This is a genomic window from Mycobacterium sp. 4D054 (assembly GCF_052245755.1).
Classification (GTDB): Bacteria; Actinomycetota; Actinomycetes; order Mycobacteriales; family Mycobacteriaceae; genus Mycobacterium.
Genome location: NZ_JBQQCF010000030.1, coordinates 1 through 57,162 on the forward strand (window position 1 = coordinate 1; position 57,162 = coordinate 57,162).

Sequence of the window (57,162 nt, forward strand, 5' to 3'; positions counted from 1 at the left end):
ATTCCTTTGCTCGAGTGACTTTGGTCGGTCTCTCGAAGAATCACGCGATGACCCTCAATCAGTCGGCTACGACACGCCGGTACCGCTGATCAGGTCCGACTCGTACACCACTCTGCTGGACGCAACCAAATGGCGATTCGCGTTGTGTGCCGATATGACGCAAAACCGCTCAATCCCGAGGCCGTCATTAAACTGACCGGAATCACCATCTAACGATGGCTGCGGTAACCGGCCAATTGGTCGCTGATTTTCTCGGCCAGGGTGACGATACGAGGTCGGTCGCCCTGGCCGAGGCCCACGCCGAAGCGATCACCTTAATGGCCCGCGCATACACCCGTGACGGCGGTTTCAGCGACGGGGTTCCTAACGACGAAATTGCATCGGTCATCACAACTGCTGCCGCACGACTGACCGCCAATCCTGAACAGTTGGGCACCACTATCGGCACAGTATCCATTCGCAACGGATTTCAAGGGTGGACCCTGACAGAGCGTCTTGTGCTCAATCGCTACCGGATCAAGGCGCAGTGACGTGATTTTTTATGATCGCGTCGGGGTGATCTGTCGGACCAGCGTCGGCGCAGATCATCCGGTTACTGAGACCTTCAACGGTACGGTTCCGGCCGTTGTGGTTCCGATGTCATCGGCAGACGTGTTGGTTGCTGGCGGGTCAATTACCAACACCCGCTATCAATTGATCCTCAAGCCGTTTGACTACGAAATCCCGCTCAATGCGGCCTCTCAGGTGCCCAGTACATCGGGAGCTAATCAGATCCTCTTCGCCTATGGCGGGCACTCGATGCTATCCCTAGAAGGCAAGGTGGAGCGGCACCTATTTCGCGGGCGATTGCACCATTACGAGGCCATCGTCAGGACCTGAAATTCTTTGCCGGGAGGGTCAAAGTTCACCGATACGGGCCAAGGCGTCGCCACGACCGCTCATCACTCGCGCGAGAGCGACGACCTGCCCTCCCGGCACTTCACGCCTGCCCACATTTTGCCCACAATCTGCCCACAGTTACAGATAAATCCCGTGATGTGGCGTAATCCGTTTTGGCAGCTCAGAGCGTTTTCGACCCTCTGACCAGGGGGCCGAAACGGGTTCAATTCCCGGCAGCTCCACCGGACGAAGAGCCGGACCTGAGACACCGAGTCTCAGGTCCGGCTTTCTTTAGTTCTGGGCCGCAGGGTTCTGGGCCTGGGGCTCGGCCAGTCGCACCATCCTGGTCGTCGAACTCTCGTCCAGTTCCACGACGTCGGATCTCGAACGCAGGAAGTCGCTGAACGAGCGGTAGCCCAGCGACTTCTCACTGAACGAGGGGTCCATGCGCTTCATCTGCGCTTTGACCGCCGAGTTGTGCAGCCACTCGACATCGTCCTTCTCCAGCCCGATCCGCAGCGCGCGGGTCAGCAGCCCGGTGGCCGCCGCCTGCGGATCCGGCGTCTCAGGCTCCTCGGAGGTCTTAGCAGTTCCGGACCGTCGCCGCCGTGCCGGCGTCGTTTCGACTGCCGCCGGCTCGGGCGTCGGTATGCCGGGCAGCGCATCGTAGGTGACGAACTCGTCGCATGCCGCGGCCAGCATGCGGCTCGACGAGCCGGCAACCCCGATGCCGACGACATAGCGGCCCAGGCGTTTACACCGCTGGGCGAGCGCGATGTAATCGGAGTCGCCGGCGACGATGACGACATGGGTCAGGTCGGGCAGGCGGAACATGTCCTCGACCGCGTCGACGGCCAGCCGGATGTCGGCACCGTTCTTCCCGTAGGCCGCCGCCGGGAACAACTGGACGAGGTCGACCGCGCGACCGACCAGTTGGCCGCGGTAGCCGGCGTTGATGTCGGCCGACCAGTCGGCGTAGGCGCGCGTGAGCACCAGCGTCCCGAAAGACGAGGCGAAGTCGATGAGGGCGCCGACGTCGACGGTCGCGCGAGCCAGCCTGTCCGGCCCGTCGGCGGGCGGTTTGGCCTTGTCCTTCTGAAACGAGTTGCGGCCGTTGACCTGGTCGTACCGCGAGATGACGATGTTGTCGAAGTCGAGATACACCGCGACGCGGGCGGCAACGGATTCGGTCATGGCCCCAGTTTTACCGACGGCCGGCCGAACGGTCTCAGTTTCCGGACGTCGCGGTCTCTGCCTGTGCAACGGCCAGCTTGCTCGCGGCGAAATCGGCGGCCTGCACCACCAGACCGTCCGAGATGTAGCGGGCATGCGCGCCGATGTCGTTGCCCGTCGAGCACACGAAATCGTTCGGCACACACAGTTCGATGGTCTTGGGTTCGTACAGCGTGCCGATCGTCACCGGCGGCTGCTGGATCGCGTCCATGAACCGTTCCGACGGCGCCCCCAGCAGCGCGACCGCCGCGACGTGGTCGGCGATGTCAGGCGGCATCGGCTCCGGAACCTCCGACACCGAGACGCCATCGGGAATCAATTCCGTTGTCACAAAACCCATCACCGCCGCACCCTGCGAGTAACCGGCGAGCACCAGTTTGGTGTCGGGGCAGTCCATCGCCACCCGTTGCACGTGGGTGCTGGCGTCGGTGATGCCCTCGATGGCGGTGGGGAAGTCAGGACTGGCCGGATAGTCGACTGCGTACACCCCGACCGATTTGTCACCGACCCGGGCCGCAAGGTCGTCGACGAACGCCTGGCCCATGACGCCGAGGCCCGGCGCCTCGGTGGTGCCGCGGGCGAAGACGACCTCGACGTCCGGGCATCCAGGCGGCGGCAGAGCAGGCGGCGCGGGCGGTGCGGGCTGGGCAAAGGCTTGCGGCGCAAGGACAAGCGTGACGAATGAGCAGACCCCCGCGGCGAGTGCGGAACGTCCGATACCACTGAGACGATCTGACAACCCCACGGTTCGTATGGTGACACAGATGCCGGCCGTCGGCACGCCCAGACATCCTCACGCTGCGGTGTGTCCGGTCAGTCGACGGGGTTGCTGCGGCCCACGATCAGTGGATCGGCGGGGGTGAACGGGAACCGCGGCAGGTCGTCGAGGTGTGTGTTGAACGCCGCCGCCAGCACTTCGCGGGAATAGGCGCTTGCCGATGCGCGGTAACCGATGTCGGCCGGGAACGGCTGATCGAAGAAGATCAGGAAGTGCCATTGGTCGGGGCCGGTGTTTTCGATGTGGTGCGGATAGGCGCGTGGGATGAAGTACATGTCGCCGGCACCCATTGTCCAAGTGTCCAGTGTGCCATCGGGATTCATCACCGTCATACGGGCGTTGCCGTGCCTGACGTAACCCATCTCGGCGGTGACCGGATGCCAGTGCGGTTCCCGCATCCCGTCCTCGGCCACCCGCAGCGAGTACATCGACATGTTCTTCAGTGCCGGCCAGAACTGGTCCCGTGCGAACCGCGCGTTTCCCGTCACGTAGTTCAGGCCCGGGGTCTGCGCTTCGATGTCGAACTTGTGCGGATCGCTGAAGTACGCGCAGGCGGGCACGTCGGGTGCGCCGATGCGCGCGGCGAGTTTGTGATCGGTGGTGTCGCGCCGGATCCTGGCCATGTCGGAGGCAGGCAGGTCGTAGGTGTTGCCGAGCACGGCGTCGGAGAAGGCTCCGAGGGTGGCGCCGAAGCCGAAATCTTCGGGCCGTTCGTGGCGGAAGGCGATGATGAACTCGGCGACGTCCTCGCCGATGTTCTCGATGTGGTGCAGCGACCCCGATGTGGCATGGAACATCTGACCGGCGGTCACGACGAAGGTCGCGAAGCGACTGTGGTCGTCGAGGATCGACACCAGCGCCGTGCCCGAGACGCAGTAGGTGAGTTCGTCGGCGTTGGCGTGCCAGTGCGGGGTGCGCATCGCCCCGGGGTTGAGCAGCACCCGCTTGATCGACAGCCCGTTCAGAATTGGCAGATTGTCGGCGGTGACACGGCGCATGGAGCCCAGCTCGGACTCCTCGACGATCTCACCGTCGTGCAGGGAGGCGGTGTGGGTGCTGGGGATGATGGACGTCGGCACGGTGGTCTCCCTCGGCTGGCGAAGCTGGCGCAGTCCACTCTGCCCGGCAGGTAGGCCGGTGTCATTGTGGTTGGCGGTCGATCTCGCTACCTGCTGGCTGCAAGCCGTGACGCCTCCAGGCCGGCACGCACGTCATCCGGGATCGGTGTCGGGCCGGTGTCGTCGAGCAGCACCAGCACCGTGTCGCAGAGGCTGATGCAGGCGCCGTCGAGGAACAGCGCGCTCGACGCCACGAACGAGGTGCGGCCGATATGCCCGACGCCGATCGCGGTCTGCAGCACCGCCGGCCACGGCGCCTCGCGCAGGTAGTGCACGACGATCGTCGACGTCACGAGGCGGTGCGCCCGGGTGGCCAGGTCGTAGGCCCCGGGGTAGACACATCGGTTGAACGTCGCCCTGGTGTTCTCGTGCAGCGATTCCAGCGCCACGTTGTTCAGGTGCCCGTTGGCGTCCATGTCACCGAACCGGGCCGCCGCCTCGCCGTGGACGGGATAGGTGGCGGCGTCCAACCGCGCGGGATGCGGTCGCGGCGCCGAGCTGATCAACGGGGGCGGTCCGGAATCCATGCGGTCAACGTAGCGTCGTGCGGCAGAATTGCGCCGGTGACGACGCCGCCGCAACCTCCCCGGCCACCCGACCGGCGGGGTCGGGCCCACCCGGGGACTGATCCGGTGACCCGGCGGCTGCCTCGTCCCGGTGCGCCCGACGCGCGCACGGAACGTCTGCGACCGCCGATGCGCGACACCGCGCCCACCGAGCGGATGCGGCGACCGGCGGCGCCCCCGCCGGACCGGCCGGTGCCGCCGCAATCGACGCCACCACATGCCGGCGAGCCCGCTCCGCGGCGTCGCACCGGGGTCACCCGTCGCAGCGGGCTGCTGCTCGGCGTCATCGTGGTGGCGGCGCTCGCAGGCGGCCTCGCCGGCGCCGAACTGTATGCGCGGCACCGCGCGGACGACGTGCTCGTCGGCATCGCCGAATGCGTGGTGGAGGACGGCGCGAGGATCTCCTACGGGGTGAATCCGCCGTTCCTGTGGCAGCACCTCACCGGGCGCTACACCAACATCTCCGTGCACACCGCGGGGGACCGCGTGCAGTCCGCTGACGGCATGACCGCCGACGTCACCCTCGAAGACGTGCGGTTGCAGGACTCCGCAGACTCCAAAGGCACGATCGGCTCCCTGTCGGCGACCCTGACGTGGCGCTCCGACGGCATCAGGGACACCGCGGTGGCGAACCTGCCCGCGGTGGGTGAGTTGATCACCGGGGTCCGCACCGACCCGGCCGCCGGGACCCTCGTCCTGGATGCGGGCGCCACCATGGTGACCGCCAAACCCGTTGTCACAGAAGGTGACCTGAACCTCGAGGTGGTCGCGGTCGACGGACCGTTCCCCAAGGACGTGGTGCAGGGCGCGCTTGACGACCTGACGAGGAAACTCAACGACAACTACCCGCTGGGCATTCACGCCGACAGCGTGCAGGTGACCGGCGCCGGGGTGGTCGGGACGTTCTCCAGCCAAGACGCGTCGATTCCGCGGGAAGACGCCAACGCCTGCTTCGCTCCGCTGTGACGCATCGTTCACGGCTGTAACAACGTGAAGAAGGTGGGACGGGTCGGCGTCCGAGTATCTTTCCGGTCGGTGGTGTCAATCCTGAATCGCCTTGGCGACCGCCACATACCTGGTCGTGAAATCCGCGGCTTGATGCCGGTGTCCCATCAGCGCACGGGTGACGGTGCACACCACGCGGATCAGCGTCCAGGCCCTGGCGCGGTCCTCATCGAGCCCCGCAGCCTCGACGAGGGTGTAGAAGCGGCGACGCACGCCGTCCCGGGCATCCTGAGCCAGCTCGTCCCACCGGTGCCACAGCATCGGGGCCAACTCGTAGTGGGGGTCCCCGTTCAGCGGCTGCGGCGAGATCGCCAGCCAGGGCTCGCGATCGGAGGCGAGAATGTTGCCGGAATACAGATCTCCGTGCAGGACCACCGAATCGTCTGTCTCGACGGTCAATTCGCGACCCAGGACGGTGGCCTGCTCCACCAGGCGGTGCGGAATAGGGGCGCTGCGCGGCAACCCGCCCGCGACCTCGATCCACTGCGCCACCCGCGCGCGCAGCGACGGCAACTGCGGCATCGGCGGCACGTGCAGGCGAGCGTAGAGTCCAGCGACGACCTCACAGGCCTCGGTGTCCGGTCGACCTGTCAATGCCTGTGGTTGCAGCCTCTCCAGTAGCACGGCCCGCCGAGGAGGGTCGGCGCGCAGCAGCCGCACCGCTGCGTGCCCCGCCCAGCGGCGCAGCACGAGATGCTCGTGCTCGCTCGGGGCGTCCGGCGCCCTGACCTTCAGCACGGCGGGAAGATCGCCGTCGGTGCGGACCGGTGCCACCAGAGATTCCGTGCCTTCGCGTACCGGCCCGTCGAGCCTGAGACTCCACCGGTCCATGCACTCATGCAGCGTGCCGGTCAGATCGCGGGACGGTGAAGTCATCGGTTGTGTGGTGGCAGTTCAATTCACCGCAGAATGCCTGGCCTGCTGTTCGGCGGCATGATCCTCGATCGCCTTGCCGATCGCGTGGGCGGCCTGGTCGACGAACGTGCGGCCGCTGCCGGTGACCCAGTCGCGGGACGCGGCGGGTGCGGCGAGCTGCCCGGTGAAGTGCGGGATCACGTACTGCGCGAACAGTTCATAGCTGTGCAGCTTCGCCGCGGGAGGCGCCCAGTCGTGGTCGAAAAGCAGGAACGCACCGAAGCCGCCGTTGCTCGCCTCGACCAGTTCCTCGATCTTGGCGATCGCATCCTCCGGTGTGCCGATCACCGCGAAACCGGTCGCGTGATTGTTCGCGATGATCTCGGCGGGCGTGTCACCCTGCACCGGGCCTGCCGGCAGAATGTGCGAGAAGTACTGCGAGAACGCGGCGATGCCGTACTCGACGTCGCGCTCGGCCTGCTCGCGCGTCTCGGCGAGGTGCATGGGACCGACCAGCCGCCACTTCGACCGGTCCGCCACATGCCCGTGCTCCCGCGCGACCTCTTCCCACGTGCTCCAATGCTGGGCCAGCAGATCCATGCCCTGCTTGGCGGTGGCCGCGATCGAGAGCATGCCGACGCCGTGCCGGCCGGCCCCGCGTGGACCGGTGGGGGAGAAGGACGCCGCAACGGCCACGTCGAAACACGGTTCGCTGTACGGCGTCAGTTGCAGGCGCGCATCCTGCAGTGTGAAGCCGTCGGTGTGCATCGTGACGGTCTCGCCCCGCAGCAGTCGCATGATCGCGTCCAGGCACTGCTCCATCCGGGGCCGCTGCTCGTCGGCAGGAATCCCGAGCATGTGCGCATCCGAGGTGAGCTGACCGGGTCCGCAACCCAGCATCACCCGGCCCCTGGTCAGATGGTCGAGAAGCACCATGCGGTCGGCGAGCAACAGCGGGTGGTGGTAGGGCAGCGAGCTGACACCGGTACCGAGCTTGATGTGCCTCGTGCGCTCGGCCGCGACGCCGATGAACACCTCGGGGGAGGCGATGATCTCGAAGCCGGCCGAGTGGTGCTCACCCACCCAGGCTTCGTGGAAGCCGAGGCGGTCCATGGCCACGATGAGGTCGAGGTCCCGTTCCAGGGCGAGGGTGGGGTTCTGTCCGACGGGATGGAACGGGGCCATGAAGTTTCCGAAACGCATCGGGCCATTCTGTCGGTCGCGGCGGTCGCCCAGGTGACTTTCGGCGGTCCGCGCTGGGAGTTCGCCGATGCGGCGCTGTACTGCCTGGGCAGCCGCCTCGGCCGAGTCGTGGTGTCGATGTCGCGGTTCGGGGTACATGGCTCTACGCCCGTCAGGGGGTGCATCACCGACAAGGGGGAGCCGATTCATGTCGTCTGACACCGCGGCGGCGAGCGTCGCGCCGACCAAGCTGGCGCGCAAGATCACTGGTCCGCTGCTGTTCCTGTTCATCCTCGGCGACGTGCTCGGTGCCGGCGTCTACGCGCTGATGGGGGAGTTGGCCGGCGAGGTCGGCGGGGTGTTGTGGGCGCCGTTGACGGTCGCGATGCTACTGGCGTTGCTCACCGCGGGCTCCTATGCCGAGCTGGTGACGAAGTATCCGCGTGCCGGCGGAGCGGCGGTGTTCGCCGAGCGAGCCTTCGGACGACCGCTCGTCTCCTTCCTGGTGGGGTTCTGCATGCTGGCTGCGGGCGTGACCAGCGCCGCCGGGCTGGCGCTGGCCTTCTCCGGCGACTACCTCGCCACGTTCATCGACGTTCCCGTGATCCCCGCCGCATTGGTCTTCCTGGCCCTGGTCGCCTGCCTCAACGCACGCGGTATCAGCGAATCGCTGAAGACCAACGTCGTGATGACGGCCATCGAGCTGACGGGTCTGGTCATCGTGATCGCGGTGGTGGCGGTGATGCTGGGCCGTGGCGACGGCGACATCAGCCGCGCCGGCGCGTTTCCCGACGGCGTTTCACCCGGCCTGGCCGTCCTCGGCGGCGCAATCCTGGCGTACTACTCCTTCGTCGGCTTCGAGACCTCCGCCAACGTCGTCGAGGAGATCAAGAACCCGCGCAGGGTGTACCCGACCGCACTGTTCGGCGCGCTGATCACCGCGGGCGTGGTGTATGCACTCGTCGGGCTGGCCAGCGCGATCGCGCTGCCCGCCGACGAGCTCTCGCAGTCCTCGGGCCCGCTGCTCGACGTGGTGTCGGCGTCGGGAGTCGGGGTGCCGGACTGGCTGTTCAGCCTGATCGCGTTGATCGCGGTCGCCAATGGGGCGCTGCTGACCATGATCATGTCCAGCCGGCTGGCGTTCGGGATGGCCGAGCAAGGTCTGCTCCCGCACGTGCTGTCCCGGGTGCTGCCCCGCCGCCGCACACCGTGGGTCGCGATCATCGCGACGACGGTGGCGTCCATGCTCCTGACGTTGGTCGGCGACCTGTCCACGCTGGCCGAGACCGTGGTGCTGCTCCTGCTGTTCGTGTTCCTCGCGGCCAACGTCTCGGTGCTGGTGTTGCGCCGGGATCATGTTGAACACGAACACTTCCGGGCCGCGACGTTCGTGCCGGTGCTCGGCGTCGGCTCGTGCATCGTTCTGATGACTCAGCAGAGCGCCAAGGTGTGGTTGCTCGCCGGTCTGCTGTTGCTGGCCGGTGTGGTGCTGCACTTCGTCAGCGAGCGGTTCTCCGGACCGCGTTCACGCGACGGCGCGGAACACCGCTGAGTCCAACAGATCGGCTACCGGAGTGGCAATCGCCGTGTCAGCGCTTGGTCGCGGTCACCAGGAGGTACTCGGCCTCGTAGGCGGTGCTGCCCGGGTCGGTGGAGCCGTTCCACTTCTCCAGGAAGGCCAGGAAATCGCGGTCGAGAGCGGCCAACCGTTCGGGATCCTGTGCGTTGAACCGGTACGCCGCAATGGTGGGGCCGTAGTGCGACTTCCAGTACTCGCGGAACTCCAGCGGCGTCGCGCAGTGATCCATCACTACCGTCCGGCGCTGCATGGTCAGGTCGGAAACCTTGTCGCCGAACAGCTCCCGGACGTGGTCCTCGCTACCCCACAACGGTGCCGGGCTCGCCCCGGGCGGCGGCGGGGGAGCATAGGGCTTCATGGTGGCGAACAGATTGCCGATGAAACCCTCGGGCGTCCAGTTGATCAGACCGATGTTTCCACCGGGCCGGGTGACCCGGATCAGTTCGTCGGCGGTCGCCTGATGATGCGGGGCGAACATCGCGCCCACGCAGGACATCACGACGTCGAAGTCGTTGTCGGCGAACGGCATCGCCTCGGCGTCGGCCTCCACCCAGTCGAGCTGCACGCCGCGGTCGGCGGCGATCGCGCGCCCGGCGTCGAACAGTTCCGGGGTGAGGTCTGAGGCGACGACGGTGGCGCCGGCCGAAGCGGCCGGGATGGCTGCGTTGCCCGACCCCGCCGCGACATCGAGCACTCGTTGCCCGGCGCCGATGCCGCAGGCCTCGACCAGCCGCGTGCCCAGGGTGGGGATCAGGTCCGCGGCCACGGCGGGATAGTCACCCGATGCCCACAGCGCACGATGTTTGGCTTTCAGTTGACGATCGGCGTCGGGATCGCTCGCCACGCCGGCGTTAGCAGAGGTCATGGTGTCCTCGAATCTGTCGGTGGGTACCGCGGCCGCTGACCGACCGGCTACCCAAACGGTCGCGGGCCGACGGCCTGCCGACATCGGGAGCGACCACCCATTTTTCGTCTGTTCGTCCGGCACCACCGCACCACCACACCACCTCCTCAGGTGAGGATGCCGACCTCCCGCGCCCTGCGCACCGCGTCACGGCGCCCGGCCACCTGGAGCTTGGTCAGGATCGCCGAGACATGATGGTCGACGGTCTTGATCGACAGGTACAACCGTTCGGCCAGTTCGGCATTGGTCAGACCGTCGCCGAGCAGTCGCAGCACCTCGACCTGTCGGGCGGTGAGCCCGGCCGGGTTGGACAGTGTCGAAGCCCGCCGCGGGCCGGGCACCGTACCCGCCCCGGCCGCCCGCAGCCCCGCACGAACCTTGCCGGCCACCGCGTCCGCGCCCAGCCGGTCGAGCACATCGAGCCCGCGGCGCGCGGCCGCAGGCTCTACGGAGTCGACGAGCGCCAGCGCCGCGTCATACGGCATCGCCAGGCGGTGGAACGCCTCGGCGGCCTCGTCGTGCCGGCCGGCCGACAGGAGCCGGAACGGTTCGGCGACCCGCCCCGTCACGGACACCGGTGTACCGATGCGGCTCAACCACATCGCCAGCTCGCCGCGAGACCACTCCAGTCCCTCGGTACTCGAATCATCCATCAACACCTGGCATTCCGGGATACGTGCGTCGGACACACCGGTCAGCCACATCCGTTCGGCCAGCGCCGACGCGACCGGCAGCATCCGCACCACTTCGCCGAAGCGGCAGGCGAGGTCCCACGCGTCGTCGATCGCCCCGCCGTCGTGACCGTCACGGCGTAACGCGATCAGGCCGCGGATCAGCAGCGGCCACGTCCGCGCCAGCGGGGCGCTTGGACTGCCGAGCACGGTCTGGGCGTCGGCCAGCGCGTCGTCCCAGTCGCCGACCAGCAGGTGCAGTCGGCTCCGCGAACCCAGTTGCACCATCCGGCAGATTGGGAGATCGTGTTCCACCATCAGCGGGATGCTGGTGTCCAGCAGTGCAGCCGCGGCATCGAGCCGGCGTTGTTCGACGTCGAAGTACGTCAGGTTGGTGTAGCCGCCCGAGTACGTCTCGTCGATGTGGCGGGGACCGGCCGCGAGTTCGGCCAGCAACCGGTCGCGGACGGCGACCCGGCCGGCGAGGATGTCGCAGTAGTACCCGATGAGGCGCACGCGCACCGAAAGCGCGGGGTCGCCGGCCTCGGCGGCAAGCTCCCTCGCGCGGCGCAGCGCCTCGGCCGCCGCGTCCACCCGGCTGGACTGCACGGCCAGGAACGCGCGCATGGCGAAGCCGTGTCCGAGCTGACATGCCCGGCTCGGATTCTGTTGTGGAACAGCCTGATCGAGGACGGCGATGGCGTCGGTGACGTGCTGGTCGGCGGCCGCGCGGTTGCCGTTGTACCACTCGTACACCGCCAGTGAGTGGTGGTTGGCGCTGACCGCGACGGGGGAGTCCATGCCTGTTCGGATCCGCATCGCGCGACGGCACGCGCCGATCGCGTCGTCGAGACGGTCGGTCAGGTAATACTCGTCGGCGAGTTGTTCGAGCAGTTCGGCCTCGGCCCGGTCGCCGAGCAGACCGCCGCGCTCCAACGCGATCTGGAAGAACTCGCACGCCTGGGTGTGGGCGCCGGACCTGGCCGCGGTCCGCCCGGCCTGCGCGGCGGCGGCGGTGATCAGGGCTCCGTCGCCTGCGCCGAGCGCATGGTGGGTCAGCACGGCCGGATCCTCGTCGCAGGCCTCACGCAGTGCGTCGAGGAAACGGCGGTGCAGACCTGGCTCGGCGCCCGGCGGCATGACCTCGGCGATCGCCCGCCGGCACAGGTCGTGGCGGAAGGCGACCCCCCGGGCGTCGCGCCTGATCAACTTCGCCTGGTCGAGGGCGCGCAGCGCCGGCAACGTCACGCCGAGCCCGATCAGCAGGTGGTCTCCGATCGCGCCGGGCGCGCACGTCAGCAGGTGCAGCAGATCCCATGCCGCGGTGTCGAGGTTCGCGGTGCGGGCCAGGATCGCGTCGCGCACGGTGACGGGCAGCTCGACCCCGTCGTGGTCGAGCATCTCACACACGAAAAATGCGTTCCCGCCGGTGATCTGGTGCAGTCGGTCGGGGTCGACGTCACGGTCGCCGACCATCGCCGCGATGGCCGCCGGACTCAGTGCGGGCAGTGTCAGCGACAGGCCGTGCGGCGAACGCGCGACGTCGCCGAGCAGGCCGCGCAGCGGGTGGGTGACGCTGACCTCGTCGTCGCGCAGGATGCCGACCATGAGCAGATGCGACTGCGCCGCGCGGCGGAGCAGGAACCGCAGCAGATCGATCGTGCCCTGGTCGGCCCATTGCAGGTCGTCGAGCACCAGCACCGACGGATGCGCATGCAGGTCCTCGAACACCGCGACGAAGATGTCGTAGGGCTGGTCGCCGTTGGCGAGGTGCTTGCGCGTCGCGGCGGTGAAACCCGAAGCGACATCTCGCAGCGGGCCCAGGGGGCGGGGCGTGGACAGCGGGTCGCACGCGCCCCAGAGCACCCGGGTGTCGGCGGGCAGATCCGCGACGAACGCTTCGACGAACGACGTCTTGCCGGCGCCGGATTCGCCGCACACCAGCACCGCGCCTCCGCGCCCGGTGCGTGCCGCGGCGCCCCGGGCCGCGAGCTGATCGAGTTCGTGCTCGCGCTCGGTGAGCGTCACGGACCGATGCTAGCCGCAATCGACCGGTCCCACCAGGGAAAACGACCGGTCTGGGGCGGTTGCCGGCGCCAGGTGGGGAGGTTTCCCCGATGACGCGGACGGCGTCGGCGGTGCACCGTGGATCAGGCCCGGATACGGGCAAATCCATCGAGTGTCAGGAGGGCACCATGTCACGGTTCCTCATCGAGCGGAACATCCCCGGCGCCTCGGAGCTCACCGAGGAGCAGCTCGCCGAGATCGCCCGGAAGTCCAACGCCGCCATGCAGTCCCTCGGCGTCCCCTACCGATGGATCACCAGCTACGTGGCGGGGGACAAGGTGTACTGCATCCACGAGGCCGACGACGAGGACGCCGTTCGCGAGCATGCCCGCCGTGGTGGGTTCCCGGCCGACGTGGTCGTGCCGGTGTCCAACGAGTTCGGCCCCCAGACCGCGACCGCCCACACCTGACGGCGTCCCCGAACGTGTTTGCGGACGGCGATCCAGTGGAATAATGCGGCAATGCCGCGTGCCGTGCGCTCGTCCGAGCCGTCCGAGTGAAGGTTGCCGGACGCGTGAATCCTCAACAGAGCGTGCAGGACGTGTGCGGCCGCAGCGGCGTGGCGGCGGACGCCCGGACTTTGAGCGCTGGTCTGCGATGAGCGGCGCTGAGCCCGACGGGCCCTCTCCGGCAAGCGTTTTCGCCGACGGTGGGGAAGTCGGCCGCGATCACGCCCGGGTCGATTGGGCGGCGACGCCGCTCGGTCCGCCGGACCGGTGGCCGCAGAGCTTGTTGACCGCGGTGAGCATCCTGCTGACGTCGCGGTTCCCGATGTGGATGGCGTGGGGACCTGACCTGACGTTCTTCTGCAACGAGGCCTACCGGCGCGACACCCTCGGCCGGAAGTACCCGTGGGCACTGGGCCGGCCCGCCCGCGAGGTGTGGGCCGAGATCTGGGAGGACATCGGTCCGCGCATCGAAAAGGTGCTCTCGACCGGCGAAGCGACGTGGGACACAGCGCTGCTGTTGTTCCTGCAGCGGTCCGGCTACACCGAGGAGACCTACCACACGTTCTCCTACAGCCCGCTGCGCGACGACGAGGGCCGGGTGGTCGGCATGCTGTGCGTCGTCAGCGAGGACACCGTGCGGGTGATCGGCGAGCGCCGAATGGCGACGCTGCGCGACCTCGGATCCGACCCCAGCTTGGTGCGCGCCGAGGAGGAGATCCTGCGCTTCGTCGACCGACAGCTGGATCAGAATCTTCGCGACCTGCCCTTCACGCTGACCTATCTGTTCGACGAGGACGGGTCGGCACGGCTGGCCGGCGCCAGCGGTATCGCCGCGGGACATCCCGCGGTGCCCGAGCGACTGGCACCCGGTACCGATCGGCCCTGGCCGCTCGCCGCCCTGGCCCGCGGGGAATCGGTGCTGGTCGACCTCGACGAGGACGCCTACCCGTCGTTGCCGACCGGGGACTGGCGCAAACCCCCGGTCCAGGCCCTGCTGGTGCCGCTGTTGCATCAGGGCGGTTCGCCGAGCGGCTTCCTGGTCGCCGGACTGAACCGATACCGGCTCCTGGACGAGGCCTACCGCGGCTTCGTCACCCTGGTGGCGGCGCACATCGCTGCCGGCATCGGTTTGGCACGCAGCTACCGGGCCCAGCAGCGGCGGGCCGAGGAGCTGGCCGAACTGGACCGCGCCAAGACCGCCTTCTTCTCCAACATCAGCCACGAGTTCCGGACCCCACTGACGCTGATCCTGGACCCCGTTTCGGAACTGCGCCGGGCCGACGGTGTCGACGAGGAGACCCGGCAAGAGTTGGATGTGGTGTGGCGCAACGGATTACGGCTCGCCAAGCTGGTGAACGCGCTGTTGGACTTCTCCCGGATCGAGGCGGGTCGCACCCAGGCGCTCTATCAACCGGTCGACCTCGGCGCCCTGACCGCCGAGCTGGCCAGCGTGTTCCGTTCGGCGATGGAGCGCGCCGGCCTGGTCTTCGAGGTCGACTGCGAACCGCTCGACGAGCCGGTGTACCTCGATCGCGACATGTGGGAGAAGGTGATCTTCAACCTGCTGTCGAACGCGCTGAAGTTCACCTTCGACGGACGGGTGACGGTGCGGGTGCGCAGAGACGGGCGCGATGCGGTGGTGGTCGTCGCCGACACCGGCTCCGGTGTGCCCGCCGAGGAGATGCCGCGCCTGTTCGAACGTTTCCACCGCATCGAGAACGCGAAGGCGCGGTCCAACGAGGGCAGCGGCATCGGGCTGGCCCTGGTCAAGGAGCTCATCACGCTGCACGGCGGCACGATCGCCGCCGACAGCGTCGAAGGGCGGGGAACGACGTTCACGATCCGCTTGCCCATCGGCGCTGCCCATCTACCCGAGGATGCCATCGCGCCGGCGAGCCACCCCCGCGGCGGTGCGGGAGCCGCCAACGCCTACGTCGAGGAGGCGTTGCGGTGGATCCCCGCCATGGGTGAACCCGCCGCGGGCGAGCCGGCCGGAGCCGGAACGGGACTGGCGTTCGGGGCCGCCACCGCCGCCGCGCAGGCGCGGGTGCTGGTCGCCGACGACAACGCCGACATGCGCGAATATCTGAGCCGGCTCTTGCGCTCGGACGGATACCGGGTCGAGGCCGTCGTCGACGGGCACACGGCCCTGGAGGCGATCCGGGCCAGCCCGCCCGATCTCGTAATCAGCGATGTGATGATGCCCCGCCTCGACGGGCTAGGACTGGTCGCCGAGCTACGCGCCGACCGGCGCACCGCGGCCCTGCCGGTGCTGCTGCTTTCGGCGCGCGCCGGCCAGGAGGCGTCGATCGACGGCCTGCGCGCCGGCGCCGACGACTACCTGGTGAAGCCGTTCGCGGCCGCCGAGCTGCTCGCGCGGGTGCGCACCAACGTTGAGCTCGCCCGGCTGCGTGAATATCACGCCCGTTGGCGCTCGGCGCTGGTCGATTCGTTGCAGGAGGCCTTTTTCGTCTGCGACGAGGACGGTGCGGTGATCGAGATCAACCCGGCCTTCACCGACATCCTCGGCTTCGACTCGGCCGGCCTGCCGTACCGGCCCGTGTACCCGTGGTGGCCGTCTGCCGAGCACGATCCCGACGCGTACCGCCGCGTGCAGGACGCCTTCGACAGCTTGCTGACCGACCGGCACGGCAGCATCGGCGCGGTGCCCGTCACCCATCGCGACGGGCACCGGCTGTGGGTGGCGATGACGTTCACCCACACCGAGGATCCCGAGACTGGGCGCGACGTCGTGGTCGGAACCCTGCGCGACGTCAGTGCCGAGCATTACATCGTGCAGCGCGAGACCGCGCTGGCCTCGCTCAACGAGCAACTCGCCCAATCCGACACCCTCGACGAGGCGGTGCTCGCCGCCAGCGAGGAGTTCGCCGCGGTGTGGGGCGCTCGACGCGTGCTGGCGGTCACCTGGACCGACGCCGGGGACCGCGACTTTGAGTCGGCGGATCCGCACCTGGTGTGTGTCGGCGAGCCGGCGCGCTGGGACGACCTGCCCCCGCACACCCGCACGGTGATCACCGCGTTGCGTGACGACCAGCTGCTCGACCCGGACACCTCGACCGCCGGCGCCGCCGGCGTGGCGTTGCGCCATCCGCAGGGCGTGCTTGTGATCTACATCGAGCTGTTCGAGCGGCGGCGCTTCACCGCCGAGGATCACACGCTGCTCACGGTGCTGGCCGGCCGGCTCGGGCAGGGGCTGCAGCGCGTCCATCAGATCGACCAGCAGCGCGAGACCGCGCTGGCCCTGCAGCACGCGATCCTGGGGCCGTCGCTGTCCAGCGGCTTCGCCGTCCGGTATCAGCCGGCCACCAGCCCGCTGCAGGTCGGCGGCGACTGGTACGACGTCGTCAACCTCGATGACGGCCGCATCGGACTGATCGTCGGTGACTGCGTCGGCCACGGACTCACCGCCGCCACGATCATGGGTCAGCTGCGCAGCGCCTGCCGCGCCCTGCTGCTCGAACACCCGAGCCCGGCGGCGGCGCTGTCAGGGTTGGACCGGTTCGCGGCCCGGCTGCCCGGGGCGCGCTGCACCACCGCGTTCTGCGCGGTGCTCGACCCGCAGAACGGTGAGCTGGTGTACTCGTGCGCGGGTCACCCGCCACCGATCCTGGTCACCGCGGACCGGTCGACCCGGCTGCTGGAAGGAGCCCGCGCGACCCCGCTCGGTCTCAAGAGTCCGCCGCACCGCACCGAGGAGCGGGAGACGATGCCGCCGCGGTCCACCCTGCTGCTCTACACCGACGGTTTGGTCGAACGCCGACGGGAATCGATCGACGACGGGATCGCCCGCGCGACGGACGTCGTCCAGGACAACCGGGCCACCGCGCTCGACGAGCTGGCCAACGTGATCATGTCCCGGCTGGCACCCGCCGACGGCTACCACGACGACGTCGCGCTGCTGCTCTACCGCCAGCCCGCGCCGCTGGATCTCGACTTCCCCGCCGACGTCGGGGAACTGGCCGCCAGCCGCACCGCGCTGCGGGACTGGCTGTCCGCGGTGGGGGTGTCCCACGAGCAGTCGCTGGACGTGCTGATCGCGGTCGGCGAAGCGCTGGCCAACGCCATCGAGCACGGTCACCGCGAGCTTCCGGGCCGGGTCCGGCTGTGCGCCATCGCGCTGCCCGACACCGTGTACCTGACCGTCACCGATTCCGGGACGTGGAAGACGCCTGCCGAGATCCCCGCCCTGCACCGGGGTAGGGGCATCGCACTGATGGAGGCCTTGATGCAGGATGTCACCATCGACTCCCAGACCACGGGCACCACTGTCCGCATGACCGCCAGGATCACATGATGGCCACCCCGCTGACCCTGCACACCCACCGTCAGGAGGACGGTTCGGTGGTGCTGACGGCCGCCGGCGAGCTGGACATGAGCAACATCGCGGCGTTCTCCGAGGCCGTCGGCGCCGCGGTCGACGGGAAGGGGCGCAGGCTGCTCGTCGATCTGAGCGCCGTGGAGTACCTCGACAGCGGTGCCATCAACGTCCTCTTCGAGCACGTGGACTCCATCGAGCTCGTGGTCAACCCCATCCTGCTGCCGGTCTTGACGGTCAGCGGCCTGACCAAGGCGACGATCGTCAAACCCGCCGACGGTTAGCCGTTCTGCTCGGACCCGGAGTCGGACTGCGCCCGCAGGCGCGCCGCGCGGCGCTTGCCTTCGTGCATCGCGGCCACGCGCGCGACCGGGATGGTCCGGCCGTGCTCGATCAGCTCGCCGGGCAGCCGTTGCGGCGCGGGCATCTCGGCCGTCCACGGGTCGGCGCCGCCGAGGAGCCCGGTAGCGGTGTGCACCGTGAAGTCGCGGGGGTGCACCCGATCCAGATCCGACCACGCCACCGGAAACGACACCGGTGTGCCGGGACGCAGCCGCGGACTGTAGGCCGCGGCGACGGTGGCGCCGCCCGCGCGGGTCGCGTCGACAAACACCTTTCCCGCGCGGTCGGCGACGATGAACGCGGTGGTGGCGAGGGCCGGGTCCAGCGCCTCGGCGCGGGCGGCGAGGGCGCGCGTCGCAGCCGCCACGTCGTCGACGGGTGCGCTGTCGTCGATCGGGACGAAGATGTGCAGACCGCGCGAGCCGCTGGTCTTCACCGCCCCTGCCAGTCCGCAGTCGGTCAGGGCTTGCCGCACCAGGTGGGCGACGGTCACCACGGAGGCGAAGTCGGCGCCGTCCGGCGGGTCCAGGTCGAGGATCAGATGTGTGGGGCGGTAGATGTCGCCGGCCGGCCCCAGCGCCGGGTGGTATTCGACGGCGCGCTGATTGGCCAACCACAGCAGCGTGCGCCGATCGTCGCAGACCGCGTACCGGATCTGACGTTGCGACGCCTCTGCCCAGATCGACGTCGTGCGTAGCCATTCCGGGGTGTACTTGGGGACGTTCTTCTGCATGAACGGGGCGCGGCCCCGCAGCGCCCGCAGCACCGTCAACGGCCTGCCGGCGAGCACAGGCACGATGTGATCGGCGACCGCGTCCAGGTAGTCGACGAGGTCGCGCTTGGTGGCCCCGGCGTCGTCGGTCAGCGGTTGATCCAGATTGGTCAGCTCGATGCCGGCACGCTCCTCGCTGCTGCCCATCCGGCCAGCCTAGGCCCGTCGTGCCGGTCCGATCGCGTGCTGCGCCGGCGCGCCTCGGTCTCTGACAGCGCCGACCACCGCGCGGCTCACTGCGCACAAACCCGCTGATCAACCTGTGAATCGGCTGTCAACGTGCAGTTGACAGCCAATGGTTTGACGGGCTAGACGTATGACACGCGACACACGAAGTGTCACGCGTGCGGCGGGCCGGATCGGGGGCGGGGCAAGTGGCAGGTGCCGGGCGGTCCGGGATCGGCAGGCTCATCCGTGTCCTGGCGCTGCCCATCCTCGTGGGCTGGATTCTGCTGACCGTCCTGACGAACGTCGCGGTCCCGTCGCTGGAAAAGGTCGGTGAAGAACACACCGTCGGGATGAGCGCCAACGACGCGCCGTCGCTGGTGTCCATGAAGCGCGTCGGCGCGAACTTCGACGAGTTCAACTCCGACAGCAGCGCGATGATCGTGCTCGAAGGCGAACAGCCACTCGGCGACGCGGCGCATCGCTACTACGACGACCTCGTCGACAAACTGGAAGCCGACACCGCCAACGTCCAGCACGTCGCCGACTTCTGGGGCGATCCGCTGACCGCGTCGGGCGCGCAGAGCACCGACGGCAAAGCGGCCTATGTGCAGGTATACCTGCAAGGCAACCAAGGCGAGCCGCGGGCCAACGAGGCGGTGGCCGCGGTCCGCGAGATCGTCGAGCAGACATCGGCGCCGCCGGGAATCAAGGCCTACGTGACCGGTGGCGCGCCGCTGGTCGCCGACCAGCACAACGCCGGCGACAAGAGCGTCTTCCGGGTCACGATGATCACCATCGGCGTCATCGCCGTCATGCTGGTGCTCGTCTTCCGATCGGTGGCCACCATGGTCCTGATCCTGTTCATGGTGTTCGCGGAACTGGGTGCGGCGCGGGGCATCGTCGCCTTCCTGGCCGATGCCGAGATCATCGGCCTGTCGACGTTCGCGACGAGCCTGCTGACCCTGATGGTGATTGCCGCCGGGACCGATTACGCCATCTTCGCGATCGGACGGTACCAGGAGGCCCGCGGCGCGGGGGAGGACCGGGAAACGGCGTACTACACCATGTTTCGCGGCACCGCACACGTCGTGCTCGGCTCCGGTCTGACCATCGCCGGGGCGATGCTGTGCCTGAGCTTCACCCGGTTGCCGTACTTCCAGACCATGGGGGTGCCCTGCGCGGTGGGCACGTTCGTCGCCGTGCTCGCGGCGCTGACACTGGGACCCGCCGTCGTCGCGATAGGCAGCCGCTTCGGGATGTTCGACCCCAAGCGGGCGATCAGCTCCCGCGGTTGGCGGCGCATCGGGGTGTCGGTGGTGCGCTGGCCGGGTCCGGTGCTGGCCGCGGCGCTGGCGCTGGCGCTGGTCGGCCTCGTCACGCTGCCGGGCTACAAGACCAATTACGACGCCCGCGATTACCTGCCCTCCGATGTTCCCGCCAACGTCGGTTATGCCGTCGCCGACCGGCATTTCGGCAGCGCCCGGATGAACCCCGAGCTGCTGATGGTCGAAAGCGACCACGACCTGCGTAACCCCGCGGACTTCCTCGTCATCGACAAGATCGCCAAGTCGATCTTCCGCGTGCCCGGCGTGGCGCGGGTGCAGACGATCACCCGCCCCGACGGGAAACCGATCAAGCACACGACGATTCCGTTCCAGATGAGCATGCGGGGGACCACGCAGCGTCTCAACGAGAAGTACATGCAGGACCGGATGGCCGACATGCTGGTGCAGGCCGATGCGATGCAGACCAACGTCGACACGATGACGAAGATGCAGAGCCTGATGACGCAGATGTCGGCCACCACCCACGACATGGTCCTCAAGACCAAGAAGACGGCTGTCGACATCGCCGAAGTGCGGGACTACCTCGCCAATCTGGACGACTTCGTCCGCCCGGTCCGTAATTTCTTCTACTGGGAACCACACTGCTACAACATCCCGGTCTGCCACGCGATGCGGTCGGTGTTCGACACCCTCGACGGCATCAACCCGCTGACCGACGACATCCAGGAACTCGTGCCCGACCTGGAACGCCTCGACGCGCTGATGCCGCAACTGATTGCACTGTTGCCCAGTCAGATCGAGACGATGCGCAACATGCAGTCGATGATGCTGACGATGTATCAGAGTCAGAAGGGCATGCAGGACCAGATGGCGTCACAGTCCGAGGACGCCGACGCGATGGGTGAAGCCTTCGACGACTCCATGAACGACGACTCGTTCTATCTGCCGCCCGAGGCCTTCGACAACGACGACTTCACACGCGGCATGGAGAATTTCATCTCCCCGGACGGCAAGTCGGTGCGGTTCATCATCGCCCACGAGGGCGACCCTGCGACGATCGAGGGAACCTCGCGGGTGCAGCCCATCAAGACCGCGGCCAAGGAGGCCATCAAGGGCACACCTCTGGAAGGGTCCACGGTGTACCTCGCCGGCACCGCGGCCACCTACAAGGACATGGCCGACGGCGCGTTCTACGACCTGTTGATCGCCGGGATCGCCGCCGTCACACTGATTTTCACCATCATGCTGATCATCACCCGCAGTGTGGTGGCCGCGGCGGTGATCGTCGGCACCGTATTGGTCTCCCTCGGTGCGTCTTTCGGCCTGTCGGTGCTTCTGTGGCAGCACATCATCGGGCTGGAGTTGCACTGGATGGTATTGCCGATGGCGGTGATCCTGCTGCTCGCCGTCGGATCGGACTACAACCTGCTGCTGGTGTCGCGGTTCAAAGAGGAGCTTCCCGGAGGGTTGAAAACCGGCATCATCCGCGCGATGGCCGGCACCGGATCGGTGGTCACCTCAGCAGGTCTGGTCTTCGCATTCACGATGGCGTCGTTCGCGTTCAGCGACCTGACGGTGATGGCACAGGTGGGCACCACCATCGCGCTCGGGCTGTTGTTCGACACGCTCATCGTGCGCTCGTTCATGACGCCGGCGGTCGCCGCACTGCTCGGGCGATGGTTCTGGTGGCCGCAACGCGTGCGCAGTCAGGCCTCGCAGCGACGGTTAGCCGAGATCACGGGCTGACGCGGCGCGCCAGCTCGCCGATGATGCTGGTGTCGAGTTGGGCGAGCAGCTCCCCGGCGTCCTCGAAGACGTCCTTCGCCCCGGCCTCGAGCAGTTCGCCACGGGACACCCCGCCGCTGAGCACCCCGATCGAGGGCACCGACGCACGTCTGGCGGCCTCGCAGTCCCACACCGCGTCGCCGACGAACACCGCGTCCGAGGCGGTGACCCCGGCACGGTCGAGCGCCACCCGGACGATGTCGGGTTTCGGTTTGGCGGTGTCGACGTCCTGCGACGAGGTCACCGCCGACACCACGTCGTCACAATCGAGAACGTCACGCAAGATGCGTAATTCGTCTTCGGGAGCCGAGGTGGCCAGCACCACCTGCAGGCCCAGCTGTGCCACCCGGCGGAGCAGATCACGCGCACCCGGAAGCGGAGTCAGCAGCCCGGCTGTCTCCTTGTAGAACTCGCTGTGGCGGTCCTTGAGGGTGTCGACCACGTCCTGGCTCGCATCGCCGGCAAGGGTGCGCACCAGTGTGGTGCCGTCCATGCCGATGCAGCGGTGGATGCGCCAACCGTCAGCGGGCACATTCTCGGCGTCGAACGCGCGCAACCAGGCGTACACGTGCAGATAGTTCGAGTCCACCAGCGTCCCGTCTATGTCGAAAAGGACGGCGGGGGAGGGGGTTTCGCTGCTCACCGGTCGGCTCTGGAGGTGTCGGTATATCTGATACCCGGCGCGCGGCCGGACGCGGCGAGCACCCGTGTCCACTCAGCGTTCATGGGGCGAGGCATTACCCCGCCGTGGTGGGCCCAAACGTGCCGGTGTGCCCGTTACCCGGCGTCGGCGGTCCCGCTCGGCCCTGAGTCGTCGGCCGATTCGCCGGTACCGCCCGCGTGTGCGTCGTCGGCCGGTTCCTCGGGCGGAGTCGCGGTGGTGCCCGGTTCGGCCGGGCCCGCGTGCCCGCCGGCGTTCCCGGTTCCGGGATCCGCCGTCGACGGGTCCGCTTCGGTCACATCGTCGTCGGGGTTCTCGACGGTCTCCGACGGGTTTTCGCTCTCCTCCGTGGGGGGGTTGTCTTCGGCGGGGGCTGGATCGTTCGGTGCGGACGCGCGCGGGGGCTGCGGCGCCAGGGTGGTGGCGGCCGGGGTCTCGGGCCTGGGCAGCGGCACGGTGACGGCGCCGGGATCCGGGGGCTCGGCCGGTCCGGTAGCCGTACCGGCCGATCCGGTACCCATGCCGACAGATCCGCTACCCGTGCCGGCGGGTGCGGACAGGGTTTCGCCGACCGCCTGCAGGGAATCGACCAGGTGCGCCACCGGTCCGGTGAGCTGATCGACGACTGGAGCTTCCACCACCGGGCTCAGCAGGCCGTACGACGAGTCCTCGGTTTCATCCACCCGGCCGTTGAGAAACCCGTCGGCGATGCGCCCCGGGATGTTGGTCACGGCCCCCAATGTGCCGACGACGGCAAGGTGCAGCAGCGCCTCGGCGACGTCGCCGGCCGCTGACCCGGCGGCGATCACGCCGCTGGCGATCGGCAGCGCCAGCCGGATGATCACGCTGGCCGCGGTGCGGAACGGCTCACCCGAACCGGCCACCCTGGCCAGGTTGATCACAGGGTCGGCGATGGCGCGGACGACGGCCCGAACCACCGCGACGACGTCGCCGGTGCCGATCGCGCTTACGACCTCGGCGAGCGAGTTGTACTGGTTCTCGGCGACCGCTCTGACGATCGGCAACGGCGCATCCAAGAATTCGTCGAGCCGGTCGCCGGCGTTGGCCAGCGAGCGCATCAGCACCTGCGGGTAGAACTCGAGCGGATTCGGCGCCGCGGTCAGGTCGACCGCCGAGTTGGTGATCCGGACGTCGGTGAACGTCGATGTCGGTTCCAGGGGCGCCACCGCAAGCACAGCCACGCTGGACACGGCGACCCCGGCGGTCACCCACGGGCGGATCGAAGACGCCATCGCGCACCCCCAGCTGTCGACCGCCGCCGACGGCTCCCGCCCGTGCGGTTGGCGACCAGTCCCTAAAACTAACTCAACCGCAGGTCACCGCATGAGTCTTTGGAGCATCCCGGCCGGTTCGGCACTGGCGCGGCGCGGGTGTTTCCACCGCGCAGGGCTGAGTGGGCCTGCGTTGGGTAACCTTCGCCCATGACCGCCGTAGCGAGCAGGAGGACCCGGTGAGCGGAGGCTTGTTCGCGCTTCTCGACGACGTCGCCGCGCTGGCCCGGCTGGCGGCGGCCTCCGTCGACGACATCGGCGCCGCCGCGGGCAAGGCGACGGCCAAGGCCGCCGGCGTGGTGGTGGATGACACCGCGGTCACGCCGCAATACGTGCACGGCATCGCCGCCGAGCGCGAGCTGCCGATCATCAAGCGCATCGCGATCGGATCGCTGCGCAACAAGGTCCTCTTCATCCTGCCGGTGGCGTTGCTGTTGAGTCAGTTCGCGCCGTGGTTGCTGACGCCGATCCTGATGCTGGGCGCCACCTACCTGTGCTTCGAAGGCGCCGAGAAGGTCTGGGGCATGATCCGTGGTCACGAGACGCACGGAGCGCCCGCGGCCATCTCGGGTGCGGACGCCGAGAAGTTCATGGTGACCGGCGCGATCCGCACCGACCTGATCCTGTCGGCCGAGATCATGGTGATCGCTCTGAACGAGGTCGCCGACCAGCCGTTCGTGCCCCGCCTGGTCATCCTGCTCGTGGTCGCCGTGGCCATCACCGCCGTCGTGTACGGGGTCGTCGCGGGCATCGTGAAGATGGATGACATCGGCCTGCGCCTGACCGAACGCTCGTCGGCGTTCGCCCAGAAAGTCGGCCGCGGTCTGGTCGCCGGGATGCCGAAGCTGCTGTCGGCGCTGTCGGTGATCGGCACCGTGGCGATGCTCTGGGTCGGCGGGCACATCCTGCTCATCGGCACCGACGAACTGGGCTGGCACGGGCCCTACAGCCTGGTGCATCACGCCGAGGAGTACGTCCACCACGTCGGCGGGGTCGGGGCGGCACTGGCCTGGCTGGTCAACACCGCCGCGTCAGCGGTGATCGGCCTCGTGGTCGGCGCGCTCGTCGTAGCGGTCATGCACGTGTTGCCGTTCGGGCGCAAAGCCAAGCACTGAGCGGTTCAGTCGGCGACGGCGAAACGGCGGTCGAACGCAGCGCGCCGGATGTCGAGCTGCTCCTGACGCTGTGCCGCGCTGAGGTAGATCGTGGTCGGCGGTAGCACCGCGGGCAGGTCCGGCAGGGCAACAACCTGGGCGTCGACCGTCGGAGTCGGCGCCGCGTTCAGGTCGAGGTCTTGGAACCGCAGCGACAGCGTGCCCTTGTTCAGGCCGCCGGTCGAGACCCAGTTGTGCACGCCGGGATCGGTGGGCGAGATCACGAAGGTGTAGGTGCCGTCCGGATTCGGCAGCGCCTGCGCGTTGTTGAGGCTGGTCTGTTCGTTCCAGTAATCGCCGGTGATCGTCCACAGATTGGTGACCGGGACGGTGAAGTAACGCGCGTTGCCCGGGGTGACGGTGACGACCAGGGCCTGGTCGTCGGCCAAGTGGAAGTACCCGGCGCTCTGCAGCTGCGTGGCGAGGAACTCCGCATTGCGGGACGGGTCTTTGAGCACATTGGGCGCCACCCGTTCACCGGTCTGCGGGTCGGTGGTGGCGACCTTGATGTACTTCGACTCCATGCCCAGGCCGAGCGCCACGATCACTGCGGTGAACGCGCCGCGCAGGATCCGCGGCGGCTCCTTCATCGGTGGAATCAAGGACACCAGCGCGGTCAGCAGGGGACTCCTGGTCACCAGGGGCCCCAGCCCCGGGATCGCGAAGCCGCCGAGTTGACTGAACAGGCTGTTGCGCGGCCCGGACAGCCGTTCAATGCTCAGCGTCATCGGCGACTGAGTGGTCCAGTCCGACAAGGTGTTCCGGACCGCGATCAGCGTGGTGTCGGAGGTCAGCTGGAGGTGGTTGCGCTGGCCCGCCGCGGCCGGGGCGCCGCTGACGGTGATGGTGAACGAGCCGTCCGGTGCGATGTCGATGTCGCGGCCGCTGAGGTAGTCCGCGGTGACGCCGGACAGTCCGGTGAGCACGCTGAAGTTGGTGTCCGCCGGCTGCGCGCTGACGAACTGGCCCCTGATCACGTACGTGGAGGTCATGTTCACCCCCATGAAGCGGTACACCGTGTCGGGGTTGTCGTAGAGGATGCGGGAACCGGGCACATCCCGGCCGTACCAGGTGTGCGGCGGCGCGACCTGGGTGACGACCGTCGGCGTCATCGGATTGAGCAGTTGCTGCTGGAACGCCGCGCCCATCGCGTACTCGTCGACGGAGCGGCCGAGTTGGCCGATGTTGTCCCAGTCCGGCCCGCCGATGTGGTCGTACTGGCGGGTGGCGGTCGCCAGCCAGCCGGCGCCCAGCACGAACTTCATCAGCCGAACCGGCCAGGTCTTGACGGTCTCGGACGCGATGCGCTCGGCCGCCAGTTGTTGCTCGGTGGCAAGCGGGCTGGTGGCAGGGGTCGGCAGCGGGGCCACGGTCGACTCGGGGACGGCCTCGCGCCGCGCGACTCCGGTCAACGTCCACACCGCCGCGGATTCGGGGCTGTTGTCGCGATCCCCGGTCACGTCCGCGGCATCGCCGCCGTCGGGTTCGGCGGCCGTGACGGCGACGGTGGTTCGGGTGGGAGGTGACTCGGTGTCGTCCGGAACATCGGCCGCGGCTACTTCGTCGTCTTCGTCTACGTCTTGCTCGACGTTCTGACGATTGGCGTCGTCTTCTTCTGCGTCTTGTTCGCTGGCGTCGGCAGCGTGATCGTCGACGTCGTGTTGGTCGGTGGGGTGGTCGTCGACATCCTCACCGTCGACGTCGCGGTCGGCGGCTCGGTCGCGGCTCGTGTCGGTCCGTGCGGTGTCGTTCTCCGACGTGGAACTGGACGACGATTGCGCGCCAGCGGTCGTGTCGTCGGCCGTCGCGACGGCGGGACCGTTCGCGATCGCGATCCCGATGCCGAGGGCAACGGCGAGCCCGCCGACCCGGCCGACGAAGCGGCCATGGCGCGCGAGGGGCGCGAGCGCAGCGAGCGGGGTGACGGGAGCGAGCGGCGTCGTTTCCACCATCGGCGTCCTTCCGTGCAGACCCTGCCCGTACGGTAACGCCGCGGGGCCTGGCATCGCGCCGAACTCGCATTCCGCGCGGCTTTTCCGGGGGTTTTCCCACGCTGTGCGCGGTCTCGGCGATCGATTCCGGCCACCCGTCGTTCAATTTCTGCCAGGCGAAATGAACACCCGCGGCGGCGGGTTTAACCAGTCAGATCCACCAAGATCAACCACCACCGAAGTCGAAACCGCGCGATTCGCTCCACGGCTCCGACCCACCACCGGGAAGGACACCATCATGAAGAACCTCACCATCGCCACCGCTTTCGCCGCCGGCCTGTCCGCTGCTGTTGTCGGGCTGGCCGCCCCGGCGGTCGCGGCCCCCTCGGGCGGAAACGCCGATGCCACGATCAGCCAGCTCGAAGCCCAGGGCCACCGCGTGGTGGTCAACCGGCTGTCGAACGCCCCGCTCAGTGAGGCCAGTGTGGTCGGGATCCACAAGGGCGGTGACATCCGCTCCACAGTCCGCGACTACCGCTACGACCGCACTTTCCAGAACACCACCACAGGCAGCGTCTACTACGTCGACGTCCGCTGAGCGGACACGTCCGCCGAGATCGCGTCCAGCGCGGGGAATCCCGCGAAACGGCCGCGCGGAATGCGATTTCGGCACGCAGTCGGGAACGGAGAGCGCTCTCTGCGGCGTAGATCAGTCCTCGCTGCCGGTGCGGTCACCGAGGAACGCCAGCAGGCGCGGATCGGAGCTGGTGAACCGGCCGGCCTCCTCGCCGCCGTCGCAGCGCAGCAACGCAACGGTCACCTCCGAAGCGGTGCGGGTCAGCACCCGCCACACCGCGCCGGAGTCCTCCCACCGCTGTAACTCGGCAACGCGGTCCTCGTTCATGACCTCACGATCTCATCTAGGCTTCGCTGCGTGCATGGTGCTCTCGATGTCGCCATCGCAGCGACGTTCATCTGGCTCGGCATGGTGCTGGCGATCTCGTTCCTGGAAGCTCCGCTGAAATTCCGCGCACCCGGTGTAACCCTGCAGATCGGGCTCGGCATCGGGCGGTTGGTGTTCCGCGCCCTCAACGTGTGCGAGGGAGTGCTGGCGGCAGCAGCCGTGGTCGCGACAGTCATCGCCGGCGGACCGACGGCGGCTCTCGTCCTGCTGGCGGTGGCGGCCGTGATGCTGGCTGCGCAGATGGTGTTCGTCCGGCCGGCGTTGACCCGCCGCTCCGACCAGGTGCTGGCCGGTGCCGAGGGACCGCGGTCGCGGGCGCACTACGGGTATGTCGGACTGGAGCTGGTCAAGGTGATCGCGCTGATCGCCGGCGGCGTTCTACTCCTGGTGTAGCCGTCGAATGTAGGTAAACCTGCCCTCACTTGCTCCGGTAGGCTCTGCGGTCACGATGACTGACGTTCTACCGATCCTGCCCAGGGAGCTCACCGAGATCAGCGACGAGGTGCGCGTCGTGCCGCCGCCGCCGATCCCGCGTCTCGCCGCTCCGTACGAGGTCCGGCTCGTCGACCCTGACTCCGACGCGGCGATGATCTCCGAGTGGATGAACCGTCCGCATCTGGCCGAGGCGTGGGAGTACGACCGGCCGGTGCAGTGGTGGCACGGGTACCTGCGCGCCCAGCTGGCCGGCCGGTACTCGCGTCCGCTCATCGGCATGTTCAGGGGGGAACCGCACGGTTACATCGAGGTGTACCGCGCCGCAAAGGATTCCATCGCCCCGCGCTATGACGCCGACCCGCACGACCTCGGTCTGCACGCCGCGATTGCCGACCTGGACATCGTCAACCGCGGCTTCGGGCCGATTTTGCTGCCCCGGCTGGCGGCCAGCCTGTTCGAGATCGAACCGCAGTGCCGGCGCATCATGTTCGACCCCGACCACCGCAATGTCGGTGCCCGCCGGCTGTGCGAGTACGCCAGATGTGACTTCCTCGGCGAACACCAGATGTCGAACCGGCGAATGGCGCTGTACGCGCTCAACCGCCCGTCCTAGTCGGAAGTCACTGTGCCACCGATCATCTCGTCGTAGCTGTCGAAGTCCGGCTTCATCGCCGCGGCCACCAGCTCCCACAGCACCTCGTCGGTGCCGCCGCCGACCCGCGCCAGTTTCATGTCACGCCACCACCTGCCCAGCGGCGTCTCGTCGACGAGGTAACCCGAACCGCCGAAGATGTGCATGCACTCAGAAAGCACCTCCTCGCCCAGGCGCGCCGCGGTGACCTTGACGGCGGCGGCCGCGCGCAGATCCAGCCGTCCCTGCGCGGCGATGCCGTTGAGGCCGTGGCGGAGCAGGTCGACGCGGGCCTGCAGGTCTGCCATTCGCATGCGCAATGCCTGATGCTCGAAGAGCGTCGCGCCGAACTGTCTCCGTTGCACCATGCGCGCATGGGTCACGCCCAGCACGCGCTGGCATGACGAGGCCACCTGACCGGCGATCGACATACGTTCGTGCGCAAGGCCCCACGAGATGGCGGCCAACCCGGTGCCGGGCCGCGCCACCAGATGGTCGGCGGGCACCCAGGTGTCGATGTGCACGGCGGCGGTGTCCAGCGGGCCGGCGCCCACCTTGCGGTACGGGGTCTGTACCTCGACCTGCGTGGTCGGTACGGCGATCACCAGGACGTTGCCGTGCCTGCTGGACGGATCGTGGTCCACTCCGCGCGCGACGACGATGATGTGGTCGGCGATCGGGGACAGCGAGACGAACTTCTTGACGCCACGGATGTGGAAACCGTCACGTTCGGAACGGACTTCGGTCTCGACAATCTGCAAATCCGAGCCGCCGGACTCCTCGGAGGCGCCGATGCACAGCACCGCCTCACCGTCGATCGCCTGTTCGCACACCGCCTTGAGGTGGTCCGACCTGCCGAACCGGCGCAGCACCGCGATCGCCGAATCATGCAGGCTCACACCGACGCCGATACCCGCGGACCCCAGTCGCCCGAGTTGGAAAGCGAGCTCGTTGAGCTTGGCGACGTCGGGGTGATGGCCACCGGCCGGGCCCCATTTACTGCGGAAGACCCCGGCAGCACCGAGGTGTTCGATCAGCTTCCGCGGAAAACGCTCCGAGGCTTCGGCTTCCGCCGTCCAAGCGGTGACCTGCTCGCCGAACACGTCGGTGAGCAGAGTGCGGTAGCCGTCGACGTCGATGTCGGTGGACGCGGTCATGCGCGGGCAGCCTCCAGATCTCGTTTGACTTCCAGGCGCCGCAGCTTGCCCGAGGATGTCCGCGGCAGCGCGCCCGGCGTCATGAATACGACGTCGGCGGGAACCACCCCACACTGCGATGCGACGCGTTGCACCACTTCACTTCTCGCGCCGGCCTCGTCGGGACCGCGGAACTCCGCGGCGATGATCAGACCCTGGCGAGCCGAATCGCCGTCGGTGCCGACCGCGACGACGGCGCCGTCGCGCACCCCACGGACCTGTGCGGCGACCCGTTCCACCTCGCTGGGGAAGATGTTGCGCCCGGCGATGGTGATGAGTTCCTTGACCCGGCCGCACACGACCAGCCCGTCGTCGGTGACGTAGCCGAGATCTCCGGTACGGAACCACTCGCCGGGAGTCAGTGGCTCCTGACCCAAGTAGCCGGTCATCAGCGACGTGCCGCGGATCTCGACTTCGCCGATCGCGTGGTCGCCGGCCTGGCCGGTGTGCTCGGATTCCGAGATGCGCAGTTCCATACCGGGAATCGGTCTGCCGAGCACCGCGTGGCGCCGCACGGCTTCGGTCACCGGGTCGACGATCTCCTCGACGACCAGCCCGGTGCCGGGCTCGGGGGCGGTGACCGCGCACGTCGACTCGGCCAGTCCGTACGACGGCGCCGCAACCCGCGGATCGAGACCGAAACGGGCGAGTTCGTCGAGGAACACCTGGAAGCCGTCGCAATCGATCGGTTCGCCACCGTTGATGGCGAACCGGAGCCGGCTCAGGTCGACGTCGGGAACCCTGCGGGCGTACTTGCCGATCACCGAATACGCGAAATTCGGTGCGGCAGTGAGGGTTGTGCCACTCTCGGACAGCCAGCTCAGCCACCGGAACGGCGAGGCGGCGAACGCCGCGGTGGGAGCCACCCACATCTCGGCGCCGGAGAGCAGGCCGGTGAGCAGGAAGGTCAGCCCCATGTCGTGGTAGAGCGGCAACCAGGTCAAGCCGATGTCGACGGTCGGATCGACCGCGGTGTGCTGCAGCAGCGCGGTGACGTTGTTCATGACCGCGTCGGGAGAGAGCAGCGCGGTGCGCGGCGTGCCGGTGGAGCCGGCGGTGCCTTGCAGCACCGCCGCAGTGCCGACCGCACCGGCCTGCGGCGTCAGCGTGGTGGACCGTCTCGAGTGCCCCACCTCGGACACGTCGTGGACGGTCAGACCGGAATCGTTGTCACGCAACAAGTCCGGGTAGGCGCCGTGGGTGAAGATCTGTGTGACGCCGATGCCGGCGAAACGCTCGGCGGTGGCGCGGGCCCATTGCCGGTCGTCGGCGCCGCGTACCGGTCCGGGCAGGATCGACAGGGCGCGGCCGGCCAGCCAGGACCCCTGAATCGCGGCGATGAACTCGACGGTGGGCTCGCCGACCAGACCCACGGCACCGTCGGGTCCGTCGAGGATCCGTTCGGCGATGTTCTCCGAGCGCAGGTGCACCTCCCCCCATGGGTGGCGATTCCACTGTCCGGCGGCCCGGTCGAGGACCATCAGGTCCCGGGGAGATGCCGTCATCGCCCGCGACAGCGCCGCGGCGAACGCGCTCACTGGGCTGTGGGGGTCTTCGACAGGATGGCCCGCTCGAGATCGCCGACGGTGTCGCAGGTCAGCAGATCCTCTTCCGAGAGCACGACCCCGAGTTTGTCCTCGATCGCGACCATGCCGACCGCGAACGCCACCGAGTCCAGGCCGACGTCGTCGATGAGCCGCGAATCCCGCGTGACGCGGGTGATGTCGACGTTCAGGTCGTCGCGCAGGATCTCCTCGAGGGCGGTGCTGACGCCGGACGGTGGTGACGTGGTCATGGCGGCAGAGGTTACCTCGTCAGATAAAGATAGGCTACCCTCACTGCCGCCCGTCTCGGTAGGCGGACACGAATCCGGCGGGCAGTTCTCGCCGGTCGTGCGCCATGAGCGAACGGATACCGCCCCGGAGGCGGTGCGCAGCGCCACCAAGGAGCAGAATCGACCCATGGCGGCCAACCCCCGCGCCGGTCGTCCGGCGCAGCCCGAGGATCTCATCGACATCGCTTCGGTGGTGACGGCGTACTACACCGTCGCTCCAGACCCCGAGAACGTGGACCAGCAGGTCACCTTCGGCACCTCGGGGCACCGTGGCTCGAGCCTGGACGGGGCGTTCAACGAGGCGCACATCCTGGCCACCACGCAGGCGATCGTGGAATACCGTGCCGCGCAGGGCACGACGGGTCCGCTGTTCATCGGCCGTGACACCCATGCACTGTCGGAGCCGGCGTGGACGTCGGCGCTGGAGGTGCTGGCCGCCAACGACGTTGTCGCGATGATCGATTCGGCCGACCGGTACACCCCGACTCCGGCCGTCAGTCACGCGATCCTGTCGTTCAACCAGGGCCGTCAAGGCGATCTCGCCGACGGGATCGTGGTGACCCCGTCGCACAACCCACCGCGCGACGGCGGATTCAAGTACAACCCGCCCAACGGCGGACCCGCCGACACCGACGCCACCAGTGTCATCGCCAAGCGGGCCAACGAGATCCTGCGCGACGGGCTGCGGGCGGTGAAGCGCGTCCCGCTGGCCCGGGCGCTGAACACCGCCGAGCGGCACGACTACCTCAACGCCTACGTCGACGATCTGCCCAACGTCGTCGACTTGCACGCGATCAGCGCCGAGGGCATCCGCATCGGCGCCGACCCGCTCGGCGGGGCCAGCGTCGACTACTGGGGCGCGATCGCCGAACGCCACAACCTGGAACTGACCGTTGTCAACCCGCTGGTCGACGCAACCTGGCGGTTCATGACCCTCGACACCGACGGCAAGATCCGGATGGACTGCAGCTCGCCGAACGCGATGGCTGGGCTTCTTGAAAAGGTGATCGGCAGCCCTGGGACATACCAGATCGCCACCGGCAACGATGCCGACTCCGACCGGCACGGCATCGTCACCCCGGACGGCGGCCTGCTCAACCCGAACCACTACCTCGCGGTGGCCATCGACTACCTGTTCACGCACCGCCCCGAGTGGGCCGCCGAGACGGCTGTCGGCAAGACCGCGGTGAGCTCGTCGATCATCGACCGCGTGGTGGCCGGGTTGGACCGCAAACTGGTCGAGGTGCCGGTGGGTTTCAAGTGGTTCGTCGATGGGCTGATCGGCGGCAGCGTCGGTTTCGGCGGTGAGGAGAGCGCCGGGGCGTCGTTCCTGCGCCGCGACGGCTCGGTGTGGACCACCGACAAGGACGGCATCATCCTGGCGCTGCTGGCCTCGGAGATGCTCGCGGTGACCGGGTCGACGCCGTCGCAGCGCTACGCGGAGCTGGCCGAGCGCTACGGCGCCCCCACGTACGCCCGCATCGATGCCCCGGCCGACCGGGAGCAGAGGGCCCGGCTGGGCAAGCTGTCGCCGGAGCAGGTGAGCGCGACCGAGCTGGCGGGCGAGCCGATCACCGCGAAGCTGACCTCCGCGCCCGGCAACGGCGCGCCGCTGGGTGGGCTGAAAGTGACGACCGAGAACGCCTGGTTCGCCGCGCGGCCGTCCGGCACCGAGGACGTGTACAAGATCTACGCCGAATCGTTCCGCGGGCCCGAGCATCTGGCTGAGGTACAGGACGCTGCCCGCGAAGTGGTGGCGGCGGTCATTTCGTGACCTCGCCCGCAGAGGGCGACTGTCAGGGCACCGCGGACGCGAGGAGCAGGTCGGGCACAGCGGACGCGACTTCCAAGCCGGAACCCGTGAGCAGACAGCGGTTGCCCCGCGAGGTCTGGGTACTGGTCGCCGCCAACTTCGTGGTCGCGCTCGGCTACGGCGTGGTCGCACCGGTACTGCCGCAGTACGCCCGCCACTTCGGGGTGAGCATCAGCGCTGCGACGTTCGTCATTACGGCGTTCGCCGTGATGCGCCTGGTGGGCGCACCGCCGGCGGGCATGCTCGTGCAGCGGTTAGGGGAGCGGCGGGTCTACATCAGCGGCCTGCTGATCGTGGCGTTGTCGACCGCGGCCTGTGCGTTTGCCGAAACCTATTGGCAGTTGCTGCTTTTCCGCTCACTCGGCGGGGTGGGCTCGGCGATGTTCACCGTGTCGTCGCTGGGTCTGATGATCCGGATCTCACCGTCGGATGCCCGCGGCCGGGTGGCGGGACTGTTCTCGTCGGGCTTCATGGTCGGTTCGGTGGGTGGGCCGATCCTGGGCAGTCTCACCGCGGGGTTCGGCTTGTCGGCGCCGTTCCTGATCTACGGCGCCGCGCTGTTGGTCGCCGCGACGGTCGTGTTCGTCAGCCTTCGGAAGTCCGCGGTGGTCGGGCAGCCGGCCGACGACACCGAGAAACCCGTGCCGTTCCGGACCGTGTTCCGACACCGCGCCTACCGTGCGGCGTTGTTCTCCAACTTTGCGACCGGCTGGGCGTCGTTCGGGTTGCGCATCGCGCTGGTGCCGCTGTTCGTCGTGGAGGTTCTGGGCCGCAGCCCCGGTGCGGCCGGTCTGGCGCTGACGGCGTTCGCAGTGGGAAACATCTCCGTGGTGATCCCGAGCGGGTACCTGTCCGACCGACTCGGGCGGCGCAAGCTGTTGATCGCCGGGCTGACGTTGGCCGCGGTGTCGACCGCCCTGGTCGGGTTCACCACGTCGTTTCCGGTGTTCCTGGTGGCGGCCTACGTCGCCGGCGCGGCCACCGGGATCTTCGTCTCCCCGCAGCAGGCAGCCGTCGCCGACGTGGTGGGCAACAAGTCACGCGGCGGGACGGCGGTCGCGACGTTCCAGATGATGGCCGACTTCGGCTCGATCGGCGGCTCGCTGCTGGTGGGTCTGATCGCCCAGTACACGTCGTTCGGCTGGTCATTCCTGATCAGCGGCGTCATCCTCGGCATCGCGGCGGTGGGGTGGATCTTCGCCCCCGAAACGCGTCCCCGGCGGTCAACGGAGCACACCGAAGCGCGTCCGCTCGGCCCGGAGGCCGGCGGCGAAGTGCCCTGACCAGCGATTTTGAGCGGCCACCCCTCGTGGTGTAACTTCGATGAGCACGACAAGGGGCTATGGCGCAGTTGGTAGCGCACCACACTGGCAGTGTGGGGGTCAGGGGTTCGAATCCCCTTAGCTCCACTTCACGGAACGAGCAATCAGGCAATCGGCGCGTCGGTCAGCGTCGGGTAAGTTCACAGCGATTCAACCCCGAAACCGACGCAGCATCTAACGAAAGCCATCATGTCCGAGGACCACATCACCGACGTTCCGCCAACTCGCCTTTCCATTGATCCGAACAGCCCTTTCTATAACCAAGAGGCGCTCCTCCGCGACGTCGGCATCCGCTTCAACGGCGCCGAGAAGACCAATGTCGTCGAATACGACGTGGCCGAGGGTTGGGTGCGTGTCGAAGTGCCCACCGCCAAGGATCGTCGCGGGAATCCGATGGTCATGAAGCTCAGCGGGACGGTTGAACCTTATTTCCGCCTGGCGAAATAGCGGACACCAGGCCTGCAATCCCTGCAGCGCCAGCTGTGCTGAGCGGATGCCCAGCAATCCGGGGACGTAACCAGCATCCTCGGGTAGCTTGCGCTGCATGCCCTTGGAGCTGGCCTCGTTCTTCCGGACGACCCTGCCCCTCGACCTCAGCGGGCTGGACACGCTCGATGATGGCCGCTACCACTCCATTTGGATGCCCGATCACCTCGTGAGCTTCTGGCCGGACTCGATCTGGACGCCCGAGTTCACCGACCTTGCGGAGGTGTCACCGTCGCCGCACCGCTACCTGGACACCCTGGCTCTTGCCGGAGCCGTCGCGGCCCGCACGACACGCACCCGGCTCGCGACGAGCGTCCTCGACACCGTCCGCCGCCACCCCGTGATGCTGGCCCAGTCGGCGCTGACCCTGAGCCATCTCTCGGACGGCCGGTTCATCCTGGGACTCGGTGCCGGCGAGCGCGAGAACCTGGCCCCGTACGGCTTTGACCACCGGAGCACGGTGAGCCGGTTCGCCGAAGCGCTCGAGCTCATCCGGCTGCTTTGGGACACCGACGGACCGATCGACTTCGCCGGAGAGCACTTCACACTGCAGCACGCCCGGCTGGACACCGACCTGCACCCCACCGGCCCGCCAGCGATCTGGATCGGCGCCAACGGCCCCCGCATGCTGCGACTGGTCGGTGAATTCGGCGACGGCTGGTGGCCGACGGGCAGCGCCGGGCCCGAGACCTATGCCAATCAGCTGGCGCGCGTCCGGGAGGCGGCAGAACAAGCCGGACGCGACCCGCAGGCGATCACACCGGCGAAGATGGTGGTCTGTCTCATCGGCGAGCCCGACGAACTGAGCGAGATCGTGCGGCGCCCGCTGGTGAAGTCTCTGGTGCTGCAACTGACGGCTGACTCACTGGCAGCCACCGGTCACCGCCACCCGATGGGGGAGCACTGGCGTGGCATCCAGGACATCGACCCGCGCATGCTGACCCGCGACCGACTGCTCCGGCTCTTCGAGCGGGTCGATCCGGCCGCGATCCTGTCCGTCGTTCCGCATGGCACGCCGAAGCAGGTCGCCGCGCAGATCGCCGAGTTCGGCGAGGCGGGGGCCCGGGTCGTGTCGGTGCTCGACTACAGCGCAATGGCGGGGCGGGCCTACGCCGCCGAGTCGGCACGCAAAGTCCGCGAGGTCGAAGACCTACTGCTGCAGCTCACAGGAAGCACGCCATGACAACTTTGGACGCGGACGTGCTCATCGCCGACGCACGAGAATCGACCGCGCTCACCGACTTCGGTGACGACACCCTGCCTGCCCGCGTGGCCTTGGCCGTCGACCGGCTCAACACCGCCGAACTCGACGACGCCGGCGTGCGGGTAGCCGCACACACGATCAGCGGATTGCTGACGAGCCGCCTGCGCTTCATGGCTGACCGCGCGCACCTGCCGCTCGCGGCGGAACGAATCACGGCCCCGCTCTTCGCCACCGGGGAGCCGCGGTCGGGGACGACGCTGCTGCACGCTCTGCTCGCCCAGGACGGGGACTCGCGGGCGCTGCGGTTCTGGGAGGTCATGTACCCCTCGCCGCCGCCCGGCCCGGCCGCTGTCGACGACCCGCGCCGGACGCGAGCCGACGCCGACTGGCGCGAGATCCTCGACCGCATCCCGCCGTGGCTCGTCAGCCACCCCTACAACGACCTGCTCGGCGCCGGACTCCCCGAGTGTGAACGCACGTGGGCCTTCGACTTCCGCGCGATGAACCCGAGCGCGTGGTGGCGGGTTCCCGTGACGATCCAGAGCTTTCCGCAGGACCCCCACGCGCAGTATGGGTTGCACCGCATGATGCTGCAGCACATCCAGTACACTCGTACGCCGAAACGGTGGGTGCTCAAGGGCTTTCACGGACGACGCCTGCGGGCGCTCTTCGACACTTATCCCGACGCCCGCATCGTCTGGGTACACCGCGACCCCGTACAGGTGCTCGCCTCGCAGATCGTGGCCTTCGGGCAGATCAACGAGAGCCTGGCCGGGACGCTGGACTGGACTCAGTACGCCAAGGACACGATCGAGGGGTCGCGGGCCAACTTCCACGCCTACCTCACTGACCCACTCGTGGACGACCCGCGCATCTACCATGTCCGCTACCGCGACTTCGTCGCCGACCCGGTCACCACCATCGGTGGCTTCTACGATTTCGCCGGCGTGCCGTTCGCGGCCGACGCCGAGAAGGCGATGCGCGAGTACCTCGTCACCAACCGCAGCGACCGGTACGGCAAGTTCACCTACTCCACCGACGTCCTGCCGGTTCCCGTGCAGCAGCTGCACGACGAATTCGCCACCTACCGAGAACGATTCGGCATCGACATCGAGACGAGGCGCTGATGGCGTTCGGCGACACCGAGGACGACGAGGCGCTGCGCACGGCGTGGCACAATTTCTGCGAGCGGCTCAAGGCCGCCGGAGATCTCGCCTTCAAGGACACCTCACCCCCGAACGCCCTGCAGCGCGCGGACGCGTTCCGCTACCTGATGCAGAACCTGGGCCAGGCCTACGATCTCGCACTGGAGACCAAGAACACCCGCTATCCGGTGATCCACCCGTTCTGCGGACCGACCCGCAAGCTCGGCGGCGACAACGCCGACTTCGTCTATCTGCAGGCATGGATCGACGGCGCCTCGACCTACCGGATCGCCGGTGACCGGGGCACGGCGCGTTTCATCAACTTCACCGTCCAGGGGCCGCGACCCGAGAAGGACGTGTACTACGGCGCCGATCACCCGAACTTGCACGAGCCCTTCGGCGACATCCCGGAGGCGAACATCACCGGTGACGACCTGGTCACCGAGCCCGACGGCAGCTTCGTACTTCACGCCGGTGGCCCACGACGAGAACAGAATTGGCTGCCGACCACGCCGGGTTCGCGCAAGCTGTTCATGCGGCAAGGCTTCGACTCGTGGACGGAGCGCTCGGCGCAGTTCAGCATCGAGCGCATCGACATGGATGAGCCGCGTCCGGTGCCGACACCGCAGGACCTGATCGCTTCCATGGATTGGGCCGGTGATTTCCTCACCGGGGCGATGACGGACTGGCCGGACCGCGAACTGCGGATCGGCTCGCTGTTCGGGGAGTCCGAGCCGAACGTGTTTCCCGGTGCGCGTTTTGCCGGCCCGGCCGAGCAACGCGATGCGCGTCGCGGCCGGCTCATCGTCACGATGCCGTGGCGTCTCGGGCCGGACGAAGCGTTGATCTTCGAGTTCGCTGATGGTGGCGAGTTCTGGATGCTGACCAACATGGGCGCGTTCTGGAACAGCATGGATTACCTGTACCGGCCGGTGAGTTACACGCCGAGCAGAGCGGCGATCGACTCCGACGGCCGCGTGCGAATGGTGCTGGCGCACAACGACCCTGGCGTGCACAACTGGATCGACACCCAACGCTTCAGCGAGGGCTACCTGACGATGCGCGTCATCGGAAGCCGGCAATTGCCCGAGGTCAACACCGCGGTCGTCACCGTTGACGAGTTGAAGACCGTCCTGCCGGACGACACCCGGCACGTCACGCCCGAAGAGCGGGCCACCCAACTGCACGCACGCTTCGACGCCATCCGCCGCAGGTACAGGATCTGACATGGACCCGAGACTCGAGATGCTTGCCGCGTCGTCCTTCGACAACGTCTACCACCTCGGCCACGTCGTTCCTGATCTGCTGACGGGTATGGAGTCGCTCGCCGGCGGCATGCAGATCACGTGGGCTCCGCCGTTCGAGATGCGCAGCGGCTTCACCCGTCCGGACGGGTCCGCCGACGACCAGACCGTGCGCCTCGCGTTCTCCACCTCCGGTCCGCCGTACTTGGAGCTGATCGAGGTCGTCGCCGCCGCGGACTCGATCTTCGCCGAACCGAAGCTCGGCGGCCTGCACCACGTCGGCTACTACGCCCAGCGCTGGCGTGATGACGTCGCGCGGCTGCAGGACGACGGCTGGGTGTTGGAGCGCACGGGTGCCGGCGTCGCCTTCCTGCGCGACCCGCGCACTGGGCTCCGTGTGGAGGTGGTGAGCTTTAAGGGCCGCGACTTCCTGAGCCGGGTGCTCAGCGGTGAGATGGCCAGACAATTCCCCCTGACAGACTCGACTCCCCTCGCTGAGCGCCGATGACCACAGTCGCGCATACCTCGTACGGTTCCCTGCGTGGCGACGCCACTGGGTCGGGCGCATGGGGAGACGTTGTCGTCTTTCGCGGTGTACCTTACGCCGCACCGCCGACCGACGAGCGTCGTTGGCGCCCAACGCAACCCGTGACAAGCTGGGAAGGCGTACGAGAGGCCGTCACGTTCGGGGCAATCCCCCCGCAAGACATCTCGCCCGAGCGGCTGGCCAAGCGCGGCCTCACCATGAGCGAGGACTGCCTGACGCTCAACATCTGGACGCCCGCGGCCGACGACAACCGCCGACCTGTGCTGGTGTTCCTGCACGGCGGCGGACAGGCGCAGGGTCATGGATCCGCTCCGCTGCTCGACGGTTCGCGACTCGCCCGGCGCGGCGACATCGTGGTCGTGACAATGAACTTCCGTCTTGGTGTGCTCGGTTCGCTCTACGCGCCTGAACTGCACGGGGTCGGCTCCACCAACCTCGCACTGCGCGACCAGAGGCATGCCCTGCAGTGGGTGCGCGAGCAGATCGGCGCCTTCGGAGGTGATCCCGGCGCGGTCACGGTGGCCGGCCAATCTTCCGGTGCGATCGCGATTTCGGCCCTGCTCGCCGGAGGGTGCGACCTTTTCGACCGTGCAATTTTGCAGAGCGGCGGGTTGGAACGCGTCCGCTCCAGGGAGGCCGCCGCGGCCGTCGTCGCGCAGCTCGTGTCGACCGGTGCGCTCACGCGCAGCGAGGAGCCGGGCCTCGAGGAGATCCTTGCCGCGCAACGCTGCATCGACAGCGGATTCGTGCCGCCGCAGGGCCCGTTCCATCCCTGCATCGACGGGGACGTCATCAGCGAGCATCCGTTGATGGCCGCGCGGACGCGTGATATGCCGCCAATCCCGATTCTCGCAGGGACGACGCGCGACGAGTGGCGGGTATTCGACGCGGCCCTGGAAGAGGGTGTCTTCACCGAGCAGTACGTGGGGGACAGGGCGCGCGCGCTCGCCGGGAATGGTCACGACACCGAAGCGGTGGTAGCAACGTACCGCGCCGGCCAGCACCGGCTACGCGACGTCGCCAGTGCGATGGTCACCGACTATCACTTCACCGCGCCGACCGAGCAGTTCGTCCGCGCACACGCCGAGCGCGGCCACGCGGTGTTCCGCTACGAACTCCAATGGCCGTCGCCACGTGCCGGACTGGGGGCATGTCACGATTCGTGCCTGCCCTTGGTCTTCGGCAACCTGGACGCCGCGCCCGCCCTGGCCGGTGCTGACGAGGCGGCGCGCCACATGTCAGATGCCATGCAGGACCTGTGGCTGGAATTCATTCGCGGGGGAGAGCCCTGGGAACGCTACGACGGTAGCGGCGGGGCCACGATGCTGCTCGGCCCCGAGATCGGAATCGCCCGCGGCCACCGCACAGACCAACTCGCCATCTGGGAGAACCGGTATCCCGCCTACGGGTGAGCGAAGGTGACACGCGCACGCCGAGAACGCCAAGCGTCACCAATCCGGCGCCCAGATAGCCCTTCGGCGAGGCGGTGTGGCTCATTGACCTGACGGGTGAGCCATCCTGTGTCACGGGTCACCGAACCTCGCGGCGGTCAGGCCGCTTGGTTGTCGGGTGGTGCGGGTCCGCCGGGTTCGCCGGGGTCATCGGCCGGTGTCGGCGGACCCGGCTCGGCGTCGACCGTCGCGCTGTTGGCGGGTTGGGTTGGCGCACTGGTGTTCTGGCTCTGCGGTGGCGGATCCTCGGGGAGTCGCAGCAGCCGTTCGGGTCGGTGGTAGTAGTTGAGCCGGGCCTGACCGGTGTCCAGCTGCGGGGGTGGGATCCATTCCACCTCGCAGCGGGCGTTCATCCGGGTCGACCACCCACCGCCGTCGGGGTCGACGCTGCGGTTATCCGGCCCGCACGCCAGGCCGAGTTCATCGACGTTGGTGTTCCCGCCATCGACCCAGTCGGCGACCACGTGATGGACCTGAGAGCCGTAGGCGCCCACGGTGCAGCCAGGTTTGGTGCACCCGCCGTCACGGGCGATCAGCATGATCCGCTGTGCCGGGGAGGCGATGCGCTTGGCGCGGAACAAATCCATTGCTGAGCCGGTGGCCCGGTCGAACACCGCCAGATAGTGGTTGGCGTGCCCGGCCATGCGGATCACTTCGGCGATGGGCACCACCGTGCCCCCGCCGGTGACACCGACCCCGGCCCGGGACTGCAAATCCTGCACCGTGGTACGGATGATCACCGACACCGGCAGCCCGTTGAGCTGCCCGAGCTGGCCGCTCATCAGGGCGATCCGCCCGGCCGCGACCAGCGCATCATGCTGGCGCTGGGCCAGGCTGCGCTGATCGTTGTCGATCTGGGCCTGCGACGGCGTCCCCGACGTGCACGGCTCGGGATCGTCGGGATTACACATCCCCGGCGCGGCCAACCGGGCGAAAATCGGCTCCCACACCGCCCACGCCTCCGGAGTCAGCGTGGCGCGCAGATCCACCATGGCATCCCCACGCTGGGGCGACCTCGACACCGCGCGTTTGCGGGCGCGTTCGGTTTCATCGGGTTCGGGGCCGTCCTGATCGAGCAGAAACAACGTCCGCTCCGCGCAGTCCTTGAGTTCCTTGGGGCCGTTACCGACCGCAGTACGCACCAGATCAACCTCGATGCGCTCCCGGGTGGCGGTGTCGACCCAGCCCGGCACCTTGTTGAGCGATCGGCGGATCACGTCGACGTGTTCGGCGTTGATCAGCCCGTGCGCTTGGGCGATCGCCGTGGCCGGCAGCACCGGCGGCAGGGCCGGGCCGGTCAACGACTGGCGCGGCGCCAACACCGCCGCTTCGCTCAACCGCCGATGCGCCTCACCGGTCGAGAGCCGCCAACGCACCGAAAGCACCTCTTTCCAGGATTTCGCACCCATCTGGCGCGGGGTCGCCTCAGCCTGCAACCGGGCCAGCAGCCGATGACGCACCGCGGGCAGCTGACACCACAGGGTTTCCAGCTCATCCAGGGCCGCCACCAAATCCGGTCGGGTCAACAAATCAACCTCACAGGCCGCCACCTCATCGAAGGCGCGGCGCAACCCGCTCACCGCGGCCCGCACCTCGCTCCCCGACATACTTCGAACATACATTCGACCACCGACAAGAACGGACGTCGCAAGCATCACGACTTCACTGACAGTTCGGGTGGTCTGGTGAACACACTCCAGCCTTCTGTGGCGACCGATCCAAGACACTCGCGAACTCGCCTGCCGGCTGCTTGCTTTGGCCGCAGCGGCCCCGCGGCAGGTCGGCGACCGCGCGCCCACATGGCCGGCACGTCGTCGGACGGAACCGCCCAGAAGTGGTAATGGTTGGCGGACAGGATGATTCGCAAGACGGGAGACCCGGGTAAGCTGGACTAGCGGTCGATCCGGTTCGCTACCGCAGGCACCTTCCCGGGAAAGTGATGTCAGCGACGGCGTCCACCGCCGCGCCTCGGGGCGGGAGGTCGCGGCGCAGGTCCGGGACGTCCGGCTCCCGGCCGTCCCGGGGCTCCTACTCCAGGTGGTCCCGGCCCGCCGACTCCTGGTGGCCCGGGTGGCCCAGGTGGCCTAGGAGGCCCGGGGACAGGGACATCGAGGTCGAGGTCGACGTCGACGAGGTCCGGAACGTAGACGGGCAGCCACGGGTCGATGTACACCGGGGGCGGTGGCGGGAATTCGCAGATGAGCGTGGTGAAGTTCCAGTACATGCCCGGGGGACACGGTGGCGGTGGCGGTTGAGCGTGGCCGACGGGTGAAGTGGACAGTTCGATCAGCGGCAACGTGGTCAGAACGACGGCGGACACGGCGATGCGTTGTACCCAAGGCTTCATGGACGTCTTCTCTCGTTCGCCTCGAAGAGATTCTAAGGAGCGTGTGCTGCCTTCGGTGTGCGAATCGACGCAGAAGCACATAAGCCGCTTTCTAAAGCGCAGCGCGGCTGGGAAACCGGTGGCGGTGTCGCGAAATGCTTTGCGTGACTTTTCAAATAGTCCCGCAATGGCGAATATGCGCACACGCTGAGGTCGGTGGACATATCGTGAGCCCCACAGGGTGCCGGAAGCCGCACCCCCTCTGAATCGCGGAAGTAGCCGTGCGATGACGACAGTGCTACACAAGGCCGGGATCAGCCCAGTGGGGCTCTATCCCAGCGATCTCGATGCCCGTCCCGGTCGCGCTGCGTCCCTGTCTCGCGGAAGACACGTCGGCCGTCAATGCCGGTTCAGCCGACCGCCCTCCCGCGATGAGCATTTCACTCATTCATTGAAGGAGGAGCTGTGATGACGTTGCCATTACAACGTTGTGGCCGCCGGGCAGCACTGGGAGCCGTCAGCTCAGTCATGTTGTTCGGCGCAACGTTTTTCGGCGGGATCTCGGCAGCCGCTCAGCCGCCGCCACCACCTCCACCCGCCCCGCCGAACTGTTCGCCCGCGGATTGGGCCGGGGTGCGGGCGGGGGTCGCGGCGGCCGTCTCCGCCTATCTGTTCACGCATCCGCCCGTGAACGATTTCTTCGCGACTCTCAAAGGCCAATCGCGGGAAGAGATGCAGCCGCAGGTGCAGCAGTACCTGGATGCCAATCCGCAGGTGCGGGCTGAACTGGAGGCCATCAAAAAGCCTGCGGTCGACTTTCTGGACCGCTGCAAATAGGACGTCGAACGACGAGGCAGGTTGCGCAGGGATTCGACCGAGTCGAAGCGTTCCGGGAGCGCTCGCTTCAGGCGGGCCGTACCGGTTCAGACGTCATCGCCGCCGTCGGTAAATTGCTTGCAACGCAGTAATTCTGACGCTGCTGATCGAGGAGCTAGCGTGGACCTTGCGAGCTGGATCGTGGGTTTGTCGCTCATCGTGCTCACCATTGCGATCCACACGACCGGGGTGGTGGTGATGGCATTCCGTCTGGAGGCGCGGATCCGGAACCGGTTGGAGAAGAACGCGTTCGGCCCTAAACGGGCGATTCTGATCGTCAGCGGCAGCATCGCAGTCGTCGCGCTGACGCTTGCGGTCCTGCACGGTCTGGAGGGTGTGCTCTGGGCGTCTGCCTACCGGTGGCTGGGAGCATTCGACTCGTTCACCGATGCGTCGGTCTATTCCTTGGGCACCATGGTTTCGCTTGACGTCCCCGGTCTGGTGTTGCCCGAGCGGTTGCGTTTGATCAGCGCACTGGAGGCGGTGAACGGCGTTCTGCTGTTCGGCATCAGCACGGCGTTCATCTTCGCGGTGATGCAGGCGTACTTCCTGACGTTCTTCCGCCGGTACCGGAGCAACACCGACGATCAAGCCGATCTGCCGCCTCGAACCCCATAGTGACCGTCATCTGTGAGCCTCGGATCACCATGCTGTGGCGGACGCCGACAGAAGCGCTACCGCAGCTCGTAGTCGGGTAACGAGACGTCGTCGCGTACCCCTCGCGTGACGAGTTTCGCGAACGGTCGCCATTTGAGTGCGCGCATCGACATGTCACGGAACCGCAGACCGAGTCGGGTTCGTGTGGCGAAGAAGCCGAGAAATCTGCGCGCCGCTGCCTGTTTGGCCTCGATGAGGGGACGCATCCGGTGCTCATATGCTTCAAACGCGACGCGGTGGTCGTCGCTCGCCCGCATGAGCTCCCCGGCCAGAACGTAGGCCTCGGTGATCGCCAGACCGGTGCCCTCGCCGCCGAGCAGCGAGATACATCCGGCCGCATCACCGATCAGAACCACCCGCCCGCGGGACCAGCGAGGCATTTGGATCTGGCTGACGGCATCGAAGTACAGATCGTCCACGCCGTCGATGGCGGACAGAATCTGCGGGCATTCCCACCCGGCTCCGCCGAAATGCTCGCGCAGCTGACTGAGCGCAGACGTGCTCGAATCATCACGATCGTCCCGGAACACGAACAAGAACATGGTGCGGTCGTCGCGTAGTGCGATTCGCGCCACCTGACGGCCGGGGGTGCTGTAGTTGACGTAGACGAGTTCGTCGCGGGGTCGGTAGCCGGTGACTTCGCAGGCGGCCACCTTCGCTCCGAGGTAGCGCGCATAGTTTTCCTCCGGCCCGAAGGCCAGGTGACGCACCGCGGAGTGCAGCCCGTCGGCGCCGACGAGAAGGTCGTAATCCCGAGGCCGGCTCTGATCGAAGTGCAGGCGCACGCCGTCGGCGTCCTCGTCGATGCCGGTGATGATGTCGCCGAAGATCGTCTCGACAGTGCCGGCCGTCGCGGCGTAGAGGGCAGCGGACAGGTCGCCGCGCAGCAGGCTGGTGAAGTCCCCGCCGATCGCGCGTCGCACCATGTCCACGCCCAGCTCGGCATTGATCTCACCGTCGGGACCGACGTTGCGGATCGACTGGATGTCGTAACCGGCGGCGCGCACGGAGTCCGCGAGACCCATGCGTTTGACCACCTGGTAGCCGAGTCCCCAGAAATCGATCATGTAGCCGCCGGTACGAAGGGCCGGCGCCTTCTCGATCAGCGTTGGGGTGTGGCCGCTGCGGTGAAGCCAGTACGCCAGCGCCGGGCCGGCCACACCGGCGCCGCTGATGGCGATTCTCATCAGTCCAGTCTGCGCCGGTTGTCTTCCGACCCGAGACCTTGAGTGAGTGTGCAGCTTCACCCGACTTGCCGACGGGCACCACAGCCGCTGTGAATACACTCGGGGAACCGATGTCACCAGGCGAAAGGTGTTCTTTCGCAACACTATTTGGTCAGGGTCGCTGGCTATCGCCACGGGTGGGCGGTGCTGGTAGGCGGCATTTCTTCGGCTCCACGCTTTCGCAGGTTTCGAGTAGGGCCGGGGAGGCAGCAACAGGGTTAACCATTGATGTGATGCCGATCACTGCACAGGAATCCGCAGGTGAAGGGGTGAGGAATGGCGGAGCGTGGCGCACGGCCACCGGTACCGCGGGGGCGCCGCATGCTGCTACGAGCGATCGGACATCTGTTCCGTCCGCTGCGCCCGGACGACTATCTGGAGATGGTCAACCCGCTATGGACGACCAAGGAGCTGCGCGGGAAGGTCGAGCGTGTCGAGCCCCAGGGCAGCGAGGCGGCCAGCGTGCTGATCCGGCCGGGCTACGAGTGGCCGGGACACAAACCCGGCCAGTACGTCCGGCTCGGGCTCGTCATAGACGGCCGCTACCACTGGCGCGCCTACTCGCTGACGTCGGACCCCGAGCCGGAGGACGGGCTGATCAGCGTCACCCCGAAGAAGGTGGACACCGGCGTCGTGTCGCCGTACCTGGTGCACAAGATCCAACCCGGCGAGGTGGTGCGGCTCGGCGAGATCGAAGGCGTCTTCACCCTGCCGGAGCCGCTGCCGGCCAAGATGCTGTTCATCAGCGCCGGCAGCGGTATCACCCCGATCATCAGCATGCTTCGCAGCCTTGACCATCGTGGTGAGATCGACGACGTCGTGGTCTTGCACTCGGACCGCACTCGTGACGAGGTGATGTTCCTGTCCGCGCTGGAAGACCTCCAACGCCGTCACGACACGATGCGGCTCGACCTTCGGCTCACCTCCGAGCGTGGCCGCATGTCACCTGCCGACCTCGACGAGTTGTGTCCCGACTGGCGTGACCGCGAGGCATTCTGCTCGGGCCCGGGTGCGCTCCTCGACGGGCTCATCGACCACTGGGAGCAACACGGTGATCCAGACCGGCTGCATTACGAGCGATTTCAACCCAAGATCAGCGGCAACGCCGGCGACGGAGAGGGCGGTGAAGTGACGTTCCTGGACAGCGACACCACCGTCGACTGCGACGGCGGCACACCGATCTTGGAGGCTGGGGAGCAGGCCGGCCTCAATCTTGCCTATGGGTGCCGGATCGGTATCTGTCACACCTGCGTCGGAACGCTCAAGTCGGGGCGGGTACGCGACATGCGATCGGGTGAAGTGACCGAACCCACCGGGCAGGACATCCGGATCTGTATTCACGCCCCGGAAGGCGATATTGCAGTTGAGTTGTGACGCAGGAGGATTGACATGACAGCATCGATCGAGAGTCCGCTCGCCCGCTTGAGTGAACAAGAGTTGGAGAAGCTCGCCAAGGAGTTCGACGCCATTCACGACGAGGTGTTTGCCGAACTCGGCGAACGCGACCGCAACTACATCAAGATGGTCATCTCGGTGCAGCGCCAGATCATGGTGGCCGGCCGGGTCCTATTACTGGCGTCCCGGTCACCGACGGCGTGGGTGCTCGGCACCGCGTGTCTGAGCATGGCCAAGATCCTCGAGAACATGGAACTCGGGCACAATATCCTTCACGGTCAATGGGATTGGATGAACGACCCGGATATCCATTCGTCGGTATGGGACTGGGATACCGCGTCGAGCGCGGAAGCGTGGAAGCACTCACACAACTACATCCATCACACATTCACCAACATCCGCGGCAAAGACAAAGACCTCGGCTATGAGATCATGCGCGTCGACCCCAACCAGAAGTGGCGGCGCGCCAACCTGGGGCAACCGCTGTACAACTTTCTCCTCATGGTTCTCTTCGAGTGGGGTGTCGCCCTGCACGACACCGACGTCGAGGCGCTGTGGCGTGGACAGAAGACGATGGCCGACCTGAAAGCCGATTTCAAGGGCATCGCCGGTAAGGCCCGCCAGCAGATCGTCAAGGACTACATCGGCTGGCCTCTGATCAGCGCGGCAGCCTTCGGGCTGGCCAAGCTCGCGCTGGGTGATCGGATAGATCAGCCCAAGCAGTCCCGCGTCGGACGCCGGCTCCGGCAACTTCCTGGACGCAGCGGCCGGATCGCAGGGTTGGCAACGGTTCTCGACCGCGTACTACCCGGTGTGGAAAGCACCTACCTGCGCACACTGGCCGCCGACGCGCTGGCGAACGTGGTCCGCAATGTGTGGGCGCACGCGATCATCTTCTGCGGTCACTTCCCGGACCAGACCTATACCTTCAGCGAAGAAGAGGTCGCCGACGAATCCCGCGGCGGCTGGTACGTGCGCCAGCTGATCGGCGCCGCCAACATCGAAGGCAGCCCGCTGTTCCACCTCATCAGCGGCAACCTGGGATACCAGGTCGAGCACCACCTCTACCCCGACATGCCCAGCAGCCGCTACGCCGAGATCGCACCGAAGGTCAAGGACATCTGCCAGCGATACGAGCTGCCCTACAACTCGGGCAGGTTCGGCAGACAATGGTTCACGGTGCAGCGCACAGTGATCAGGCTGGCCTTCCCCGGTGGGAAGCCTCGGCCCAAGCCCGGCCCCTATCGCGGTGATGACGTTGAGCGGCGGCCGCAGGGCAGCAGTGAGGCCGCTCGCTTCCGGGAGCGGGTTCCCGCCGAGCACCCGGACGCGGGGCCGGAGCACCGGTCCGGTGGGGTCGCCGTCAGCCCGCCGCCGCGGGGCGACGACTGACACGTCGTGTGGGGAACGGAGCTGGCTCTGCCGGCGTGTGAATATGTCCGAATGCTGGCGGCCGCACCGCCGCGGTCACAGCCGCAGCCCCGACGCCGCGCATCTTCGGACTCGATGGCCGGTCACCCCGTGGCCGGATACGTCTTCACGATGGCGCCGCCCTCTCCGCTGTGCCGGAGTTGCACATAGCGGTGCTCGGCAGGGACACGCCGGGCGTGATATTCGAAGTCGGCTTCGGCTTCGGCAAGTGACTTACCTTGGGAGACCACGACATTGCGGGTGTCAGCGGCTTCGTCCTCGTGGTTGTGGACGTCACCGACCACGACGTCATACCGGTCTTCTGCGAGCTCGGTCATTCGTTGTCCTCACTGACTTCTGCGGGGTTGAGTGTAGGTCGAACTGCCTGTCGGCCAGGAAAACGCGCCTCACCCAGGGCGCCGGTCATTGGTGGTCGACGCGGTGTGAACGGCTCTCAAGCGTGTGGACGCCGCGTCGGTACAGCGCCCAGCCCGTCGCGATGAGCAGCGCGCCGAAGATCAGGAATCCGATGTCCCACGGGAGGGGGGCGCCGAGGTCGTCTCTGACGTGATGGATGCCCAGGATCTGATGGTCGATCACACCCTCGACCACGTTGAAGATTCCCCAGCCGGCCAGCAGAAGCCCGAAGTGGAACGCCCACGTGGGTGCCAATTGACCTTTGCGCCACGCGATCAGCGTCTGCAGCGTGCCCGCCCACACCAGCACCCAGGTACCGACATGGAAGAACCCGTCGGCCAGGACGTTGACTTTGAGTCCGGCCAGGGTGTCCACCGGGTAGTCGTCCACATGGCTGACCATGTGATGCCACTGCAGAATCTCGTGCAACACGATGCCGTCGACGAAGCCACCCAGCCCGAGGCCGAGTAGCAGGGCCGGAGCAATGCTGGGCTTCCTAGTCGCAACAGACGAATCGGGCGTCCGAACTCTCGACATGGCCGAGGGCTTACCCTCCGACAGAGCGCGGAAACTCCGGACCCAGTCGTGCGCGGCGATCTCACATCGCCGGGTCGTCGACGGGAACGGCCCCCTCGTGATGAGGGGGCCGTGCCCTGGTGCCGAACTCCCTACTCGTCGCTGCCGGACTTGTCGCCGGAGCCGGACTTGTCGCCAGAGCCGGAGTTGTCGCCAGAGTCGGATTTGGGGTTACCGGACTCGCTTCCGGAATCGCTGCCCGATGCCGATGAGTCGCTGTCGGAGTCACCGGCCGCGTCGTCGCCGGCGGCCTCCTCAGATTCGCCGGCCGGCTCGTCGCCGTCGTCGCCGTCCTCGTCCTCGCCGGCCACGTCGTCGGCGTCCGGTTGCTCTTCGGTTTCCTCGCCGGTGACATCATCGGCCGGTTCGGTGACGGTCACGTCCTCGTCGCCCTCCTCGCCGACGGCAGCGATCTCGTCGGCAGGACCGGTCGGTTCAGTGGCCTCTTCCGCGGCATCTCCAGCGGTCGCCGCGCCGTCTTCGGTGCCGGTGCTGATCGGCAACGTCACCAGCTTGTCCTCGCCGGCCAGCCCGGTCGACGATACCGCGGCCAGTTCATCGGCGGCCGTGGGATTTTGAGCCTCGTCATCCTCGGACAGGCCGGCCAGCGCCGCGGCGATGGCCTTGGGCAGCTGAACGAAGAACGCGTCGATCGGTCCGTCCTTGCTGAACAGCCCGGGGAAGAACTCCCATTCCGCGGCCACGCTGGGCTGGTAGCCGTTGAGGAACGCGTTCAACACCTTTGCCGGCGCGTTGACGACCTCGCTGATCGCGGTGACCCAGTCGCGGTCGTAGATCGACGCGGAGATCACGTTCATGATGTCGGTCAGCTGGTAGATCGCCGTGATGGGCGGGCTCAACAGCGAGTAGGCGTAGCCCGTCGTCGCGTTGTTGCCGACCAACAGTGTGTCCAGGACTGCGCCGACCGCTCTGAGGCCGAAGTCCCGCGCGATCTCGCCCGGGATCTTGAAGATGGGCTCCAGCGGCCAGCCGAAGTAACCGAGTCCGAAGATGTTCCAGCTCGTGATGGTGGCGAACGCCTGGGTGAACTGTCCCTGCAGGACGAAGTCCCAGGCGGTCTCCAACGCCTCCGGAAGCTTGTCGAAGTGCTCCTTAGAGCCCTCGGCCGACTCCTTCAGGCCGGTGTTGATAGTGGCGGCATAGGTCGAGAGGTTGCCGAAGAAGCGCTCCAGACCCGGGAAGGGGTTGAACACCGCCGAGGCGATCTCGCTGTACAGCGAAGAGGTCGTGATGATGTCCCAGGCCGCGGGAAGTCCTTCGGTCAGGATCCCGGTGCCTTGGCTGCCCAGGTTCTGCACCGTAGTGGACAGCGATTCACCGATGACGCCGATGGGATCGATCCACCCGGACAGCTCCACGGCGCGGTCCTGTATCACCGGCAGGGTGGGCGCTACCGGGTTGACGGCGATGACCGAGGCCCCGGCAATTGCCACAGCGGCACCAAGCAACCTATTTGGACGGGGGGAAGAAGAGGAAAGCTCAGGCCAGAAGCCTGGGGTTGAGCCGGCGTGACGGACCAATTGCACGGTAACTCCTGGATAACGGGTAACGGAAAGCCATGAGGCTGGCTGGAGATTAGCTGAGGCTACCCTGTGCAACAAGGCCTACCTCCATAGTGGCTATCGTGAAAAAGTTAACTGGCAACACCGAATGCGCCGCCGATGAGCGACGCGTCATCGTGCGAGCGGGTAAGGCCTCGACTGCCGGGCAACCTCACGGCTGCGGATCGAAGCGAACACTAGCCAACCGGCCCGGCTTTATGGGTGCCACGTCGGCTCCCGTGTCCCACATCACTTCTGGCGTGGTGGCCGGTCGTTTCCGGCACCCGCATGCGGTGCACACGGGCGCAGCTCGCCGAACCGACTGTGCGGCAGGGGGTTCGCTATCGGGCCTGGCGCCCGGAGCCCGGCGGCACCGGCAGCGCGCGCCGTCGTGGCGGCGCGGCGACCCCTGGGCCGGAGTGATCACCGGCAGGCCGCCCGCGTTGATGGAGGCGCCCAGCCATGCCGCGAAAAGTCAGGTTATGCGGTTTGCACGTCCATGTCTGACGAGCTTGCTAGCCTGCCTTTCAGGCATTGCGGAGGTGGCCGAGGGGACAGCACCGACTGATCGGCGAGGGGACACGTTCGGAGGGGGCGGATTTGACGACCTGCGTCGAAGCGACCCGATGACGTCGCGGGACGATTTCGGCGAAGACTGCACCGCGGCCGAATTCGAATATCACCGACTGCTCGATCGGAGCCTGGTTCCGGTGTGTATCCACGACGGCAAGATCGTGCGCTACGTCAACCCCGTGGCGGTGCGCGCGCTCGGCGCGACAGCGTCCGTCGAGATCATCGATCGCCCGATAGCTGACTTCATTGCTCCGGCGTCGCTGGGCGCGGTCACCGCCGCCCTGGCCCACTTGCGCGCGGACGGCGACGTCTCTGGGCCCGGCGACTATTCCCTCATGCGCGTCGACGGCAGCGTGTTGGCTGCCCAAGCGGTGGCGGCGTTGCGGCTGCAGCGTGGCGATCCCACGTACGAGGTGATCTTCCGGGACCCGATGCCGGCACGGCCGATGGTGCTCGCCGGTGACTCCGGCGACCGCAAGCCCACAGCGGCGACCATCACCACCACCCTCGACGGCATCGTCACCGACTGGAGCGCCGATGCCCACGACCTCTACGGCAGGTCCGCAGACGAGGTGGTGGGGATGCCCGTCGAGAGGGCGGTCGGCGCCCCGCTCTATCCCGATGCACTGGTTCGTTCAGGCAGCGGTTGCGTGGTCACCACCCACATCGACGCTGAAGGGGCACCGCTGGCGGTGCGCGTGCTGGTGGTCCGGACCAGCGGCGGCTACGTCGTCGTCTGCGACACCGTCGTGGCCGCCGATCGCAGCGGGCAGCGACTGCACGCGGTGCTCGACCTCCTTCACGAGGGTGTGGTGATCGTCGGCAGCGATGGCAGATTCCAGTTCGCCAACGCCGCAGCACGCCGGATCCTCGGAAGCGGCGCCGAGGATCTCGTCGGCCTGCACCACAGCAACCATGGAGCGGACCTGCCGATGTATGACCACCAGGGACGCCTGCTCGACCCGGATTCTCATCCGCTGCAGTGGATCCTGAAGACCGGGCTGAGCCTGCGGGGGGAGGTGGTCGGCGTCGACCGTCTCGACGGCACCCGGATCTGGGTGACCGGTCACGGTCGCGTGATGCACCCCGAGGATCCGCAGAACTCACCGATTCTGATGTCGTTCACCGATATCACCGAGCACTACGACGCCCGCGAGAGACTTCTGCACGAGGCCACTCACGACTGGCTCACCGGATTGCCGAACCGCGGCCACGCGTTGGACCACGCCGCCGCGGCGATGTCTCAGACCGGCGCGGACCGGTTGTCTGCGGTGCTGTTCATCGACCTCGACCGGTTGAAGTCGGTCAACGACAACCACGGCCACACCATCGGTGACGACGTGTTGCGCCGGGTGGCCCAGCGGATGCGCTCGGCGACGCGACCCCAGGATCTGGTGGCACGAATCGGTGGGGACGAGTTCGTCGTGCTGCTGATGGGACCGGTCGAGGAGGCCGATGTGGACGCGATCGCCGAATGTCTGCACGAGGTGCTCGCCGAGGAGATGCTCATCGGATCGCTGAAGCTTCGGGTCGGCGCCAGCATCGGCATCACCACGATCAGCGACGACGACCGGCGCAGCCTGGGGGATGTGCTCCGGGATGCGGACGCCGCGATGTATCGCGCCAAGGCGCAGGGACGCGCCAGCACAGCACGTTTCGAAGCCGCCCCCGACCGCCTCTGCGACTGATCGGGTCAGCGCTGCGCTCGGCGGGCCAGCCGGGCGGGGTCGTGGATGATGGTCGACTTACCCCGCTGTTCGATCCAGCCGCGCTGCGCGAAGTCCGACAGCGCCTTGTTGATGGTCTCGCGCGACGAGCCGGCCAGTTGCGCGATCTCCTCCTGGGTGAGGCCGTGCTCGACGCGCAGCGCGCCGTCCTGCTGGGTGCCGAAGCGGCGGGCCAGGTCGAGCAATTGCTTGGCGACACGGCCGGGGACGTCGGTGAAGATCAGGTCGCACAGCGTGTCGTTGGTGCGGCGCAGCCGGCGAGCCAGTACGCGCAGTAGCTGGTCGGCGATCTCCGGGCGCTCGGCGATCCAGAATCGCAGCGCCTCCCGGTCCATGGTCACCGCCCGCACGGCGGTCAGCGTCGTGACCGAGCTCGTCCTCGGCCCCGGATCGAAGATGGCGAGTTCGCCGAACATGTCGGCCGGGCCCATCAGCGTCAGCAGACTCTCGCGGCCGTCCGGGGTCGCGCAGCCGACCTTCACCCTGCCCGAGGTGATGATGTAGAGCCGGTCACCCAACTCGCCCTCGTTGAAGACCCGGTGGCCGCGGGGGAACGACACCTCCTGCAGCTGGTTGCACAACACGGCGACCGCGCTCTGGTCCACCCCCTGGAAGATGGCGGCCCGTGCCAGAACTTCGTCCACGCTGTCCCTTTCTCGCTCTCGACCGAGTGTGCGGGCGTCGCCGAAGGACGCATTACAGGAGGGAGAGCACGCGTAACGTAGCAGGTCCGCGGTCATCTCCGCGAGCCGTCTCGCCCGGTCACCGGGAGCTACCGACGGTGAAAACCTCTCGGGTGCAACACCGTTCGTCAGTCGACGGTGATTCGTAGATTTTCGCACAAGAACAGGAACGCGACGGCGAACGGGTTGTCGGCGGTGTTCTGCCGCAGCGCGGGCCAGTCGAGTTGTTCACGGACCGCGCGCACTGACGGGATCAGCCGGGCGAAATCGCAGTGGTGCTCGTTGAGCGCCCGCAGCTTCTGTGTCACCACCGCGGTCGGTGTCAGCACCGGTATGGACAGCGCCAGCACGTCCTGCACCCGCGCACGGTCGATCAGCTCGATGTCGACCGGCACCCCGTTGATGTGGTGGAGCACGTCGATCAGGGCAGGTTCGTCCACGCCGAGGGCGGCCTTGAACAGCCAGTCCTCGGGCGGTCTGCGGATGTCGAAGCCGGCTTTGGACAGGGTTGCCGCGGCCGCCTCGACGTCCTGTTCGGTGACGACGAAATCGACGTCATGGGTCGGTTCGGGGCCGCCGTGGACCCACAGCGCATAGCTGCCGGCCAGCGCGAACGGTGGACCGTCGGCCTTCAGCGCCGAGGCGGCCCGCCGCAGCGACTCACGCAGATCGTCGTGGGACATGGAGGCATCACCGTTGGTTTCCGTCGCAGGTGGGTAGTTGGGTACCCATGAAGTTGGTGACGTTCAACATCCTGCACGGCCGCACCCTCGGTGACGGCGTGGATCTGGACCGCTTCGCCGAATGTGTGGCCGGGCTCGACGCCGACATCCTGGCGCTGCAGGAGGTGGACTCGATTCAGGCGCGCTCCGGATCGGCCGATCTGACGGCGTTGGCCGCCGAGGCGATGGGCGCGCGGAGTCACCAGTTCGTGGCGGCGATCGCGGGCACACCGGGGGCGACCTGGATGGCTGCGACTGGAGAGGAGCAGCCCGGTACCGCTGCGTACGGCGTCGCGCTGCTGTCGCGCTATCCGGCATTGAACTGGCAGGTCGTCCGGTTGCCCCGGATCCCGTTCCGGTTCCCGATGTATCTCGCTGCGCCCGGGCGGGTGCAGGTCATCCACGAGGAGCCGCGCGCGGCGGTGATCGGACAGTTCGACACCCCGCTGGGGAACCTGACCGTGGTCAACACCCATCTGTCGTTCGTGCCGGGATGGAACCGCGTCCAATTGCGCCGGCTGATGCGCGACGTCCGCGGTCTGCCGTGGCCGCGGATCCTGACCGGCGATCTGAACATGTCGGCCGCCGCTGCGCGCCGGTGGTCGAGGCTGAGGCAGTTGGCGGCGGCCCCCACGTTCCCCGCCGACAATCCCTCCAAGCAGCTCGATCACGTGCTGACCGACGACCCCGGGTTGTTCGCAGCGGCGTGTGAGACGCCGCGAGTGCCCATCTCCGACCACCGGCCGCTGGTCGTGCATCTGCAGCGCTCGGATTCCGAGGTCCACCTCGGGGACACTCGGACGCAGAACCCCTGAGCAGACCCGGGGAATCGGCGTAATACGTCGACTGCCAGGCTATTCCGAGGTCAGCAGGAACCGCCCCAGATAGGGCGCGAACCGATCTCTGAGGCTGTCGGGGTCCAGGCCGAACATCTCGGGCGAGGTGTGCACCCGGCCGTGTCGTCCGCGGCGGTGGCCTTGCAGGTATTGCGCGATCGCGGAGCGGGCATCGTCGGTGAGCAGTTCCCCCGCCACTGAGTACACCCGCTCGGCGGTGCCTATCTCATCAGTCATGAACTGGTCGAACACGATGTCCACCGAGCGCTCCGCCGGGATGAGATCTCGATCCCGAACGCAGGTGTCGAGCAGGCGTTCCAGCCGGTCGATCCACGCATGGGCGAGCGCCGTGACGTCGACCCTGTCGCGGTGCATCCGCTCGGAGTAGGTCACCATCGCGATCATCGACAACGCCACCGGGACCGGATCACGATGGGTGAAAACCACTACGACACCGGGCATCACCGCCTCGAGCGCCGGCAGCTGCCCCAGGTGCTGGGGCGACTTGAGCACCCATCGCCGTCCGCCGCGCAGGAACTGCAGCGCCTTGAGCTGCGTGACCAGATAACGGTACGACGACGTCTGGTCGCTGCTCCAGAACCACTCGGTCCAGCGCGGCACATGGGCCAGAGTGTCCATCAACATCGTCGAGAAGTCGTTGGCCAGCAGCTGGATCTCCTCGTGCACGTGATCCGTGGTCATCTCGTGCATCAGGGCGAAGTGTGGCATCAGCACATCCATGGTGTGCACTGCGACGTCCATGCGCGCGATCCGCGGATCGGGCTCTATCCCCGTCTCGGACGGTAGCGGGAACGGTTCGACGCTCTCCCAGTACGGCAGGCTGCGGAAGGTCGGCGCCGCGGCCAGCATGTTGTGCAGGTGGGTGGTGCC

51 protein-coding genes and 1 tRNA gene (1 of these 52 only partly in view) are annotated in these 57,162 nt (G+C 67.6%); 28 read left to right on the plus strand and 24 right to left on the minus strand.

Annotated elements, in window-relative coordinates; all coding sequences use genetic code 11:
* Positions 1-215: 215 nt before the first annotated feature.
* Positions 216-530, plus strand: coding sequence for a hypothetical protein (locus tag ACTWP6_RS20120; RefSeq protein ID WP_443188599.1), 315 nt, complete (start codon positions 216-218; stop codon positions 528-530).
* A 1-nt stretch (position 531) separates the two neighbouring features.
* Complete coding sequence (locus tag ACTWP6_RS20125; RefSeq protein WP_443188600.1) at positions 532-879, plus strand: hypothetical protein; 348 nt, start codon at positions 532-534, stop codon at positions 877-879.
* Between the two features lie 291 nt (positions 880-1,170).
* On the opposite strand, the gene ACTWP6_RS20130 is transcribed toward ACTWP6_RS20125, so the two are convergent.
* The 4 genes from ACTWP6_RS20130 to ACTWP6_RS20145 form a co-directional block, all read right to left on the minus strand.
* On the minus strand, positions 1,171-2,073 hold the full coding sequence (locus ACTWP6_RS20130) for an NYN domain-containing protein (RefSeq protein WP_443188601.1): 903 nt from the start codon (positions 2,071-2,073) through the stop codon (positions 1,171-1,173).
* Between the two features lie 34 nt (positions 2,074-2,107).
* Entirely contained in the window at positions 2,108-2,857 is a 750-nt protein-coding gene (locus ACTWP6_RS20135; protein WP_313901305.1) for a cutinase family protein, read from the minus strand.
* Positions 2,858-2,925: 68 nt separating this feature from the next.
* Positions 2,926-3,969, minus strand: a complete 1,044-nt coding sequence (locus tag ACTWP6_RS20140) for a cupin domain-containing protein (RefSeq protein WP_260751181.1) — start codon at positions 3,967-3,969, stop codon at positions 2,926-2,928.
* A gap of 86 nt (positions 3,970-4,055) precedes the next feature.
* On the minus strand, positions 4,056-4,535 hold the full coding sequence (locus tag ACTWP6_RS20145) for an acyl-CoA thioesterase (protein WP_260751182.1): 480 nt from the start codon (positions 4,533-4,535) through the stop codon (positions 4,056-4,058).
* Positions 4,536-4,640: 105 nt separating this feature from the next.
* Here ACTWP6_RS20145 and ACTWP6_RS20150 point away from each other — a divergent pair, with 105 nt between their 5' ends.
* Entirely contained in the window at positions 4,641-5,540 is a 900-nt protein-coding gene (locus tag ACTWP6_RS20150) for an LmeA family phospholipid-binding protein (protein WP_443188602.1), read from the plus strand.
* A gap of 75 nt (positions 5,541-5,615) precedes the next feature.
* On the opposite strand, the gene ACTWP6_RS20155 is transcribed toward ACTWP6_RS20150, so the two are convergent.
* Together ACTWP6_RS20155 and ACTWP6_RS20160 are read right to left on the minus strand one after the other, a co-directional pair.
* Positions 5,616-6,455, minus strand: coding sequence for an aminoglycoside phosphotransferase family protein (locus ACTWP6_RS20155; protein ID WP_260751184.1), 840 nt, complete (start codon positions 6,453-6,455; stop codon positions 5,616-5,618).
* 18 nt (positions 6,456-6,473) lie between these two features.
* Positions 6,474-7,637: an LLM class flavin-dependent oxidoreductase gene (locus ACTWP6_RS20160; RefSeq protein ID WP_260751185.1), complete on the minus strand. Its 1,164-nt coding sequence runs from the start codon at positions 7,635-7,637 to the stop codon at positions 6,474-6,476.
* A 33-nt stretch (positions 7,638-7,670) separates the two neighbouring features.
* Between ACTWP6_RS20160 and ACTWP6_RS20165 the strand changes: the two genes are divergently transcribed.
* On the plus strand, positions 7,671-7,835 hold the full coding sequence (locus ACTWP6_RS20165; RefSeq protein ID WP_260751186.1) for a hypothetical protein: 165 nt from the start codon (positions 7,671-7,673) through the stop codon (positions 7,833-7,835).
* The gene (locus ACTWP6_RS20170; protein WP_260751187.1) at positions 7,825-9,168 is read left to right on the plus strand and encodes an APC family permease; all 1,344 of its coding nucleotides are present in this window, start codon (positions 7,825-7,827) and stop codon (positions 9,166-9,168) included. Before ACTWP6_RS20165 ends, ACTWP6_RS20170 begins: the two co-directional genes overlap by 11 nt.
* 37 nt (positions 9,169-9,205) lie before the next feature.
* Here ACTWP6_RS20170 and ACTWP6_RS20175 read toward each other — a convergent pair whose 3' ends face one another.
* Together ACTWP6_RS20175 and ACTWP6_RS20180 are read right to left on the minus strand one after the other, a co-directional pair.
* Positions 9,206-10,060: a class I SAM-dependent methyltransferase gene (locus tag ACTWP6_RS20175; protein ID WP_260751188.1), complete on the minus strand. Its 855-nt coding sequence runs from the start codon at positions 10,058-10,060 to the stop codon at positions 9,206-9,208.
* 146 nt (positions 10,061-10,206) lie between these two features.
* A complete protein-coding gene (locus ACTWP6_RS20180; protein ID WP_443188603.1) occupies positions 10,207-12,798 on the minus strand; it encodes an ATP-binding protein in 2,592 nt (863 codons plus the stop codon).
* Positions 12,799-12,887: 89 nt separating this feature from the next.
* Here ACTWP6_RS20180 and ACTWP6_RS20185 point away from each other — a divergent pair, with 89 nt between their 5' ends.
* The 3 genes from ACTWP6_RS20185 (at position 12,888) to ACTWP6_RS20195 (ending at position 17,906) form a co-directional block, all read left to right on the plus strand.
* Entirely contained in the window at positions 12,888-13,247 is a 360-nt protein-coding gene (locus ACTWP6_RS20185) for a DUF4242 domain-containing protein (protein ID WP_443188604.1), read from the plus strand.
* Between the two features lie 187 nt (positions 13,248-13,434).
* On the plus strand, positions 13,435-17,601 hold the full coding sequence (locus tag ACTWP6_RS20190) for a SpoIIE family protein phosphatase (protein WP_443188605.1): 4,167 nt from the start codon (positions 13,435-13,437) through the stop codon (positions 17,599-17,601).
* Positions 17,601-17,906 carry an STAS domain-containing protein gene (locus ACTWP6_RS20195; protein WP_260751192.1) on the plus strand — a complete coding sequence of 102 codons (306 nt, stop codon included), beginning with the start codon at positions 17,601-17,603 and terminating at the stop codon, positions 17,904-17,906. The genes ACTWP6_RS20190 and ACTWP6_RS20195 overlap by 1 nt, the downstream gene beginning before the upstream one ends.
* Here ACTWP6_RS20195 and ACTWP6_RS20200 read toward each other — a convergent pair.
* Positions 17,903-18,883: a DNA polymerase domain-containing protein gene (locus ACTWP6_RS20200; RefSeq protein ID WP_260751193.1), complete on the minus strand. Its 981-nt coding sequence runs from the start codon at positions 18,881-18,883 to the stop codon at positions 17,903-17,905. The two genes, ACTWP6_RS20195 and ACTWP6_RS20200, sit on opposite strands and share 4 nt — an antisense overlap.
* Positions 18,884-19,110: 227 nt before the next feature.
* On the opposite strand from ACTWP6_RS20200, the gene ACTWP6_RS20205 reads away from it, so the two are divergent.
* A complete protein-coding gene (locus ACTWP6_RS20205) occupies positions 19,111-21,936 on the plus strand; it encodes an MMPL/RND family transporter (protein WP_443188606.1) in 2,826 nt (941 codons plus the stop codon).
* Here ACTWP6_RS20205 and ACTWP6_RS20210 read toward each other — a convergent pair.
* Positions 21,926-22,618 carry an HAD family hydrolase gene (locus ACTWP6_RS20210; protein WP_443188607.1) on the minus strand — a complete coding sequence of 231 codons (693 nt, stop codon included), beginning with the start codon at positions 22,616-22,618 and terminating at the stop codon, positions 21,926-21,928. The two genes, ACTWP6_RS20205 and ACTWP6_RS20210, sit on opposite strands and share 11 nt — an antisense overlap.
* A 134-nt stretch (positions 22,619-22,752) precedes the next feature.
* The gene (locus ACTWP6_RS20215; RefSeq protein ID WP_443188608.1) at positions 22,753-23,889 is read right to left on the minus strand and encodes a hypothetical protein; all 1,137 of its coding nucleotides are present in this window, start codon (positions 23,887-23,889) and stop codon (positions 22,753-22,755) included.
* Between the two features lie 218 nt (positions 23,890-24,107).
* Here ACTWP6_RS20215 and ACTWP6_RS20220 point away from each other — a divergent pair, with 218 nt between their 5' ends.
* Positions 24,108-25,043, plus strand: a complete 936-nt coding sequence (locus tag ACTWP6_RS20220; RefSeq protein ID WP_443188609.1) for a DUF808 domain-containing protein — start codon at positions 24,108-24,110, stop codon at positions 25,041-25,043.
* A gap of 5 nt (positions 25,044-25,048) precedes the next feature.
* Here the strand turns inward: ACTWP6_RS20220 and ACTWP6_RS20225 are convergent, their stop codons facing one another.
* The gene (locus tag ACTWP6_RS20225; RefSeq protein WP_443188610.1) at positions 25,049-27,034 is read right to left on the minus strand and encodes a hypothetical protein; all 1,986 of its coding nucleotides are present in this window, start codon (positions 27,032-27,034) and stop codon (positions 25,049-25,051) included.
* A gap of 277 nt (positions 27,035-27,311) precedes the next feature.
* Between ACTWP6_RS20225 and ACTWP6_RS20230 the strand changes: the two genes are divergently transcribed.
* On the plus strand, positions 27,312-27,611 hold the full coding sequence (locus ACTWP6_RS20230) for a hypothetical protein (RefSeq protein WP_260751199.1): 300 nt from the start codon (positions 27,312-27,314) through the stop codon (positions 27,609-27,611).
* A 111-nt stretch (positions 27,612-27,722) separates the two neighbouring features.
* Here ACTWP6_RS20230 and ACTWP6_RS20235 read toward each other — a convergent pair whose 3' ends face one another.
* Positions 27,723-27,917: a hypothetical protein gene (locus ACTWP6_RS20235; RefSeq protein WP_260751200.1), complete on the minus strand. Its 195-nt coding sequence runs from the start codon at positions 27,915-27,917 to the stop codon at positions 27,723-27,725.
* A gap of 81 nt (positions 27,918-27,998) precedes the next feature.
* Between ACTWP6_RS20235 and ACTWP6_RS20240 the strand changes: the two genes are divergently transcribed.
* Positions 27,999-28,370, plus strand: coding sequence for a hypothetical protein (locus ACTWP6_RS20240; RefSeq protein ID WP_260758016.1), 372 nt, complete (start codon positions 27,999-28,001; stop codon positions 28,368-28,370).
* Positions 28,371-28,425: 55 nt separating this feature from the next.
* Positions 28,426-29,025 (plus strand): GNAT family N-acetyltransferase, encoded by a 600-nt coding sequence (locus ACTWP6_RS20245; RefSeq protein WP_260751201.1) that lies wholly within the window; start codon positions 28,426-28,428, stop codon positions 29,023-29,025.
* On the opposite strand, the gene mbtN is transcribed toward ACTWP6_RS20245, so the two are convergent.
* From mbtN to ACTWP6_RS20260, 3 genes are read right to left on the minus strand one after another with little or no spacing between them, the layout of a single operon-like run.
* Positions 29,022-30,200, minus strand: coding sequence for a mycobactin biosynthesis acyl-ACP dehydrogenase MbtN (gene mbtN / locus ACTWP6_RS20250; protein WP_260751202.1), 1,179 nt, complete (start codon positions 30,198-30,200; stop codon positions 29,022-29,024). The genes ACTWP6_RS20245 and mbtN overlap by 4 nt on opposite strands.
* Positions 30,197-31,777 (minus strand): long-chain-fatty acid--ACP ligase MbtM, encoded by a 1,581-nt coding sequence (gene mbtM / locus ACTWP6_RS20255; protein WP_443188611.1) that lies wholly within the window; start codon positions 31,775-31,777, stop codon positions 30,197-30,199. The genes mbtN and mbtM overlap by 4 nt, the downstream gene beginning before the upstream one ends.
* The gene (locus ACTWP6_RS20260) at positions 31,774-32,034 is read right to left on the minus strand and encodes an acyl carrier protein (protein WP_260751204.1); all 261 of its coding nucleotides are present in this window, start codon (positions 32,032-32,034) and stop codon (positions 31,774-31,776) included. Before ACTWP6_RS20260 ends, mbtM begins: the two co-directional genes overlap by 4 nt.
* Positions 32,035-32,200: 166 nt before the next feature.
* Between ACTWP6_RS20260 and pgm the strand changes: the two genes are divergently transcribed.
* The 9 genes from pgm (at position 32,201) to ACTWP6_RS20305 (ending at position 41,246) form a co-directional block, all read left to right on the plus strand.
* Entirely contained in the window at positions 32,201-33,847 is a 1,647-nt protein-coding gene (pgm, locus tag ACTWP6_RS20265; RefSeq protein ID WP_443188612.1) for a phosphoglucomutase (alpha-D-glucose-1,6-bisphosphate-dependent), read from the plus strand.
* A complete protein-coding gene (locus ACTWP6_RS20270) occupies positions 33,844-35,169 on the plus strand; it encodes an MFS transporter (RefSeq protein WP_396884243.1) in 1,326 nt (441 codons plus the stop codon). Before pgm ends, ACTWP6_RS20270 begins: the two co-directional genes overlap by 4 nt.
* 53 nt (positions 35,170-35,222) lie before the next feature.
* Positions 35,223-35,295, plus strand: a tRNA-Ala gene (locus ACTWP6_RS20275).
* A gap of 102 nt (positions 35,296-35,397) precedes the next feature.
* Positions 35,398-35,655: a DUF3297 family protein gene (locus ACTWP6_RS20280; RefSeq protein ID WP_443188613.1), complete on the plus strand. Its 258-nt coding sequence runs from the start codon at positions 35,398-35,400 to the stop codon at positions 35,653-35,655.
* 97 nt (positions 35,656-35,752) lie between these two features.
* A complete protein-coding gene (locus ACTWP6_RS20285) occupies positions 35,753-36,877 on the plus strand; it encodes an LLM class flavin-dependent oxidoreductase (RefSeq protein WP_443188614.1) in 1,125 nt (374 codons plus the stop codon).
* Positions 36,874-38,025, plus strand: coding sequence for a sulfotransferase family protein (locus ACTWP6_RS20290; RefSeq protein ID WP_443188615.1), 1,152 nt, complete (start codon positions 36,874-36,876; stop codon positions 38,023-38,025). Before ACTWP6_RS20285 ends, ACTWP6_RS20290 begins: the two co-directional genes overlap by 4 nt.
* On the plus strand, positions 38,025-39,269 hold the full coding sequence (locus ACTWP6_RS20295; RefSeq protein WP_443188616.1) for a DUF1214 domain-containing protein: 1,245 nt from the start codon (positions 38,025-38,027) through the stop codon (positions 39,267-39,269). The genes ACTWP6_RS20290 and ACTWP6_RS20295 overlap by 1 nt, the downstream gene beginning before the upstream one ends.
* 1 nt (position 39,270) lies before the next feature.
* Positions 39,271-39,795, plus strand: a complete 525-nt coding sequence (locus tag ACTWP6_RS20300) for a VOC family protein (RefSeq protein ID WP_443188617.1) — start codon at positions 39,271-39,273, stop codon at positions 39,793-39,795.
* Entirely contained in the window at positions 39,792-41,246 is a 1,455-nt protein-coding gene (locus ACTWP6_RS20305; protein ID WP_443188618.1) for a carboxylesterase/lipase family protein, read from the plus strand. The genes ACTWP6_RS20300 and ACTWP6_RS20305 overlap by 4 nt, the downstream gene beginning before the upstream one ends.
* Before the next feature lie 137 nt (positions 41,247-41,383).
* Here ACTWP6_RS20305 and ACTWP6_RS20310 read toward each other — a convergent pair whose 3' ends face one another.
* Positions 41,384-42,907 carry an HNH endonuclease signature motif containing protein gene (locus tag ACTWP6_RS20310; protein ID WP_260751213.1) on the minus strand — a complete coding sequence of 508 codons (1,524 nt, stop codon included), beginning with the start codon at positions 42,905-42,907 and terminating at the stop codon, positions 41,384-41,386.
* Between the two features lie 1,172 nt (positions 42,908-44,079).
* Between ACTWP6_RS20310 and ACTWP6_RS20315 the strand changes: the two genes are divergently transcribed.
* Positions 44,080-44,448: a heme-binding protein gene (locus ACTWP6_RS20315; RefSeq protein ID WP_260751214.1), complete on the plus strand. Its 369-nt coding sequence runs from the start codon at positions 44,080-44,082 to the stop codon at positions 44,446-44,448.
* A gap of 159 nt (positions 44,449-44,607) precedes the next feature.
* Positions 44,608-45,105 carry a hypothetical protein gene (locus ACTWP6_RS20320; RefSeq protein ID WP_443188619.1) on the plus strand — a complete coding sequence of 166 codons (498 nt, stop codon included), beginning with the start codon at positions 44,608-44,610 and terminating at the stop codon, positions 45,103-45,105.
* A gap of 56 nt (positions 45,106-45,161) precedes the next feature.
* Here the strand turns inward: ACTWP6_RS20320 and ACTWP6_RS20325 are convergent, their stop codons facing one another.
* Positions 45,162-46,331, minus strand: a complete 1,170-nt coding sequence (locus tag ACTWP6_RS20325) for an FAD-binding domain (RefSeq protein ID WP_260751216.1) — start codon at positions 46,329-46,331, stop codon at positions 45,162-45,164.
* 315 nt (positions 46,332-46,646) lie between these two features.
* On the opposite strand from ACTWP6_RS20325, the gene ACTWP6_RS20330 reads away from it, so the two are divergent.
* The gene (locus ACTWP6_RS20330; protein WP_260751217.1) at positions 46,647-47,744 is read left to right on the plus strand and encodes a ferredoxin reductase; all 1,098 of its coding nucleotides are present in this window, start codon (positions 46,647-46,649) and stop codon (positions 47,742-47,744) included.
* A gap of 15 nt (positions 47,745-47,759) precedes the next feature.
* Positions 47,760-49,157, plus strand: coding sequence for a fatty acid desaturase family protein (locus tag ACTWP6_RS20335; protein ID WP_443188620.1), 1,398 nt, complete (start codon positions 47,760-47,762; stop codon positions 49,155-49,157).
* A gap of 122 nt (positions 49,158-49,279) precedes the next feature.
* On the opposite strand, the gene ACTWP6_RS20340 is transcribed toward ACTWP6_RS20335, so the two are convergent.
* The 3 genes from ACTWP6_RS20340 to ACTWP6_RS20350 all read right to left on the minus strand — a co-directional run bounded on the left by ACTWP6_RS20340 (position 49,280) and on the right by ACTWP6_RS20350 (position 51,622).
* A complete protein-coding gene (locus ACTWP6_RS20340) occupies positions 49,280-49,513 on the minus strand; it encodes a hypothetical protein (RefSeq protein WP_260751219.1) in 234 nt (77 codons plus the stop codon).
* Between the two features lie 85 nt (positions 49,514-49,598).
* Positions 49,599-50,129: a DUF2243 domain-containing protein gene (locus ACTWP6_RS20345; protein ID WP_260751220.1), complete on the minus strand. Its 531-nt coding sequence runs from the start codon at positions 50,127-50,129 to the stop codon at positions 49,599-49,601.
* Between the two features lie 131 nt (positions 50,130-50,260).
* Positions 50,261-51,622: a hypothetical protein gene (locus ACTWP6_RS20350; RefSeq protein ID WP_443188621.1), complete on the minus strand. Its 1,362-nt coding sequence runs from the start codon at positions 51,620-51,622 to the stop codon at positions 50,261-50,263.
* A gap of 734 nt (positions 51,623-52,356) precedes the next feature.
* Here ACTWP6_RS20350 and ACTWP6_RS20355 point away from each other — a divergent pair.
* On the plus strand, positions 52,357-53,991 hold the full coding sequence (locus ACTWP6_RS20355) for a diguanylate cyclase domain-containing protein (RefSeq protein WP_443188622.1): 1,635 nt from the start codon (positions 52,357-52,359) through the stop codon (positions 53,989-53,991).
* Positions 53,992-53,996: 5 nt separating this feature from the next.
* Here the strand turns inward: ACTWP6_RS20355 and ACTWP6_RS20360 are convergent, their stop codons facing one another.
* Both ACTWP6_RS20360 and ACTWP6_RS20365 read right to left on the minus strand, forming a co-directional pair.
* Positions 53,997-54,674, minus strand: a complete 678-nt coding sequence (locus ACTWP6_RS20360; RefSeq protein WP_260751223.1) for a Crp/Fnr family transcriptional regulator — start codon at positions 54,672-54,674, stop codon at positions 53,997-53,999.
* A gap of 167 nt (positions 54,675-54,841) precedes the next feature.
* Positions 54,842-55,396: a nucleotidyltransferase gene (locus tag ACTWP6_RS20365; protein WP_260751224.1), complete on the minus strand. Its 555-nt coding sequence runs from the start codon at positions 55,394-55,396 to the stop codon at positions 54,842-54,844.
* A 47-nt stretch (positions 55,397-55,443) separates the two neighbouring features.
* Between ACTWP6_RS20365 and ACTWP6_RS20370 the strand changes: the two genes are divergently transcribed.
* The gene (locus ACTWP6_RS20370) at positions 55,444-56,250 is read left to right on the plus strand and encodes an endonuclease/exonuclease/phosphatase family protein (protein ID WP_443188623.1); all 807 of its coding nucleotides are present in this window, start codon (positions 55,444-55,446) and stop codon (positions 56,248-56,250) included.
* A 39-nt stretch (positions 56,251-56,289) separates the two neighbouring features.
* On the opposite strand, the gene ACTWP6_RS20375 is transcribed toward ACTWP6_RS20370, so the two are convergent.
* On the minus strand, positions 56,290-57,162 hold the 3' portion of the coding sequence (locus tag ACTWP6_RS20375) for a sulfotransferase family protein (RefSeq protein ID WP_443188633.1). Its footprint extends 297 nt past the window's final position; only the last 873 of its 1,170 coding nucleotides appear in the window; the start codon falls outside the window, past its right edge — the gene reads right to left on this strand; the stop codon is at positions 56,290-56,292.

Excerpts from the sequence above, each read along its gene's own strand:
- ACTWP6_RS20330 (WP_260751217.1), top strand. The coding sequence starts at position 46,647 with ATGGCGGAGCGTGGCGCACGGCCACCGGTACCGCGGGGGCGCCGCATG.
- ACTWP6_RS20160 (WP_260751185.1), bottom strand. The coding sequence starts at position 7,637 with ATGCGTTTCGGAAACTTCATGGCCCCGTTCCATCCCGTCGGACAGAAC.
- ACTWP6_RS20145 (WP_260751182.1), bottom strand. The coding sequence starts at position 4,535 with ATGGATTCCGGACCGCCCCCGTTGATCAGCTCGGCGCCGCGACCGCAT.
- ACTWP6_RS20120 (WP_443188599.1), top strand. The coding sequence starts at position 216 with ATGGCTGCGGTAACCGGCCAATTGGTCGCTGATTTTCTCGGCCAGGGT.
- ACTWP6_RS20335 (WP_443188620.1), top strand. The coding sequence starts at position 47,760 with ATGACAGCATCGATCGAGAGTCCGCTCGCCCGCTTGAGTGAACAAGAG.
- ACTWP6_RS20370 (WP_443188623.1), top strand. The coding sequence starts at position 55,444 with ATGAAGTTGGTGACGTTCAACATCCTGCACGGCCGCACCCTCGGTGAC.
- ACTWP6_RS20190 (WP_443188605.1), top strand. The coding sequence starts at position 13,435 with ATGAGCGGCGCTGAGCCCGACGGGCCCTCTCCGGCAAGCGTTTTCGCC.
- ACTWP6_RS20240 (WP_260758016.1), top strand. The coding sequence starts at position 27,999 with ATGGTGCTGGCGATCTCGTTCCTGGAAGCTCCGCTGAAATTCCGCGCA.
- ACTWP6_RS20235 (WP_260751200.1), bottom strand. The coding sequence starts at position 27,917 with ATGAACGAGGACCGCGTTGCCGAGTTACAGCGGTGGGAGGACTCCGGC.
- ACTWP6_RS20230 (WP_260751199.1), top strand. The coding sequence starts at position 27,312 with ATGAAGAACCTCACCATCGCCACCGCTTTCGCCGCCGGCCTGTCCGCT.
- ACTWP6_RS20130 (WP_443188601.1), bottom strand. The coding sequence starts at position 2,073 with ATGACCGAATCCGTTGCCGCCCGCGTCGCGGTGTATCTCGACTTCGAC.
- ACTWP6_RS20215 (WP_443188608.1), bottom strand. The coding sequence starts at position 23,889 with ATGGCGTCTTCGATCCGCCCGTGGGTGACCGCCGGGGTCGCCGTGTCC.
- ACTWP6_RS20170 (WP_260751187.1), top strand. The coding sequence starts at position 7,825 with ATGTCGTCTGACACCGCGGCGGCGAGCGTCGCGCCGACCAAGCTGGCG.
- ACTWP6_RS20355 (WP_443188622.1), top strand. The coding sequence starts at position 52,357 with ATGACGTCGCGGGACGATTTCGGCGAAGACTGCACCGCGGCCGAATTC.
- ACTWP6_RS20345 (WP_260751220.1), bottom strand. The coding sequence starts at position 50,129 with ATGTCGAGAGTTCGGACGCCCGATTCGTCTGTTGCGACTAGGAAGCCC.
- ACTWP6_RS20315 (WP_260751214.1), top strand. The coding sequence starts at position 44,080 with ATGACGTTGCCATTACAACGTTGTGGCCGCCGGGCAGCACTGGGAGCC.
- ACTWP6_RS20290 (WP_443188615.1), top strand. The coding sequence starts at position 36,874 with ATGACAACTTTGGACGCGGACGTGCTCATCGCCGACGCACGAGAATCG.
- ACTWP6_RS20325 (WP_260751216.1), bottom strand. The coding sequence starts at position 46,331 with ATGAGAATCGCCATCAGCGGCGCCGGTGTGGCCGGCCCGGCGCTGGCG.
- pgm (WP_443188612.1), top strand. The coding sequence starts at position 32,201 with ATGGCGGCCAACCCCCGCGCCGGTCGTCCGGCGCAGCCCGAGGATCTC.
- ACTWP6_RS20285 (WP_443188614.1), top strand. The coding sequence starts at position 35,753 with ATGCCCTTGGAGCTGGCCTCGTTCTTCCGGACGACCCTGCCCCTCGAC.
- ACTWP6_RS20185 (WP_443188604.1), top strand. The coding sequence starts at position 12,888 with ATGACGCGGACGGCGTCGGCGGTGCACCGTGGATCAGGCCCGGATACG.
- ACTWP6_RS20295 (WP_443188616.1), top strand. The coding sequence starts at position 38,025 with ATGGCGTTCGGCGACACCGAGGACGACGAGGCGCTGCGCACGGCGTGG.
- ACTWP6_RS20225 (WP_443188610.1), bottom strand. The coding sequence starts at position 27,034 with ATGGTGGAAACGACGCCGCTCGCTCCCGTCACCCCGCTCGCTGCGCTC.
- ACTWP6_RS20155 (WP_260751184.1), bottom strand. The coding sequence starts at position 6,455 with ATGACTTCACCGTCCCGCGATCTGACCGGCACGCTGCATGAGTGCATG.
- ACTWP6_RS20300 (WP_443188617.1), top strand. The coding sequence starts at position 39,271 with ATGGACCCGAGACTCGAGATGCTTGCCGCGTCGTCCTTCGACAACGTC.
- ACTWP6_RS20195 (WP_260751192.1), top strand. The coding sequence starts at position 17,601 with ATGGCCACCCCGCTGACCCTGCACACCCACCGTCAGGAGGACGGTTCG.
- ACTWP6_RS20245 (WP_260751201.1), top strand. The coding sequence starts at position 28,426 with ATGACTGACGTTCTACCGATCCTGCCCAGGGAGCTCACCGAGATCAGC.
- ACTWP6_RS20340 (WP_260751219.1), bottom strand. The coding sequence starts at position 49,513 with ATGACCGAGCTCGCAGAAGACCGGTATGACGTCGTGGTCGGTGACGTC.
- ACTWP6_RS20310 (WP_260751213.1), bottom strand. The coding sequence starts at position 42,907 with ATGTATGTTCGAAGTATGTCGGGGAGCGAGGTGCGGGCCGCGGTGAGC.
- mbtN (WP_260751202.1), bottom strand. The coding sequence starts at position 30,200 with ATGACCGCGTCCACCGACATCGACGTCGACGGCTACCGCACTCTGCTC.
- ACTWP6_RS20305 (WP_443188618.1), top strand. The coding sequence starts at position 39,792 with ATGACCACAGTCGCGCATACCTCGTACGGTTCCCTGCGTGGCGACGCC.
- ACTWP6_RS20280 (WP_443188613.1), top strand. The coding sequence starts at position 35,398 with ATGTCCGAGGACCACATCACCGACGTTCCGCCAACTCGCCTTTCCATT.
- ACTWP6_RS20260 (WP_260751204.1), bottom strand. The coding sequence starts at position 32,034 with ATGACCACGTCACCACCGTCCGGCGTCAGCACCGCCCTCGAGGAGATC.
- ACTWP6_RS20175 (WP_260751188.1), bottom strand. The coding sequence starts at position 10,060 with ATGACCTCTGCTAACGCCGGCGTGGCGAGCGATCCCGACGCCGATCGT.
- ACTWP6_RS20365 (WP_260751224.1), bottom strand. The coding sequence starts at position 55,396 with ATGTCCCACGACGATCTGCGTGAGTCGCTGCGGCGGGCCGCCTCGGCG.
- ACTWP6_RS20200 (WP_260751193.1), bottom strand. The coding sequence starts at position 18,883 with ATGGGCAGCAGCGAGGAGCGTGCCGGCATCGAGCTGACCAATCTGGAT.